The 57,671-nt window shown below is 28.5% G+C and carries 50 protein-coding genes, 1 tRNA gene and 1 other RNA gene (2 of these 52 cut by a window edge); 31 read left to right on the top strand and 21 right to left on the bottom strand.

The genetic code is table 11. The annotated features are described in order from the left end of the window. The 3 genes from mnmG to ffs form a co-directional block, all read right to left on the bottom strand. A protein-coding gene (mnmG, locus tag AACP42_RS01405; protein WP_212775431.1) for a tRNA uridine-5-carboxymethylaminomethyl(34) synthesis enzyme MnmG crosses the window boundary here: on the bottom strand, positions 1–488 show its start. Its footprint begins 1,366 nt before the window's first position; 488 of the gene's 1,854 nt are visible here — the first part of the coding sequence; its start codon is at positions 486–488; its stop codon lies off the left edge, out of view. Between the two features lie 57 nt (positions 489–545). Beyond that, complete coding sequence (locus AACP42_RS01400) at positions 546–1,241, bottom strand: hypothetical protein (RefSeq protein ID WP_212775418.1); 696 nt, start codon at positions 1,239–1,241, stop codon at positions 546–548. A gap of 169 nt (positions 1,242–1,410) precedes the next feature. Then, positions 1,411–1,502: signal recognition particle sRNA small type (gene ffs / locus AACP42_RS01395), an RNA gene on the bottom strand. 385 nt (positions 1,503–1,887) lie between these two features. On the opposite strand from ffs, the gene AACP42_RS01390 reads away from it, so the two are divergent. The 10 genes from AACP42_RS01390 (at position 1,888) to topA (ending at position 12,551) form a co-directional block, all read left to right on the top strand. After that, a tRNA-Arg gene (locus AACP42_RS01390) sits at positions 1,888–1,964 on the top strand. A gap of 311 nt (positions 1,965–2,275) precedes the next feature. Then, positions 2,276–3,361: a DNA recombination protein RmuC gene (locus AACP42_RS01385; RefSeq protein WP_212775417.1), complete on the top strand. Its 1,086-nt coding sequence runs from the start codon at positions 2,276–2,278 to the stop codon at positions 3,359–3,361. 318 nt (positions 3,362–3,679) lie between these two features. Further along, positions 3,680–3,991: a hypothetical protein gene (locus AACP42_RS01380; protein WP_212775416.1), complete on the top strand. Its 312-nt coding sequence runs from the start codon at positions 3,680–3,682 to the stop codon at positions 3,989–3,991. Positions 3,992–4,497: 506 nt separating this feature from the next. Further along, on the top strand, positions 4,498–6,084 hold the full coding sequence (gene rny, locus AACP42_RS01375) for a ribonuclease Y (RefSeq protein ID WP_212775415.1): 1,587 nt from the start codon (positions 4,498–4,500) through the stop codon (positions 6,082–6,084). 24 nt (positions 6,085–6,108) lie between these two features. Beyond that, positions 6,109–6,870 (top strand): TIGR00282 family metallophosphoesterase, encoded by a 762-nt coding sequence (locus tag AACP42_RS01370; protein ID WP_212509024.1) that lies wholly within the window; start codon positions 6,109–6,111, stop codon positions 6,868–6,870. A 238-nt stretch (positions 6,871–7,108) separates the two neighbouring features. Beyond that, a complete protein-coding gene (gene miaA / locus AACP42_RS01365; RefSeq protein WP_212775414.1) occupies positions 7,109–7,984 on the top strand; it encodes a tRNA (adenosine(37)-N6)-dimethylallyltransferase MiaA in 876 nt (291 codons plus the stop codon). Positions 7,985–8,042: 58 nt separating this feature from the next. Beyond that, positions 8,043–8,615: an elongation factor P gene (efp, locus tag AACP42_RS01360; RefSeq protein ID WP_212775413.1), complete on the top strand. Its 573-nt coding sequence runs from the start codon at positions 8,043–8,045 to the stop codon at positions 8,613–8,615. A 220-nt stretch (positions 8,616–8,835) separates the two neighbouring features. Further along, a complete protein-coding gene (locus tag AACP42_RS01355) occupies positions 8,836–9,600 on the top strand; it encodes a hypothetical protein (RefSeq protein ID WP_212775412.1) in 765 nt (254 codons plus the stop codon). Positions 9,601–9,629: 29 nt separating this feature from the next. Then, complete coding sequence (gene ylqF / locus AACP42_RS01350; RefSeq protein ID WP_212509028.1) at positions 9,630–10,517, top strand: ribosome biogenesis GTPase YlqF; 888 nt, start codon at positions 9,630–9,632, stop codon at positions 10,515–10,517. Between the two features lie 90 nt (positions 10,518–10,607). Then, a complete protein-coding gene (gene topA, locus AACP42_RS01345) occupies positions 10,608–12,551 on the top strand; it encodes a type I DNA topoisomerase (RefSeq protein ID WP_339332270.1) in 1,944 nt (647 codons plus the stop codon). 108 nt (positions 12,552–12,659) lie between these two features. On the opposite strand, the gene AACP42_RS01340 is transcribed toward topA, so the two are convergent. Further along, entirely contained in the window at positions 12,660–14,255 is a 1,596-nt protein-coding gene (locus AACP42_RS01340) for a multidrug transporter (RefSeq protein ID WP_212775410.1), read from the bottom strand. A gap of 1,046 nt (positions 14,256–15,301) precedes the next feature. Between AACP42_RS01340 and AACP42_RS01335 the strand changes: the two genes are divergently transcribed. The 7 genes from AACP42_RS01335 to pyk all read left to right on the top strand — a co-directional run bounded on the left by AACP42_RS01335 (position 15,302) and on the right by pyk (position 25,430). Beyond that, complete coding sequence (locus tag AACP42_RS01335) at positions 15,302–16,300, top strand: ATP-dependent 6-phosphofructokinase (protein ID WP_212775409.1); 999 nt, start codon at positions 15,302–15,304, stop codon at positions 16,298–16,300. 123 nt (positions 16,301–16,423) lie between these two features. After that, positions 16,424–17,929, top strand: coding sequence for an MATE family efflux transporter (locus AACP42_RS01330; protein WP_212775408.1), 1,506 nt, complete (start codon positions 16,424–16,426; stop codon positions 17,927–17,929). A 122-nt stretch (positions 17,930–18,051) separates the two neighbouring features. Continuing rightward, positions 18,052–19,332 (top strand): glucose-6-phosphate isomerase, encoded by a 1,281-nt coding sequence (locus tag AACP42_RS01325; RefSeq protein ID WP_212509033.1) that lies wholly within the window; start codon positions 18,052–18,054, stop codon positions 19,330–19,332. A 169-nt stretch (positions 19,333–19,501) separates the two neighbouring features. Then, positions 19,502–20,794, top strand: a complete 1,293-nt coding sequence (eno, locus tag AACP42_RS01320) for a phosphopyruvate hydratase (RefSeq protein WP_212509034.1) — start codon at positions 19,502–19,504, stop codon at positions 20,792–20,794. Between the two features lie 120 nt (positions 20,795–20,914). After that, positions 20,915–22,453 carry a 2,3-bisphosphoglycerate-independent phosphoglycerate mutase gene (gpmI, locus tag AACP42_RS01315; RefSeq protein ID WP_212775407.1) on the top strand — a complete coding sequence of 513 codons (1,539 nt, stop codon included), beginning with the start codon at positions 20,915–20,917 and terminating at the stop codon, positions 22,451–22,453. A 200-nt stretch (positions 22,454–22,653) separates the two neighbouring features. After that, positions 22,654–24,021 (top strand): 2-hydroxycarboxylate transporter family protein, encoded by a 1,368-nt coding sequence (locus AACP42_RS01310; RefSeq protein WP_212775406.1) that lies wholly within the window; start codon positions 22,654–22,656, stop codon positions 24,019–24,021. Between the two features lie 68 nt (positions 24,022–24,089). Beyond that, positions 24,090–25,430, top strand: a complete 1,341-nt coding sequence (gene pyk, locus AACP42_RS01305) for a pyruvate kinase (RefSeq protein WP_212775405.1) — start codon at positions 24,090–24,092, stop codon at positions 25,428–25,430. 123 nt (positions 25,431–25,553) lie between these two features. Here the strand turns inward: pyk and AACP42_RS01300 are convergent, their stop codons facing one another. Beyond that, entirely contained in the window at positions 25,554–26,768 is a 1,215-nt protein-coding gene (locus tag AACP42_RS01300; protein ID WP_212509038.1) for a hypothetical protein, read from the bottom strand. A 92-nt stretch (positions 26,769–26,860) separates the two neighbouring features. After that, positions 26,861–27,877, bottom strand: coding sequence for a hypothetical protein (locus tag AACP42_RS01295; RefSeq protein ID WP_249402814.1), 1,017 nt, complete (start codon positions 27,875–27,877; stop codon positions 26,861–26,863). 555 nt (positions 27,878–28,432) lie between these two features. Between AACP42_RS01295 and pepV the strand changes: the two genes are divergently transcribed. The 5 genes from pepV to AACP42_RS01270 all read left to right on the top strand — a co-directional run bounded on the left by pepV (position 28,433) and on the right by AACP42_RS01270 (position 32,540). After that, entirely contained in the window at positions 28,433–29,809 is a 1,377-nt protein-coding gene (gene pepV, locus AACP42_RS01290; RefSeq protein ID WP_212775404.1) for a dipeptidase PepV, read from the top strand. Between the two features lie 44 nt (positions 29,810–29,853). Beyond that, positions 29,854–30,720 carry a thymidylate synthase gene (locus tag AACP42_RS01285; RefSeq protein ID WP_212775403.1) on the top strand — a complete coding sequence of 289 codons (867 nt, stop codon included), beginning with the start codon at positions 29,854–29,856 and terminating at the stop codon, positions 30,718–30,720. Further along, positions 30,717–31,208, top strand: coding sequence for a dihydrofolate reductase (locus AACP42_RS01280; protein WP_212775402.1), 492 nt, complete (start codon positions 30,717–30,719; stop codon positions 31,206–31,208). Before AACP42_RS01285 ends, AACP42_RS01280 begins: the two co-directional genes overlap by 4 nt. Further along, a complete protein-coding gene (locus tag AACP42_RS01275; protein WP_212509042.1) occupies positions 31,202–32,011 on the top strand; it encodes a lysophospholipid acyltransferase family protein in 810 nt (269 codons plus the stop codon). The genes AACP42_RS01280 and AACP42_RS01275 overlap by 7 nt, the downstream gene beginning before the upstream one ends. A 100-nt stretch (positions 32,012–32,111) precedes the next feature. Beyond that, entirely contained in the window at positions 32,112–32,540 is a 429-nt protein-coding gene (locus AACP42_RS01270; protein ID WP_212509043.1) for an OsmC family protein, read from the top strand. Positions 32,541–32,628: 88 nt separating this feature from the next. Here the strand turns inward: AACP42_RS01270 and AACP42_RS01265 are convergent, their stop codons facing one another. The 9 genes from AACP42_RS01265 to alaS form a co-directional block, all read right to left on the bottom strand. Beyond that, complete coding sequence (locus tag AACP42_RS01265) at positions 32,629–32,976, bottom strand: super-infection exclusion protein B (RefSeq protein WP_212775401.1); 348 nt, start codon at positions 32,974–32,976, stop codon at positions 32,629–32,631. Positions 32,977–32,980: 4 nt separating this feature from the next. Then, a complete protein-coding gene (locus AACP42_RS01260) occupies positions 32,981–33,196 on the bottom strand; it encodes a YneF family protein (protein ID WP_011160672.1) in 216 nt (71 codons plus the stop codon). Between the two features lie 53 nt (positions 33,197–33,249). Then, a complete protein-coding gene (rsmD, locus tag AACP42_RS01255; protein WP_212509046.1) occupies positions 33,250–33,810 on the bottom strand; it encodes a 16S rRNA (guanine(966)-N(2))-methyltransferase RsmD in 561 nt (186 codons plus the stop codon). Further along, positions 33,807–34,385, bottom strand: a complete 579-nt coding sequence (gene yqeK / locus AACP42_RS01250; protein ID WP_212775400.1) for a bis(5'-nucleosyl)-tetraphosphatase (symmetrical) YqeK — start codon at positions 34,383–34,385, stop codon at positions 33,807–33,809. The genes rsmD and yqeK overlap by 4 nt, the downstream gene beginning before the upstream one ends. Positions 34,386–34,392: 7 nt before the next feature. Continuing rightward, positions 34,393–34,962: a YqeG family HAD IIIA-type phosphatase gene (locus AACP42_RS01245; protein WP_212775399.1), complete on the bottom strand. Its 570-nt coding sequence runs from the start codon at positions 34,960–34,962 to the stop codon at positions 34,393–34,395. Next, complete coding sequence (greA, locus tag AACP42_RS01240; RefSeq protein ID WP_212509049.1) at positions 34,952–35,422, bottom strand: transcription elongation factor GreA; 471 nt, start codon at positions 35,420–35,422, stop codon at positions 34,952–34,954. The genes AACP42_RS01245 and greA overlap by 11 nt, the downstream gene beginning before the upstream one ends. A gap of 52 nt (positions 35,423–35,474) precedes the next feature. Next, on the bottom strand, positions 35,475–36,059 hold the full coding sequence (locus AACP42_RS01235; RefSeq protein ID WP_212775398.1) for an O-methyltransferase: 585 nt from the start codon (positions 36,057–36,059) through the stop codon (positions 35,475–35,477). Between the two features lies 1 nt (position 36,060). Next, positions 36,061–36,516, bottom strand: a complete 456-nt coding sequence (gene ruvX, locus AACP42_RS01230) for a Holliday junction resolvase RuvX (RefSeq protein ID WP_212509051.1) — start codon at positions 36,514–36,516, stop codon at positions 36,061–36,063. A 307-nt stretch (positions 36,517–36,823) separates the two neighbouring features. Further along, positions 36,824–39,418, bottom strand: coding sequence for an alanine--tRNA ligase (gene alaS, locus AACP42_RS01225; RefSeq protein WP_212775397.1), 2,595 nt, complete (start codon positions 39,416–39,418; stop codon positions 36,824–36,826). Between the two features lie 570 nt (positions 39,419–39,988). Here alaS and AACP42_RS01220 point away from each other — a divergent pair. Then, the gene (locus AACP42_RS01220; protein WP_249402813.1) at positions 39,989–41,248 is read left to right on the top strand and encodes a methyltransferase domain-containing protein; all 1,260 of its coding nucleotides are present in this window, start codon (positions 39,989–39,991) and stop codon (positions 41,246–41,248) included. 70 nt (positions 41,249–41,318) lie between these two features. Here the strand turns inward: AACP42_RS01220 and AACP42_RS01215 are convergent, their stop codons facing one another. The 3 genes from AACP42_RS01215 to AACP42_RS01205 form a co-directional block, all read right to left on the bottom strand. Continuing rightward, positions 41,319–42,572, bottom strand: coding sequence for an AAA family ATPase (locus tag AACP42_RS01215; RefSeq protein WP_249402812.1), 1,254 nt, complete (start codon positions 42,570–42,572; stop codon positions 41,319–41,321). 145 nt (positions 42,573–42,717) lie between these two features. Further along, positions 42,718–43,401 carry an ECF transporter S component gene (locus tag AACP42_RS01210; protein ID WP_042068183.1) on the bottom strand — a complete coding sequence of 228 codons (684 nt, stop codon included), beginning with the start codon at positions 43,399–43,401 and terminating at the stop codon, positions 42,718–42,720. 125 nt (positions 43,402–43,526) lie between these two features. Next, positions 43,527–44,543: a lipoate--protein ligase gene (locus tag AACP42_RS01205; RefSeq protein ID WP_034172406.1), complete on the bottom strand. Its 1,017-nt coding sequence runs from the start codon at positions 44,541–44,543 to the stop codon at positions 43,527–43,529. A 572-nt stretch (positions 44,544–45,115) separates the two neighbouring features. On the opposite strand from AACP42_RS01205, the gene AACP42_RS01200 reads away from it, so the two are divergent. The 3 genes from AACP42_RS01200 (at position 45,116) to AACP42_RS01190 (ending at position 46,975) form a co-directional block, all read left to right on the top strand. Next, complete coding sequence (locus tag AACP42_RS01200; protein WP_339332556.1) at positions 45,116–45,268, top strand: hypothetical protein; 153 nt, start codon at positions 45,116–45,118, stop codon at positions 45,266–45,268. A gap of 1,150 nt (positions 45,269–46,418) precedes the next feature. Continuing rightward, complete coding sequence (locus AACP42_RS01195; protein WP_212775504.1) at positions 46,419–46,724, top strand: hypothetical protein; 306 nt, start codon at positions 46,419–46,421, stop codon at positions 46,722–46,724. Positions 46,725–46,801: 77 nt separating this feature from the next. Next, entirely contained in the window at positions 46,802–46,975 is a 174-nt protein-coding gene (locus AACP42_RS01190) for a hypothetical protein (protein WP_212509062.1), read from the top strand. A gap of 45 nt (positions 46,976–47,020) precedes the next feature. Here AACP42_RS01190 and uvrB read toward each other — a convergent pair whose 3' ends face one another. Continuing rightward, positions 47,021–49,039: an excinuclease ABC subunit UvrB gene (gene uvrB, locus AACP42_RS01185; RefSeq protein WP_212775505.1), complete on the bottom strand. Its 2,019-nt coding sequence runs from the start codon at positions 49,037–49,039 to the stop codon at positions 47,021–47,023. A 143-nt stretch (positions 49,040–49,182) separates the two neighbouring features. Next, a complete protein-coding gene (gene uvrC, locus AACP42_RS01180; protein WP_212775506.1) occupies positions 49,183–50,952 on the bottom strand; it encodes an excinuclease ABC subunit UvrC in 1,770 nt (589 codons plus the stop codon). A 387-nt stretch (positions 50,953–51,339) separates the two neighbouring features. Between uvrC and pdxY the strand changes: the two genes are divergently transcribed. Next, positions 51,340–52,206 (top strand): pyridoxal kinase, encoded by an 867-nt coding sequence (gene pdxY, locus AACP42_RS01175; RefSeq protein WP_212775507.1) that lies wholly within the window; start codon positions 51,340–51,342, stop codon positions 52,204–52,206. Positions 52,207–52,329: 123 nt separating this feature from the next. Here the strand turns inward: pdxY and AACP42_RS01170 are convergent, their stop codons facing one another. Beyond that, positions 52,330–52,935, bottom strand: coding sequence for a nitroreductase family protein (locus AACP42_RS01170; RefSeq protein ID WP_212775508.1), 606 nt, complete (start codon positions 52,933–52,935; stop codon positions 52,330–52,332). 629 nt (positions 52,936–53,564) lie between these two features. Here AACP42_RS01170 and plsY point away from each other — a divergent pair. The 4 genes from plsY to acpS all read left to right on the top strand — a co-directional run. After that, a complete protein-coding gene (gene plsY / locus AACP42_RS01165; RefSeq protein WP_212509066.1) occupies positions 53,565–54,266 on the top strand; it encodes a glycerol-3-phosphate 1-O-acyltransferase PlsY in 702 nt (233 codons plus the stop codon). A gap of 136 nt (positions 54,267–54,402) precedes the next feature. Continuing rightward, positions 54,403–56,418 carry an NAD-dependent DNA ligase LigA gene (gene ligA, locus AACP42_RS01160; RefSeq protein WP_212775509.1) on the top strand — a complete coding sequence of 672 codons (2,016 nt, stop codon included), beginning with the start codon at positions 54,403–54,405 and terminating at the stop codon, positions 56,416–56,418. Positions 56,419–56,498: 80 nt separating this feature from the next. Further along, complete coding sequence (whiA, locus tag AACP42_RS01155; protein ID WP_212509068.1) at positions 56,499–57,533, top strand: DNA-binding protein WhiA; 1,035 nt, start codon at positions 56,499–56,501, stop codon at positions 57,531–57,533. A gap of 2 nt (positions 57,534–57,535) precedes the next feature. Beyond that, a protein-coding gene (gene acpS, locus AACP42_RS01150; RefSeq protein WP_212509069.1) for a holo-ACP synthase crosses the window boundary here: on the top strand, positions 57,536–57,671 show its 5' portion. 248 nt of this gene lie beyond the right edge of the window; only the first 136 of its 384 coding nucleotides appear in the window; it begins with the start codon at positions 57,536–57,538; its stop codon lies beyond the right edge, outside the window.

The following is a 57,671-nucleotide window of genomic DNA, read 5'->3' as shown; positions in this document are numbered from 1 at the left end:
GTATTTCCAATTAAAATTTGGCTTGCTAAATAAGTTCCTGTAGTGATAATGACAGTTTTGGCATTAATTTTTGTTCCATCAATAAGACAGACTCCTTGAACTTGGTTGTTTTGGATGACTAGATTGTTTACGAGCCCTTCCAATAGAGTTAAATTGAGGGTTTTTTGTAATATTTCTAAAATAATTTGAGGATATTCTAATTTATCAATTTGAGCTCTTAAAGCTCTTACTGCAGGACCTTTGGAAGAGTTAAGCATTTTGATCTGAATTTGTGCAAGATCTGCAGCTTTTGCCATAACACCACCTAAAGCATCTATTTCACGTACTACAACACCTTTGGCAGGACCTCCGATAGAAGGATTGCAAGGTAAGGAAGCAACTTGTTTTAAGGAGCCTGTAATGAGTAAAGTATTATGTTTTTTTGCCAATATTAAAGCAGCTTCAACACCTGCATGTCCTGCTCCAATAACAATACTATCGTAGATCATTTGAGTACCTTTCTTGATTGTTTTTTTGGGTTTTATAATCATTTATTTATCATTTGTTTAATTTAATTCGTTTGTTTCGTCTATTGTGTTGTCTTTGTTTTTGGGGTTGTCTTCATTGGGATTTTGGTCGGATTTGGGTTCAAAAAAAGTTGGATTGAATTGTTTTTGTTTTTCTTTTAATGATTCGTAAAGTTCTATTCCTAATGTTTCTTGGATTTTGTCCAATGTTTCTTGTAATTTTTTATCTCTAAATATGTGTAATTTTTTTTGTTGGTTTTTCATCCAATAATTCATAGAAAAACAAGAAGATATCAATACAACAAAAGCAGGAATTCTTAACCAAACAGAAATTTGTCCACTAAGCAAAAAAGCATTTAATAAAATAGGCACTAAAACTGCCACAAATAACAATTTTATTGTTTTGATTAAAGTAGCTTCTTTTTGGAAAATCTGCCATATAAAATCTAGCCACATATCGTTTATATCTTTTTGATAAAAAGCTCCAAACTCTTCGTAATATTTTTTTTCAACCAAAAGGCGGCACACTCCTTTATCAGCAGTCCAAACAGCAAATTGGCGTGATTGAAAAAGAGTACTATAATATTTGCTTTGATCCAAATAATAAAATTCTACTTTGGTTTCTTTTCCTTTTAATGTTGTTTCTTGGGTTAAAAATGGTTCTCCTTGTAAAGAGTTGTAAATATTAGTTAATAATTTAAATTCTTTTTCTTTTTGAAAAAATGAAAAATTCATATGATTGCTCCTTTTCCTTTATTTTTTAGTTGTGAAATTGTTATTTTTCGAAAGTTTTTTTGCCAAAATTCATTAATAAAAATTTATTTTTTTGTTTTTTTAATTTTATGCATTGAATTGTTGTTTTAAAAATTGTTTTTTTGGGTCTTTTATATTAAAAATAACCTTTTCAAACCCTATCTTCCACACAATAAAAATAACTTATGGCTGCTTCAATCAAGACCTGACCAAATTCGTCTCTTATTGTTGAATGATAAGGTTTGAAAAGGCTACCTTAGTTTTGTTGGATAAAAATACTTGTCTTTCGTTAATGATTTTTGTGATTTGTAAATTATTTTTTTCTTGAAAACATTTTTAAAAAATTTTGTATTTTTTGTTTTAATTTAGAAATTATTTAGAAATTATTTAGAAATTATTTAGAAATTATTTAGAAATTATTTAGAAATTATTTAGAAATTAAAAATCAACATTATTATTATATACTTTTTTTATGTATTTGTGCAAACTTTTTTTATTTAATAGATATTTAATGACTTTTGGATCGTTTTTTCTTTGAGGATTTAAATAAAGAAACTATCTTCACTACTTTAATTGCTTTTTTTTGTCCAAAACAATGATTTTATAGTATAATATTTGTTGTATGTTTGTTTGAGTAGCTCAGCTGGATAGAGCAACGGCCTTCTAAGCCGTCGGTCGGGGGTTCGAATCCCTTCTCAAACGCCAGTTTATCTTTTATTTTTTGCACCATTTCTCTTAATTTAGTAATTTAGCAATTAGGCATTTATATTTATTTTTAATATTTATTTTTTTGTCCCAAACATTTTCACACATTTTTATTTTATGTATGTTATTTGTTTTTCAAATAAGAAATAAATATTAAAAATATTTAAAGAACAAATCTCAATAATAACCCTTTTTTTATTTTTGTTTTGTTTTTTGTTTTTTATTTTTTGTATTTTTTTATATCAACTTTAATGCATCCCAAAGCTAAAAGACATTAAAAAAGAAAAAAAGAAAAAGGAATAACAAAATAAATGCCTCAAGAACAAATTGTTTTTGTATTAATCTTAACTTTATCCGTTATTTTGATTCTTATTTTGGGTGGTGTAACTTTCATTATTTATTTTTTTGTTGCCAAACCGAAAAAAACGCAATTCAATATCCAAGATTTTGTGAAACAAGCTTTTTTAGAGTCAGAATCTAGGGTTGTTTGTCATTTGGATGATAAAATTAACAATTTAACTCATCAAAGTCAAGATAGTTTAACTAAAGAAATTAAAGATACTCGCCAACATTTAACAATTAATCTGGAAAATTCTTTAAAAGTTTTAAGAGAACAAAATGCAAGTGGTTTTCAAGAAGTGCAAAACATTCATAAATTATTGTGCCAAAACGATAAAACAGGACAAGCTGGAGAATTTTTGTTGGCACGCGTTTTGGAAAATGTTTCTCATTTTAAAGATAAATTAGTTTTTGAAAAACAATATTTAATGAAAAAAACAAACAATAACGGTAATCGTCTTAAAGTGGATGTGATGTGTAAAGGTTCTGGTAAATTTGTTCAAATTCCTATTGATTCGAAGTTTCCTACCACAGATTTTCTAGCCTATATTAACGCCAATTTCAACCAAACAGAATTAAAGAGTCGCTTTTTATTTCACATTAAAGAAAGAATTAAAGAAGTTCAAAAATACGTCAGCAAAGAAGACAACTGCCCTTATGCCATTATGTTTATTCCTTCTGAAAGTATTTTTGCCCAAATTAATTGCGATCCTGAAATAATATCATATGCTTTTAAACGCAATGTTATCATTACAAGTCCTTCGATTTTACTTGCTATTCTTAATTCAGTTGATTATTATTTTCAAATTTTCGAAAGTGTTCAAAACAACGAAGAAAAACTTGAATGTATTGAAAATGTGCTACAAGCGATGAAAAATTTTGATAAAGTCTTTATTTATGATTTGAAAGCGGCTTTGGAAAAAGTTCTCAAAGTGATTGAAGATATTCAAAAAAAAGAAAAAACCTTAGAGCAACGTTATCAAAAATTGTTAGAAGTTCGCAAAAAAGAAAATAACAATTCCAAAAACAACATCAAAAATGAAAAGATAGATTTTTAAATCATTATTTTAACTCCTTTTTGACATTATTTTAACATTATTTTGCAAATACTTTTTTGAGTTATTATATAATATTTACGGATACTATTTTTTTTATTTAGTATCTTATATATTTCATTAATTAAATTATTAAAATTATCTATATTTTTAAATCCAAATTAAAATTAAAAAATTATGCATTCAAATCCAATTTATATTATTTATTATTCTTTATTTTGATATTTTGAGTTTTGGCATGATTTTTATTCAACAACCAAAGGATATCATTTTATTTTTAAATTTACTTCCAAGCAAATCATTATTACTAGCGTTTTTATTGTGATATTACTTGCCATTCCTATTATTATATTTTTTTCTTTAGAAGAAGAATCTCCTCAAGGGTCATCTTCTGATGAAGTTATTGAACAAATGCAATTTTCTGATGAAACACAAAAACCAAACCCAGCCCCTTCGATTTTAGAAAAAAAATCTTGGAAAGATGTATTTATTGAAAGATCAGGAGAAATTGTTGAAAAAGTTATAAAATCTCCGAAAGTATCTCAATCACTAGAAACTTTTTCTAATAAATTATCAAGCACCGTTAGCAAAAGCCTTTCGCAAAATAAAAACCAATCGCCAAGAAAAGCTTGATTATTAATTATATTAATAAATTCAAATATTTTGCTAGCACATAATAATATATAATAATTAAATATTTTTCATTACAAAAGCTAATCTTTTTAAGGTTAGCTTTTCAGTTTTTTTATTTTTGCCACTATTCATAACAGAACCATTATTTTTTGCATGGTTTTTGCTGAATTTTTTTCACAAACCAAACTTTATTATTTTTTTTAACCCCAATTTATACATTTTTATTTTTTCATTTCACGATGAAATTTTGTACTGAACAAATTAAAAAAAATAATAAAACTTCCAACCCACCCCATTCAAAATTAATTATAAATTAATTATCAATATTTAAAAAAACAAACTTATTTATTGTTTTAATGACAAAATTGCATCAAAAAATCTAATCCCCCCCTATTTTTTTATTTTTTGTTTTGCATTACAAATCATTAAACTAAATTCAAAAAGAAAAAGAGGTAAAACAATGATTTTACATTTGTTAACCCCCCCAAAAGAAAGGTATCAAGGATATGAAAGGTGATTATTGGCGAACTCATTGTATAATGGGTTGTTCCCTTCTTGTCTTTGCTTTAATTTGTGGATCAATTATCGGCTATTTTTTGTATTCTTTTTTTAATCAAAAGAAATTAGAAGAAAAAAAACAATCATTTGACAACAAACTAAAAGAAAAAGAAAAAGATTTGCAACAACGCGAACAAGAAATGATGCGTAATGCCAAAATAGAAATAACTTCTTTAAGACAAAAATTAGAACTGGATTTAGAACAAAGAACCAACACAATTGTTGATTTAGAATCCAAAAATAATCGTCGTGAAGAATTGCTTAACAACAGAACTGAGAGCCTCAATAAAAGAGAAGAGCATTTAGATTCTGAACAACAAATAATTAGCCATACTAAAAAAAACCTAGAACAACAAATCAAAGAACAAGAAACAATTTTAAACACCCAAAAACAACAATTAGAAAAAATAGCTTCCTTAACGCAAGATCAAGCCAGACAAATCATAATGAAAGAAACAAGAGACCAAACCACTTATGAAATGATGTCATATATTAAACAAGAAGAAGAAAAAGCAAAAAGCGAAGCATCTAAAAAAGCCAAAACTCTTTTAGTTTTAGCCATGCAAAAATATGCTGGCGATATTACAGGAGAAAAAAATATTAGCGTTGTTAACATTCCTAACGAAGATATGAAAGGACGGATTATTGGGCGCCAAGGCAGAAATATTAAGTCTTTGGAAGTTTTAACCGGAGTAGACTTAATTATTGATGAGTCCCCTTGCACCATTATTTTAAGTAGTTTTGACCCGATTAGAAGAGAAATTGCCAAAAAAACTTTAGAATTTTTGGTCTCTGATGGGCGAATTCATCCTTCTCGCATCGAAAAAGCCTTAGAAACTTCAACCATAGAAGTAGACAATTTTATTAAAGAAATGGGCGAAGAAGCTGCTTTTATTACTAAAATCGGCGAAATACACCCCGACTTAATTAAAATTTTGGGAAAACTGCACTTTCGCATTAGTTACAGTCAAAATGTTTTGAAACATTCTTTGGAAGTAGCTTTTTTAGCTGGTAAACTTGCCTCTGAAATTGGCGAAAATGAAATTCTTGCAAGAAGAGCAGGACTTTTTCATGACATCGGTAAAGCTCTAGACCACGAAATGGAAGGAAGCCACGTAGAAATTGGCGTTTCTATTGCTTCCAAATACAAAGAAAAAAAAGAAGTTATCGACGCTATTGCCTCTCATCATGAAGACCAAGAACCCCAATCAATTATCGCTGTTTTAGTTGCAATAGCAGACACCTTGTCTTCCGCTAGACCAGGAGCCAGAAAAGAATCAGTAGAAAACTACATCCAAAGACTAACCAAATTAGAAACTATTGCTAATGCAACAGAAGGAGTTGCCAAATCTTATGCTATTCAAGCTGGGCGCGAAATTCGTGTTATCGTTGAACCAGACAAAATCGCAGACAATTTTATTTTCCAAACTGCCCGCAACATTAAAGAACAAATTGAAAAAGACATTAGTTACAATGGTGTTATCAAAGTTACTGTTATAAGAGAAACCAGAGCTGTGGAAGTGGCTAAATTATAATCCACCAAAGGAGATAATTAATTCATGAAAATAATGTTTATCGGAGATATTTACGGAAACCCAGGAATTAGTTATTTTGCCGAAAAAGTGGTTTTTTTAAAAGAAACTTACAAACCTAACCTCATTATTGCCAATGCTGAAAACGCTGATAATGGCAAAGGTTTAAGTTTTAAAATTTATAAAAAATTACAAAAATTAGGTGTTGATTTGATGACTATGGGAAACCATGTTTGGAAAAATAAACAAATTAAAAAATTTATTGACAAATCAAATGTAATTCGTCCCATCAATGACACCCAACAATTAGGGCAAGGTTATAAAATTATTGATTGCGAAGATAAAAAAATTTTAGTTATGAATGCTTTAGGACGTGTTTTTATTAACTCCAAATTGCATTGCCCTTTCAAAACTATTGATAATGTTTTGGAACAAAATAAAGCTAAATATGATTTTTCTTTTTTGGATTTTCATGCCGAAGCCACTAGTGAAAAAATTGCTTTAACTCATTATTTTGATGGTAAAATTGATGCTATTGTAGGCACTCACACTCATGTCCAAACTAACGACGAACGCCTTTTTCCCCACAATACTCTTTATATTTCTGATGCAGGAATGACAGGAGCCAAGGACGGCGTCATTGGTAAAGAAAAAGAACCTATAATTCAATCTTTTTTAGGAAATCGTGTTGTTTCAAGACCTAATGCCGAAGGAAAAAGACAATTAAACGGTTTACTTGTCACTCTTAAACCTCACAAAACTATTGAAAAGATTAATTTATCAGAATGAAATAAAATTTGTTTTATGAAAACTAAGCGAAAAAGAATCAAAATTATCTTCTGTATCACTTTAATTTTTTTTGTTTTTTAACGCTTTGCATTTTTTTATTTTATTCTGGTTTTTTTAATTATTTAAATTATTAAATTATTATACCAAACATAACTTTTCCATATAAATTTATAATGATTTTATATTTTGGAAAATATTTAATAACCCCAAAACACTTCTACCCTCATAAAGGAAAATTATGAAAAAAGTAATCGCTATTACAGGTCCTACCGCTTCAGGAAAAACTAGCCTTTCTATTAAAATAGCTAAAAAAATTAATTTAGAAATAATTAATTGCGATTCTCTTCAAATGTATCAAAAATACGATATTGGAACTGCTAAAATAACTCTCGAAGAAGCCCAAGGAATTAAACATCATCTTTTAGATTTTCTTGCTCCTGGAACAAATTACAGTATTTATCATTTTCAAAAAGATGCCCGCAAAAAAATCGAAGAAACGTCCCTTCCTTTATTTGTGGGTGGTAGCGGGCTTTATCTTAAATCAGCTCTTTTTGATTATGAATTAACTCCTAAATCTTTGTTTTTGCCACCTACTTCTTTACCTGCAATAGAAAATATGATTGATTTTATTAAACAAAAAGATCCTCAATTAATTGCGAACCTAGATTTAAAAAATCCTCGTCGCATCCTAAGCGCTTATCAAGATTTACTTGCAGGCACTTTAAGGTCACAAAAAAATAAAAAACACAATCCTTTATATTCTTCGCTAATTTTTTATCTCGATATTGATAGACAAATTTTGAAAAAAAGAGTTATTTTAAGATTGGAACAAATGTTAAAACAAGGTTTTATAGAAGAAGTTAACCAAATTCAAACTCATTTTCCAAACGCCAATTTTAATATTATTGGTTATCGTGAAATTAAAGCTTTGTTAAAAGGAAAAATAACTTTAGACCAAGCCAAAACCTTAATTATTCAAAAAACTATGCAATATGCCAAACGTCAAAAAACTTGGTTTAAAAATCAAATTAAGCCCATCATTCTAGATGCCTTATCCCCTGATTTAGAAAAAACCACTATTTGCCTTATTAACGATTTTTTAAAAACTGATTAAACATTAAACAATTAAACCAACGAAAACAATTCCAAAAAATAAGAAAGTAATTAGAAATATGATTAATACAAACGATTTTAAAACTGGACAAACCATTAAATTCAACAACCAAATTTATCAAATCCTAGAATTTTTACATGTCAAACCTGGTAAAGGTGCTGCATTTGTAAGAACCAAATTAAGAAACCTAAGAACAGGTAGTGTCATTGACTACACTTTTAACGCTGGTATCAAAGTGCAGCCTGCCTTAATTACTAAAATTAAGATGCAATTTCTTTATGCTTTGGAAGATAATTATATTTTTATCAATACTCAAAATTACGAACAATTAGAAATTAACAAACATCAATTAAAAGATTTTCTTAAATATCTTTATGAAGGGCTTTTAGTAGATATTATTTTTTATGAAAATGATGAAATTGTAGGTATCAGTTTACCTGACAAAATCTCTATTAAAGTAGCTTACACCGAACCTGGAGCCAAAGGAGATACCAAAACTAATTCTTTAAAAGATGCCACTTTAGAAACAGGTTTAGTAATTAAAGTTCCTCTTTTTATCAATATTGGAGAAAAAATTATTATCAATACTGAAACAGGACTTTATTTATCAAGAGACAACAATAAACAATAAATAAAACACCTTATTTTTGCAGTTTTAAACTGCTTTTTTGTTTTATCCACCACATTTAAGCCTTTTTCTTATATATTTTTATAAATTGTGTTTGTTAATTTCTTTGTTTGTTATATAATTATAGGTAGTTCATGTCATCTACATTTTGCCTTTATATAGTGTTTTGCGATTTGAATCCGTTTATAAAAATTATAAAAAATAAAAAAAGGATGATGATATTGTGTCTTTTTGGGAAAAATTTTTCAACATAACAAAACAATTTGCTTTTTTTAATACTTTCTTTATGGGTATTCTTTCTGGTGTTATTTTAAGCTCTTTTATTTATTGTCTTCTTTCTTTTCGTAGTGTGAAAAAAACTTTAGCAGCTCATAGACTAGAAAAAACAGATGTTAGTCAACAAGAAATAATTAAATTAATTGAAGCTAAGAAAAAAGATTTCAAAGAAAAAATGAAAAAAGATAAAGGCAATTTTGGGCATTTTTTGATAACTTCTACCCAAGAATTAATTTTAGAAATCTCAAGCCAATTTTATCCCAACTCCAAATATCCCTATCTGGAACTTACCATTGATGAAAGTCTTATTTTGATGTTTTACATAAATCAAAGAGTTGACAAAGTATTTCAAAACAAAATTTTGAGAATGTTTCGCAAAATGACTTTAAAAAGAATCTTTGTAATTAGAGAAATGGTTGTTAAAAAAAACATGATTCAAAAGTATCAAAAAGTTGCCAAAGTAACTAATACTTTTAATAATATCAGAAATTTTTTCAATCCTTTTCATTGGTTTAAAAAAATAATTTTTGACAAAACCTTAGAACTTATTTATCATCAAATAGGAGTTTCTTTGATTGCAATTACAGGCGAAGAAGTTTATAAAATTTATAGTAAAAAGATTTTTGAAACTGAAGAAGACCTCGAAAAAGATCTACAAAAAGTTTTAGATACTATCTCTAAAGTAAGTGCAGATCAAAGTGAAAAAGAGTAATTTACTTAACAAAAGAAATAGGTTTAACAATGAAAACATTTAATTGGTTTCCTGGTCATATGAAAAAAACTTTTGACCAAATTAAAAATAATTTATCTTTGGTTGATATTGTTTTAGTAATTTTGGATGCAAGAATTCCTCTTTCAAGCCTCAATTCTCAAATTTTTTCTTTAATTAACCAACGCCAAAAACCCCTCCTTATTTTGCTAAATAAATTTTCTTTAACTGATCCTTGTAAAATCAATAATTTTATCGCTAATTATCACAAAAAACAAATTCCTGTTTTAACAATTGATGCTATCAAATCCCCTAAACTTCAAGAAATATATCAAAAAGCTTTAACAACAATCAAAGCCAAAAAACCCCTTTTTAAATCTAGAAGAATAGCAACCCAAACTCCCAACATTAAAGCTATGATTGTAGGAACTCCCAATGTTGGCAAATCAACTTTAATTAACAGTTTTGCCCAAAAAAAAGTTTTAAAAACAGCTAATTTAGCAGGCACTACCAAACGCATTCAATGGATTGACATTGCTAAACCCAATATCCAGTTTTTGGATACTCCAGGAGTTTTGTGGCACAATTTTTCTGATCCTCGCATAAGTTTGGCATTAGCACTTGCAGGCTGCTTTAAAGATTCCATTTTACCTTTAGAAAAATTAGGCATTCACGCACTTTGCTATCTTATAAAACATTATGGTACCAATTTGAAAAAACGCTTCAATTTAGACCAAAATGATTTATCTAACCCTAATTTAGTTGATATTATCGGACAAAAAAGAAATATTTATACTAAAAATCAAAAAGTTGATCAATCTAGAGTTTATCAAATGTTATTGCAAGAAATAAGGCAAGGTAACTTAGGGAAATTAAATTTTGACTTAGATGTTTTACCTCTCTTTGAAAAACTTTTCTAAAACCCAACCAACCACCAAACCAAAAAATAGAAACGCAAAACAATTAATTACCCAAACTAACCATATCTTTTAATTGAGGGAGCCCAAAAAATGAAATCAAAAGTTATTATAGTAGAATCTCCTGCTAAAACCAAAACTTTAAGCCGTTTTTTAAATGATGAATTTTTAATTTTATCTTCCAAAGGTCATATTAGAGATTTGTCGCTAAAAGGCAAAGACAGAATGGGAATTGACATCGAAAAAGGATTTATTCCTAAATACAGCATTATCAAAGAAAAAGACAATATCGTAGAAACTCTTATCCAAAAAACTAAAGGCAAAGAAGTGCTATTAGCAACCGATCCTGATCGCGAAGGAGAAGCAATTGCTTGGCATTTATCACAAATTCTTAATTTAGACCCCCAAAAAACTAATAGAATTGTTTTTCGAGAAATTACCAAAGAAGCAGTCTTAAAAGCTTTGCAACAACCTCGCAAAATCGATGAACTATTAGTGTTTTCACAAGAAACTCGCAGAATGCTAGACCGTATTATTGGGTTTAAACTGTCGCGTTTGGTAAGGAGACTCAAATCACAATCAGCAGGAAGAGTGCAATCAGTTGCCCTTAAATTAATTGTTGATTTAGAAGAAAAAATAAAAGCTTTTGTCTCTGAAGAATACTATATTATTACTGCTTTTTTTAAAGATTTTCAAGCAGAATACCAAAATCCTTACAAAGGCAAAACCAAAGCCAAAGAAGCTTTTAAAATTGTCCAACAAATCACAGATAAACCCTTTTTAGTTAAAGAATTAAAACAAAAAGAAGCCAAACAATCACCCAAACCACCCTTTATTACATCTACCCTGCAACAAGAAGCCATCAACAGCCTAAATATAACTTCTAATCAAGTTATGAGAGTTGCTCAAAAACTTTATGAAGGAGTTGATATTTTAGGTGAATCTATAGGGTTAATTACTTATATGAGAACAGATTCGCAAAGACTTGCAGACAGCTTTGTTAAAGATGCTCAAAAATTAATTAAAACACAATATGGCAAAGAATATTTAGGTACTTACAAAACCAATAAAAAAGCTCAGTCGCAAGACGCTCACGAAGCTATAAGACCCACTGATTTATCCAAAACGCCCGAAAGCCTAGCACCTCATCTTGATAAATACGAAAATAAACTCTATAAACTTATTTATCAAAGAACTTTGGCTTCTTTAATGACACCTGCCATATTTCAAAAAACCCAAGTTTTTTTTGAAGTTGCAAACCATTTTTTTTTAACTGAAGGTTTGATAAAAACTTTCGATGGCTATCAAAAAATTTTGCAAGATGGCACCAAAGACAAAATTATTCCTTCCTTTAAATTAAATGAAACTTATTTGCCTCAAGAAATCCAAAATTTACAAAAATTTACTAATCCTCCAGCACGCTTTTCTGAATCCACTTTGATTAAAACTTTAGAAAAACTAAATATTGGAAGGCCTTCTACTTACTCTCAAATCATTTTTACCCTCAAAAAAAGAATTTATGTTGATTTAGTAGAAAAACGTTTTGTTCCTACCGAACAAGGAATTTTGACTGCTAAAAACTTAGAATTGTTTTTCAAACAAATTATTGATGTTAAATATACTGCCAAAATGGAAGAAAATTTAGATAAAATCTCTTCAGGATTAGTTAATAATAAAGAATTATTGCAAGAATTTTATGATGCTTTCAAACAACTTTATCAAATAGCCGATCAAAAATTAGAAAAACCAAAAGATATCGAAACCGATCAAAAATGTAATTTATGCAATGTCCCTTTACTCATCAAAAAAGGACGCTATGGTAATTTTTTAGGTTGCAGTCGCTTTCCTGAATGTAAAAATATTGTTTCTTTAAAAGAAAAATCAAGTTCTGTAGAAACAAATCCTTCTATGCAAACCGATCAAAAATGTAATTTATGCAACGCTCCTTTACTCATCAAAAAAGGACGCTATGGTAATTTTTTAGGTTGCAGTCGCTTTCCTGAATGTAAAAATATTGTTAAAATTAAAAAAACTTAAGTTTTTTCGATGAAAAACATAAAAAATTTATTTCATATTTACAATATTTTCAAGTCATTTATATAACAAAAAAGACTATCAATCGATAGTCTTTTTTAATTTATGAATTTATTTAAAACTTTTTGGTTGTTTTTCTTTTTTTAATTTATATACAAAACGAACACATACAAAAACGATAAACATTAACATAATGAAATTAGCACTGAAATTGGCAAATCCATATGCATTATTTATTTTAATGCTTGTTTTTTCTTCATTTCCAAACCAAACATTTCTAAAGAAATAAAGGGCAGGTATTCTGAAAAGAAAAACACGACCCAAACTTAACAACAAATCATATTTAGGTTGTTTAGCTGCAATTAAGAAAGTAGAAAAAACTTCTAATTGAGTAGTTAATAGACCAGTTGTTAAAAGAGCACCCAACAAAAAGGACTTAAATTCTGGGTTTTTTGCATGAAACATATCTAATGTCATTTGGTCTTTTTTTTCTTTGCCTAAATTTTTAAAAAATAAGCATAAATCATCACCAAAACCAAGCCCACAATATTCTTTAGGAGCACAAATTAAATAAGTAACTGCAAATACTAAAAAACAACAAAATGAGACAAGCATTAAAGTTTTAATTGCTCTTTTGTTATTTTTGTTCCCTAAGTTTTCAGAAACAATCATTAATTGTCCTTCTTTTAACGAAAACGATATTTGAGCAAATAAAGTAATAATGCTATCAGCAACTCCAATTTCACCTAAGCCGCCCAAACCTTTAAATTCGAAAGGAGTTCCAGCTAAAAATGGTTTATCAAATGTGCTATCTACCATAAATAAGGTAAACATTCTTCCGACTTCATAAATAAATTTGCCTATTGTTAAAGTAATACTTAATTTCAAAATAGTTTTAAGTAATTTTTTGTCTTGGAAAAAAGTTTTAAAAGAAAAATCACCTAAACTTAAAAATAAAGGATTTTTTTTGTTAAAAAGAGTTAAAAAAGCAACTATTGTAATAAATAAATAAGCAAGACATGAAGCTGTTTGCAACCCTAAAACATTGGGACACAACGCTTCTAAACCAATGACTTTGATGCCAAAACATAAAGTACTTAATCCAATTTTTAAACCCATCATAATACAGTTTAGAACCAAAATTTTTTTAAGTTTTCCCAAAATTCTTTCAATTCCTAAAAAGAAAACATTAATAGCAGCTAAAATAGTGCCCAACATTTGTAATCTAAAAGCGTTAATGCAAAGATTTTTTTCCTCAGTTGTTATTGCCTTTGGCACTCCGTTAATTACTTTTTCCTTTAAAAAAAGACTACAAATAGGGCTGGAAAAACCAATCATAACACAAGCTACAACCAAACTTACTATGAATAACAAAACAAAAACGCTAGATGCTATTTTACGAGCTTTTAAAGATTTGACATTTTTATTTTTACCCACTTCGCGCGAAATTAATGCAACTCCTGTAATTCCTAAACAAACTCCTACTGCTTCTACAATGCTTTGAGCGGATTTGGAAAATTGAATGTAGCTTTGGGTTGCTCCTTCTAGACCAGCTCCAAAAAAAGTATCAACACTACCGAAACAAGCTTTAAAAACATTAAAAACAATAATAGGCAAAGAAATAATCCATAAAGTTTTTAATAAGTTTCCCTCCAAAACAAGCCTACTTATTTTATCTTTTTTATTAATTACTTTGTTTTTTGTCATTTATTTAAAAAACCTTCCTTTTGATTTGAAATTAATTGAAATAAATTGATAAATTATTATATTTATTTTTATTGCATTTGTTGTGCAAAAAAGTATAAATTTAAAAAACAAATGGCAGTTATTTTTTGCAGTTTTAAAAGTGTTTGTTTGTATCTTTTTTGTCAAGGCAAAAATTAATTATTTTTCAAATAAACATTTTTGCCTTTATTTTAAGGATTTTTAATTAAGGATTTTTAAAGGTTTTCAAAAAAGATTTTAGGTTTAATTGGTTAAAGTTTTTGTTTTCTTTTAGCAAGCATTTGATGAAAAAACATAACAAAAAAATGCTTATTAAATCTAAAATAACTGCAAATTGTTTTCTTAACTACTCTTTAAGTATAACATATAAAAAAATAAGTGTTAATATTTTTGCTACTCCCAAAGATAAAAAACAACTAAAAAAAGGAAATCCAAATCCAAAAAGCTAATAAAATTATTCCAAAAAACAACTTCATTATTTTTTTGCAAACTTATTTTTCAATTGTTTTATTTATTTTAGCCAATAAATATTTGTTGCAATATTTTGTTTTATTTTGCGAAAAAGCCCCCAATATCACAAAATTTTTACAAAAAGAACAAAAATAATACGTTTTAATTGCAATATTTGATTAAATCGTATACAATTTAAATGTAGCTGTTAATAAATCAAAAAATTCTAAGACTAGCATAAAAAGTTTTTTCATAAAAATTTTCATAAAAAAAGATTAGTTAGTTTTTGAAATACCTAAAAATTTACTTAAAATAATAATTTATAATTTGGATAAAGACACAAAAAAGACAGTTAAAACAAAAAACCAAACTAATCATATTATATTTTATTATTTTTTTAAACGCTTTGGAACTTTTTCAAGTACACTATTTTTTTACTTATTAACATTTAACAACTATTTATTTCATTTATTTTAATTTTGACTCGCGCGCGCGGATTTATTAAAAAACATTCATCAAACTAATCATTTAACAATATTTACAATATTTCAAAAATATAAAAGAGACTTAATTTTAAAATGAAAAATGAAAACCAAAAAGCAAAAACAACAACAAAAGAAAACAAAAAAATTGCTGTGTTAACTTCAGGCGGAGATGCTCCTGGAATGAATGCAGCTATTCGTGCTGTAGTTTTTGAAAGCGCTAAACAAGGATTTGAAGTTTTCGGCGTAAAAGATGGTTATTTAGGACTTTTTAATAACCAAATCGAAATCTTAAATCCTCAAACATTTCCTCGTGTTCTTAATGTGTCTGGTACTTTTTTGGGAACTGCTCGTTTTTTAGATTTTCAAAATAATTTAGATGTTCGCAAGCAATGCGCCCAAAATTTAAAAACTTTAGGAATTGATAAATTAGTTGTAATTGGTGGTGATGGTTCTTATAAAGGAGCATCCAAATTGCACGAACTTGGCATCAAATGCGTAGGACTGCCAGCCACCATTGACAATGATATTTGTGCCACTGATTTTACTATTGGATTTAGCACTGCTCTCAATAATATTGTAGATGCCATCGAAAAATTGCGCGATACTTCTGTTTCTCACAACCGATGCAGTATTATTGAAGTGATGGGACGCCACAAAGGGGATTTGGCTTTATTTGGTGGACTTGCTGCAGGAGCAGACGTTATTGTTACTCGCGAAAATCTTTTATCCCAACAAACTATTTGCCAAAAAATTAAATCTTTGCACCAAACAAACCAAAGACATGCTATTGTAGTTGTCACTGAACATATTTTTGATGTTGCAAGTTTAGCCAAAGAGGTAGAAAATTACAGTGGTTTCGAAACTAGAGCCCAAGTTTTAGGACACATTCAAAGAGGTGGTAAACCAACTGCAGAAGATCTAGTCCTTGCTTTTAGAATGGGAAGTTATGCCGTTTCTTTATTGCAACAAAACATTTTTAATTGTGCTGTTGGCACTTGCGGACTTAATTTGCATTACACTACTTTTGGTGATCTTTTTGAAAAAACTTATGAAAAAAATGAATTATTTAATGTAGTAGCTAAATTGTTGTAAAATGATTGTAGAATAAAATATTGTATTTATCAAAATTAATTTTTGTACTTCCAAATCCCAAACCCCAAATAAATTACAATTGATTTTGATATAAATACTAAAAAAATAAAACGGAGTATATTTATGTCTACTGAAAAAAATTATTTGCCACACCCTTCCAAACCTGCCAACCAAACCCCTAAATCATTTAAAAGACCTATTTGGATCAATTTAATTATTCTTACTTTTCCCATTGCTATTTATTTGTTATTTCAAAAATTATCCTTATCCATTGATTTTTATATTATTGGGAACCAACCCAATTCCAACACCAATTTAGATAAAACCATCTCTTATATGGCACAAATTAAAAAATTTTTGCAAAGTGTTGCTATAGCTTTAGGTGGAGCAGGTGTTATTTTAGTAGCTAGAGAATACAAAAAAAAGAATTTTACTAAAGCCAAACAATACGCTACCCTAGCTTTTTTATTGGCAATTATTTCTTCTTTATTCTTTTTAGTGGTTTTGGGTTTAGGTGTCCTTTTACCAGCTCCATTTGGAGATATATTTTTAAATAAAAGTTATCATAGCCAAAATGGACTTACATATTATTATCTTATTTTAATTACTTTTGTAGCTATTACTATGAATGCAGTTTTTATTGGATTAGAACGCGCCAAGGAAAAAACTAGATTTGTCTTAATCCTTAATATTTGTCTTATTATTACAAGAATTAGTATTTCTTTTGCTTTTAAAGCAATCAAACAAAACCAAGTTAATTTAATTGATTTAGCCTTAGCTGATTTAATTGCTAATTTATTGCTTACTTTGGTAACTTTTTATTGTATGTTTAGTTCTAAAAATATTTTTAAGTTGCAATTTAAAAACCTAGTCTTTTCTAAACGCACAGTAAAAACTATCCTGAAATTAGCAGGAACATTAATTATTGCCAAATCTACTTATGAAATTGGAAAACTCATTATTCTTGCTATGATAGACAGTTATTTTACCAAAGATCAAGAAAACTTAGTAGATATTTTTGGATTTGTTATGGCAGTTAATGGTATTTTTTATGCTATTTCTAATTCTTTTGAAGATAGTCAATCTGCTATGGTATCTCAAAGTGTTACTTTTCAAAGCAATAGCAAAACTTTTAAAATCTTTAAAAATGTTGTTGTAATTACTCTTATTATAGGAATTATTGGAGTATTTATAAATCAATTTTGTGGAGAAAAATTATTGCGTGCCTTAAAAACTGAAAAAGTTTTTACCACACAAGAAATAACATCCTTTAAAGAAATCCTTAATTGGGAACAAACTTCTTTGTTTTTTTCTGTATGGACTACTTTAATGATGGGTTATGTCGCATCTTATAAGAAAAATGCTAATCTTATTTTTGTAATTAATCTTTTAAGAGTTGTTTTAAGAATAACTATTTTATGGTTTTTGCATGACATTTTGCCCCAATTAAAAGATGTTTCAATTCCTGATGCTACTCAATGTGGTTTAAGTACTTTTGGAAGCAATATTGTTGTCTTTTTGACAACTACTTATTTATTTTTATCTTTTTTGCGTCAAAACAAAACCAACCAAACCCCGCGTTTTAAGATAAATAAAAATAATGCTTTGCAAACCAAAATTATTAAATAAAAATTAATACAATACTGAAAAACATTTAAAAATATTTAAACATTTAATAAATGAGAATAAAATATTTAATAAATTATAACAAAGCACCAAATAATAAATAATAAAAGGAGTAAAATTACACAATGTTGAAATTAAACCTTGAAGGGATTTATAATTTTTTAGATTGGCACAATTATGCCCAAACTTTTGCCCCTCAAATCAAAGTCATACACCAAAAATTACATCAAGACCAACAACTAAAAGAAAAATATTTGGGTTGGTTAGAACTACCCTTACATTTTGATTTCCAAGAACTTGAAAAAATGAAACAACTAAAAAACTCCCAACCCAATTTAGATTTTTTAGTAGTAATTGGCATTGGAGGCTCTTATTTGGGCGCCAAAGCAGGAATTGAATTTTTGCAAACGACCTTTAAAAAAACTAAGCCAGAAATTCTTTTTGCAGGTCATCAAGTATCAGGCAATTACTTAACTAATTTGCTCCATTATCTTAAAGACAAAAATTGGGCAATTAATGTTATTTCAAAATCAGGTACCACTTTGGAACCAGCCCTTGCTTTTAGAATCTTGAAAAAAGAAATAGAAGAAAAATACGGCAAACAACTTGCCAAAAATCGTATTTTTGTAACCACTGACAGCCAAAAAGGCGTTTTGTTAAATTTAGCCCTTAAAGAAGGTTATCAAACATTTTTTATTCCTGATTCTGTGGGTGGAAGATTTAGTGTTTTTACAAACGTAGGCATCCTTCCTTTTGTTTTTGCTAATTTAGATGTTGTCTCAATGATGAAAGGCGCTTTGCAAGCTTATCACGACACTTTTCAAGGAGACCTTTTTCAAAATCAAGCCTATCAGTACGCTTTAGCAAGGTATTTGCTTCACACCCAACAAAACAAAAAAATGGAATTATTGGTAAGTTACGAACCGCATCTCCTTTCTTTTTCGGAATGGTGGAAACAATTATTTGCTGAATCTGAGGGCAAAGAAGAAAAAGGGCTTTTTGTAGGAGCCACCAACAATTCTACTGATCTACATTCCTTAGGGCAATTTATCCAAGAAGGCACCAAAATGCTTTTTGAAACAGTTTTAAATGTTACATCAATAAAAGATGATTGCGTTGTTCCTCACATTCCAAACGAACTTGATAATCTTAATTATGTAGCTGGAAAAACTTATTCACAAATTAATCAAAAAATTCTTCAAGCCACTAAACAAGCCCACATTGAAGGCAAAGTTCCTAATTTAGAAATTGTCATTCCTACTTTGGATGCATATCATTTTGGATATTTAGCGTATTTTTTCCAAAAAACTTGTGCAATGTCAGGTTTGTTGTTAGGAATTAACCCTTTTAATCAACCCGGAGTAGAAATATACAAACAAAAAATGTTTGCTTTATTAAAGTCATAATTGCAATTATTACAAAAATATTCATTTATTACACATTAAAATACATTTTTTAGCAAAAAAACCATTATAATATTTATGGTTAGTAAATTTAACTATTTGTCCCACAAACAAAAGTTATTTTATTTTTCATTTTATAATTAAAAACCAATTTAAAAAAGGAGTATTAATTATGCCATATATTGAAAGTATTTTAGCGCGCGAAGTGCTAGATTCCAGAGGAAATCCTACAGTAGAAGTAGAAGTTTATACAGAATCAGGAGCGTTTGGAAGAGCTATTGTTCCTTCAGGGGCTTCTACCGGACAACACGAAGCAGTTGAATTAAGGGATGGGGATGCCAAAAGATTTTTAGGTAAAGGCGTTTTGCAAGCTGTTAAAAATGTTACTGAAGTTATTCAACCAGAATTAGAAGGTTATTCTGTCTTAGAACAAACTTTAATTGATAAATTATTAATTAAACTTGACGGAACCCCTAACAAATCTAATTTAGGAGCTAACGCTATTTTAGGTGTTTCTTTGGCTTGTGCTAAAGCTGCAGCTAACTACTTAAATCTTGAGTTTTATCAATATGTAGGAGGTGTTTTACCTAAACAAATGCCAGTTCCTATGATGAATGTTATCAACGGTGGAGCTCATGCTTCTAACAGTGTTGATTTTCAAGAGTTTATGATTTTACCAACTGGACCACAATCTTTTAAAGAAGCTTTACGTTATGGGGCTGAAGTTTTTCACCATTTAGGAAAAATCTTAAAACAAAAAGGACTTCCAACTACAGTAGGAGACGAAGGCGGATATGCACCTGACCTTAATTCTAACGAAGAAGCCTTACAAATCATTTTGGAAGCTATCAAAAGTGCAGGATACGAGCCAGGAAAAGACATTTTTTTAGGAATGGACGTTGCAGCTTCCGAGTTTTATGACCAAAAACTTCAAAAATACGTTCTTGCATCTGAAAATAACAAAGCTTTTAGTAGCCAAGAATTAGTTCATTATTACGAAACTTTAGTTGCTAAATATCCAATTATTTCAATCGAAGACGGACTTGATGAAAATGATTGGGATGGATGGAAATACTTAACCCAAAAATTAGGTAACCAAATCCAATTAGTAGGGGATGACCTATTTGTTACTAACACCCAAAAATTAGCTCAAGGAATTGAAAACAAAATAGGAAACTCTATTTTAATTAAATTAAATCAAATAGGAACTCTAACAGAAACCCTAGAAACAATTGAAATGGCAAAAAAAGCTTCTTACACCGCTGTTATTTCTCACCGTAGTGGCGAAACCGAAGACACAACTATTGCTGATTTAGCTGTTGCTACTAATGCGGGTCAAATTAAAACTGGTTCTTGTTCACGTACTGATCGTATGGCAAAATACAATCAATTATTAAGAATTGAAGACCAATTAGTAGAAACTCCTTTTTTAGGATTAAAAACTTTTTATAATTTGAAAAAATGAAACCCAATTAAACACAAAACAAAAGTGATTTAATAATACAAACAATACAAAAACAAAATAACATTATTATTGACAAGACCATCGTTTAAGATGGTATTTTGAGGTAGGGAGTTTGGGAATATGACTAAAAAATTTGTAGGATTAATTATTTTAGATGGCTTAGGCTTAACCGACCAAAAAGAAAATAATGCTTTTCATTTGGCAAAGACTCCCTATCTAGATTATCTTTTAAAAAACTTTCCCAATACCACTCTTAAAGCCTCAGGTGAAGAAGTGGGTCTTCCCCAAGGTCAAATGGGAAATAGTGAAGTAGGACACCTTAATTTAGGAGCAGGAAGAGTTGTTTATCAATCACTTACTCAAATTAATAAAGCTATTCGTGATAAATCTTTTTTCACCAACAAACAATTTCTCCAAGCCATCGAACATGTTAAAAAAAACAACAGTAAAATGCATCTTTTAGGACTTATCTCTGATGGAGGAATTCATTCTCATTTAGATCATTTTAAAGCTTTATTTGATTTATTAAAAGAAAACAATTTAGTAAACAACACCTTTTTACACGCTTTTACTGATGGAAGAGACACAAGTCCTCATTCAGGTATTAACTACATCAAAAACCTTCTTGATTATGGCTTTAATATTGCTTCTGTTGTTGGTAGATATTATGCTCTTGACCGTGATAACAATTGGAACCGCATTAATTTAGTCTATAATATGCTTACATCCAAACAAGCTCCTGTTATTGACTTGCCATTAGAAAACACTATACAAAATTTTTATAATCAAGGCATTACAGATGAATTTATCACTCCTTTTATTACCAATCCAAATGGTTTAATTGATGATAATGATGCAGTTATTTTTGTTAATTTTCGTCCTGACCGCGCCATGCGTCTTGCAACTGCTCTATCTAATCCTTGTGCTACTAATGCTTTTTGTTCTGAGGGTAAAACCAATTTTTGCGGTACTAAATTATTAAATAATCTTTTTTTAGTAACAATGACTAAATACAGCGCTCAAGTTAAAAGTGTAGTTGCTTTTGAAAAAATAACTCTAAAAAATATTTATGGTGAAGTAATTGCCAATTTAGGAATGCACCAACTAAGAATTGCGGAAACTGAAAAATATCCTCATGTAACTTTTTTCTTTGATGGTGGCAAGGAACTGCAATTAAAAAATGCAGATAGAATCTTAATTCCTTCTCCCAAAGTAAAAACTTATGATCTTAAACCCGAAATGAGTGCTTTAGAAATTACCACCCATGCTAAAACTGCTATTTTATCTGGTAAATACGATACTTTAATTCTTAATTTTGCAAATCCTGATATGGTAGGACATACTGGTTTTTTAGATGCTACCATTAAAGCGATTCAAACAGTAGACAGCTGTCTTAAAGAAGTTTTAAATGCCATTTTTGCAGTTAAAGGCAAAGCCTGTATTGTAGCAGATCATGGAAATGCCGAACAAATGACAGATAACCAAGGAAATCCACACACAGCTCATACCACTAATTTAGTTCCTTTCATCGTTACAGATAAAAATGTTGTCTTAAAACCAGGGTCTTTATGTGATGTTGCAGCCACAATGCTAGATTTATTAGAAATTAAAAAACCTCAAGAAATGACAGGAAATAGTTTAATTAAAAAACTAGTTTAATCATTAACTTTATTATTTAAGAATACCATAATTAATTATTTAAGTGATTTTGATTACTTATTTAGCTAATAATTTTGAAAATAAAAAATCACAAAAAAAATTTATTAACCATTTATTTATAACTTTATTATTTATATTACATCATATTTATAAATTTATTAGTTATTTTATTTTTTTTTGTAGAATCGGAGTAAATTATAATGAAAAAAGACAAACAAATAAAGATTTTTGGGTTTCACCCTTTAATGTTTCTTTTTTTTGTAGCTGTTTGTGCTTTGCATCTTTTTACAGTTAAAGAATGGGGAATAACAAAATTATATCACCCTCTTTTAACCCCTTTATTTATTATTTTTGTCTTAGGATATGGTCTTAATTTTATTGGTGATAGTGTCCCTTATTTAAATAAAATAGGATTAGGATTTTTGCTTTGTATTTTTGTTCCTTCTTATTTAGTTTATAAAGGATGGATACCGCAAGATTTAGCAGACAAATGTAATGAAAATTTTTTCAGTACCAAAACACCAAATAATCATTTAGGATCTGATTTTGCTAACTTTTTTATAACTTGTGTTATTGCTGGAAGTATTTTAAGTGTTGATAGAAATTTATTAAAAAGATCGCTTTCTAAGTTTCTTCCTTTAACATTAATTGTTTGTTTAGTAGCTATTTTAAGTGTTGGTTTTGTAGGATTCTTATTTAATTATCAAAAACCAGAAGGGTTTAGCACTCAAGGTTCCTTTTTAGACTCTATTTTTTATGTAGCTGTTCCGTTAACAAATGGAGGAACTAATTTAGGCATTAATGGTTTTACAAATGGTATTTATAAAGATGCTTTTCCTCAATTAGATCAAAAAACTATTAGAACAGCAATTATAGTGCCTTTAATTATGGCTAGATGTTTAAGTATTTTATTTGCTGGCTTAATGTATGTTATTTTTGATAAAACTAAATTTAGTGGTAAAGGAAAATTAGAATACAAAAACAATAAACTTACACCCGAACCAAAAGAGAAAAAAACTCCTTTAGAATATAAAAATATTGGTATGGGTTTAATGATGATTTTTGTATTATTTAGTTTAAGTGGTCTTTTAAATAAATTATTATGGGGTTATTTAGAATCGTTAGTTTATTTTATTCTTTTCTTAATTTTGATTAGAGTTTTTAATTTATTATCACAAGAAAATCAAAGTCATATTTCTCAAGCAGGACAAGTAATATCTAAAAATTTCACTACTCCTATTTTAGCAGGTTTGGGAATGACAGTTAAATGGCAACAATTAATGGGAGGAATAAAACAAATACCTGTTTTAACTATGGTTTTAACTGCTTTATTGGTAGTTGTTTTAGTATCCTTTGTTCTTGCTAAAGCTTTGGGTTTTTATCCTTTTGAAACATCTCTTACAGCTGGTTTAGGTGCTTTAAGTGTAGGAGGAACTGGACATTTAGGAATAATGTCAATAAGTAAAAGAGACAATTTATTACCTTTTATTATGATTGCTACTAGAATTATTGGACCTATTATCTATACTTTGGCTTATTTCTTATTTAAATTTTTTTATATGTCATAATGTCATAATTTAACTAATTTTGACAATCATTTTTATATTTTACAAAACAAAAAAGGATTTAGTTATTCATGAACAAAACTAAAATAATTTGTACCTTAGGACCTGCTTCTTATGATAAAAACATTTTACAAGCCTTAATTCAAACAGGTTTGAATGTAGCAAGATTTAATTTTTCTCACGCTCAATACGAACAAACTAAACTTTTAATGAAAACCATTAAAACTATTAGCGATAAATTAGACAAACACACAGGACTTATGTTAGATACTAAAGGACCTGAAATTAGAACTCACGAATTTGATGGTGTAGTAACAATTCAAAAAGATTCTGAAGTAAAAATATCTATGACAGAAGTTTTAGGTAATGCTAAACTTTTTTCAGTTAGTTATTCTAATTTATACAATGAATTAAAAGTTGGCGATATGGTTAATATTGATGATGGATACTTATCTTTGGAAGTTGTAGGCAAAGACGAAGCCAAACAACAATTAGTTACTAAAGCCAAAAATACTCACTCCATCAAATCTCGTAGAGGTGTAAATGTTCCTAAAGTTAATTTAGAAATGGATTTTATTTCTCCTAAAGATTATCAAGATATTGTTTTTGCTGCCCAACAAGATTTTGATTATATTGCTGCTTCATTTGTTAGAAGAGCTCAAGATGTCAAAGATATTAGAAAAATTTTACAAGAACAAGGAAATTCCAACATCCAAATTATTTCTAAAATAGAAAATCAAGAAGGTGTTGATAATTTAGAAGAAATCATTCAAGAATCAGACGGTATTATGGTTGCAAGAGGCGATTTAGGAATAGAAGTTGATGGTGAATTAGTACCACTTTACCAAACACGTATGATTACTAAATGTTTAGAATACGGCAAACCAGTTGTAGTAGCTACTCAAATGTTAGAATCTATGCAAAGAAATCCGCGTCCAACCAAAGCTGAAACTTCTGATGTCTTTAATGCAGTTAGAGAAGGCACCACCTTTACTATGCTATCGGGCGAAAGTGCTTCAGGTGAATATCCTGTAGAAGCTGTAACTTATATGAAAAAAATTAATTATCAAGCTGAAAAAGTAGTTAATTATCAAGCTTTATCACAAGTATACCAACCTAAAAACTCCAAAGAAAACCTTTTATTAAGTGCTGTGGAATTGGCTTTACGCACCGATGTTAAAGCAATTGTTGTCTATGACTTAAAAGATGCTTATAATGTTTCTAAATTTCATCCATCCGTTCCTGTTTTGGCTTTAGTTAAAACTGAACAAGAAGCTCGTCGTTTAGTACTAAATTTTGGTGTTTGTCCTTTTGTTTCTGAAACCAAATTACAAACTAAATTGGAAGAACTTACCCAAAATCAAAGTAGTAATTATCTTGTTGTTAAAGATGGGATGCTTTATTTTAAATAATAACATTAAATAACAACGAACCAAACATACATCAAAAAAACATTCAAATTATAATTTAGGTAGTTATTACCTCATATTTTATATTAAAAAACAGTAGATTGTAAATTCAATCTACTGTTTTTTTTAAATTTTGTAATAAAGTGTTTTTGATTGTCCTGTGTGTTTAGAATATACATTAATTTTTCTAAGACTTTTGATATGAGTATTTGATAATAAACCTTCTATTTTGTAGTTATAAAAAGGAAATTTTAACTCTAAATCTAGTCCATCAAGTGAACAAGGCACTTCAATTTTACATTTAACAGGAAAAGTGGCAATAATTTCATTAGTGTTAATATTTTTTAAAGCAATGTGTTTGACATTCAAATAAGAAGGTCCACCTAAAAAAGATCCTTTTTCATAAATAAGGTCAGTGCAAAAGTTGTTTTGAATAAAGTTTTTGTCATTAAAAGGACTTTCATCTTGCCAAAGAATATACATATTTTGAGCACCATTACCTAAAGTTTTTAATGCCTCCAAAGAATAACAATTATTAGCTTTATCTCTTGTGCCTCCATCAAAATAAACTAATAAAAGGTTTTGGGGTGGTGGTTCTTTGATGCGTGAATCAAAAAAAACTGTGGATTGGATAATTTGAGAATTATACAAACCATAAGAAAAGTTAATTTGATAATGTTGATTAGAAAAGTTTTTTCGTAACCATTCTAACGCTATATCTTTATCGCTTTTTTTCCCTAAATATACATTATAAATGTTCATTCCTTGGATTTGAGATTCCAATTGAGGTTTAATTTGATCACTAAATTGATTATCTAGTTCTTTGGGTTTGTTTTTTTCATTTTCCAAAAGTAAGATTTGTTCTTTTAAATCAATAATTTTTTGGTTTTGGTAAACTAGTTTTTTTTGCATCACTTTTCTTTTATTTTTGGCTTTTTGTAAATGAGGATTTTTTTTGATAGTTTGTGTGTTTTTGTTTTGGTTAGGTTTGGGAGTTGCTTTTGGTCTGTATTTGCTTGTTTCTTTTATTTCTTCATTTTCTTCAATTTCTGTTATTTGTGGATACAATGTTTTTTTTCCTTTTTGATTGGGATTATCTAAATTGTTTTCTTTTGCTTCTGGAGCTTGTTCTTCGATTTTTTCATTTTGGTTTTTTGGTAAATCTTGTAAATCATTATAATTAAAATTTTTAGAGGATAAAGAAGTATTTTTAGTAGAATTTTGTGAAGCTTCTAAAGCAAAAAAGTTATTTTGCCATCCTAACCAACCAAATATTATTAAAAGTATAGAAAAGATTATTATTACAATAATTATGTTTTTTTTAAAAGATGGTATTTTCACTTATCTTTTTTTCCAATATTTCTATTTTATTTTTTATAAATTTATAAATATAAAATAAAAAAGAGGCTATAAACCTCTTTGATATTTTTTAATTATGATTGAGTATTTCTTTTTTTAAAAATAACAAAAAGCAAACTTAAAAAAGTGATGGAAATTAATATAATGCAAGCAATAACAATATAAAATCCATAATTTGTATTTTCGTCATTATCTGTTTTTTCGCTTGTTATTTTAGGAGATAATATTGTTTGTGAGTTGTTTTGCAACCCTTCTTTATTGGACATAGAAGTTGTTAATTTTTCAGATAAAGTATTGCCATCATTTAATAAAAGTGCGACTGCTTCTTGAACTTTTTCCATAACTAAGTCTTTAGTTGAATCTGGGTTTCCTACTTCTTCTGCAATTACATTTTCAATTGTTTCATCTAATTGATTTTGTGTTATGGGTGAGTCAAATGGAATATTATATTCTTTTTTAACTTCCGCAATAAACTCTTCTTTATTTATTTTTTTAATTTGATAAGTTAATTTAGCTTTTCCTTTATATTTAGGAGATTTATCCAATGCTTCAATGGTTATATAACCTTTTGAGCGATCTTTTTTAGGAAAATAAATATCTTCTTTTGTAATTACTAAACCATTATTTTTACTTTCAATGGCATTTAATAAATCCTCATTAGAAATCAATGCTTCACTGTGAATTTTATTTAATTCTATATCCCCTAAAGCTTTATTTTGAATTAAAACATTTAGGTCTTCTTTGACATTAAAAATAACTTCTACTTGACCTTTAATTTTTTTAGAATTTTCTTTTGCTTTGACAGTTGCTTTGTTATTGTTTATCGAAACAACTTCTAAATCGTCTCCAATAGCAAGACCACTTATATTTTTTTGATTTTTTACAATTTTTTCAATGATTTTTTTGTCATTTGGTGCACTTTCAAAAGATCCTATATTTTTTTCAATAGTGCTGATATCTATTGGTTCTGGTGGAGCAGCTTTTAAAGTGTAATTAAAACTTATTACAAATAAGATCCAAAGTAATAATGCACTTAAACAATAAATAAACCTTTGTTTTAAACAAGGTTGTTTTTGGTAAATATTTTTCAATGATTTTATTTTTGCTTTCTAATATCTTAATCTTTGCAAAATCCAAATGTACAAATTTGTAAAATGCAAAAAGTTTAAGATGAACTAAAGAATTTTAAACGAATTTATTACTAGCGGTTTTTGAAAATTTCTCGAATTCCTTTAAAATCCACTAATATTATAACTGAATCAAAACGAAAAAGAAACACTTTTTTATTTTTTATAAAAAAAATATTTTTCTTCTTTTAAATGCTAAAATAATGTTAAAATTTAAGTATTAAGATGTAGATAAAGTATAAAAATAAATGCAGAATTAATATTTTGTTTTCCGCCTTTTCCTCTTATTTTTGCTCAAATATCTGCTTATTATATGGATTAATATTGATTATTATGACCAAAATTAAAAAAATACCTTATCTACGCTTACATTTTATTTTATTTTGTGTTTGTGTTTTTGATTTTGCAAGTGTTTCCAACAAAATATACAAACAAAAAAACAACACAAGCAACAAACAAAAAAATTAAAATTAACAAAATTAACAAAAAAAATAAAAATAATAAAAAAGAGGTTAGAGAATGATTGATTTTAAAAAAGAGGTTTTAAAAAGAAAAGACGCCTTAATTGAGGCTTTGCAAACATTATTAAAAATTAATACTGAACTTACCACCTTTGATCCTAATAGAACAGGCGCTCCTTTTGGCGAAGGAAATCAACAAGCCCTTGATTTTATGCTTGATTTAGGCTCCCAAAGCGGCTTTAAAACCCTGAATTTAGAAGGATACGCTGGTCATATTGAATACGGCAACCAAAAAGAATGGGTTGGTATGATTGGTCATTTGGATGTAGTGCCAGCAGGAACTGGTTGGGACTATCCACCTTATGCGGCTTTAATTGTTGATGGCACGCTTTATGGCAGAGGAACCCAAGACGATAAAGGTCCTACAATGGCAGCTTTCTGGGCTTTGAAAATATTGCACGAACTAAATTTGCCGCTTTCCAAAAGAATTAAATTCATTTTGGGTGTCGATGAAGAAACTGGATTTCGTTGTATGAAACACTATTTTAAACAAGTCCCTGAATTACCTGTATCTGGTTTTGTTCCTGACAGCCATTTTCCTGCTATTTATTGCGAAAAAGGAATTGGGGATTTTACTTTTGAAGGCACAGTTTTAGATAATAGAATTGTAAGTATTCAAAGCGGGCAAGCCTCTAATGTTGTTCCTGATTTGGCACAAGCAGTTCTAAAATTTGATCCTAACTACTCAGATTTATTCCATAATTTTGTTAAAACCAACAGCATCAAAGCCACTTTAGAACCACAAGGCGATTTGTTAAAGCTTGAAGTTCACGGCGTTTCTGCGCATGGTTCGACTCCTGAAACAGGAAAAAATGCCCTTTATGATTTGATGAAAGTTCTTAAAGCATTGGGAATTACAAATGCTTTGGTTGATTTTTTTGATCAATATTTGGTAGATAGTTTGGATGGAAAAAAATTAGGCATTAATCACTTTGATGAAGAAACTTATAATTTGGTTTGTTTTTCTGGAGTTTTAAAATTAGAAAATAATCAAGCTTTTTTCACTCTTAATTTAAGATATCCTAAAGGAATTACATTTGAAAAAATCCTTTTTCAATTGGAAAAAGCAGCCAAGAGCCAACATTTTTGCCTCAAAACTACCCTTCATCATCCCATTATGTATGTTGATCCTAAAAGTGAATTAATGCAAACATTATTAAAAGTTTATCAAAAACATACTAATGATTTAGTTTCCAAACCTATGTGTGTGGGTGGTGGTTCTTTTGCAAAATGCGCCCCTAATTTAGTTCCTTTCGGACCTGTTTTCCCCAATCAAAAGTCTTTAGCTCATCAAGTGGATGAATCTATTTCAATTGACCAATTAATTACCTTAACTGCCATTTACACAGAAGTTTTATATCTTTTGTCCCGTTAAACATCAAACATTTATTCAATTAAAAAACAAGGAGTTATACAATTATGAATACTTATTTAGATTTATGTCGTTTTATTTTTCAAAAAGGCAGTTTTAGAAACGACCGCACTAATACAGGTACCAAAAGTGTTTTTGGCTACCAAATGCGCTTTAATCTTGAAGAAGGTTTCCCTTTGTTAACTACTAAAAAAATGAATCTTAGATCAATTATCCACGAACTTTTATGGTTTTTAAAAGGGGATACTAATATTTGTTATTTGGTACAAAAAAATGTTAATATTTGGAATGAATGGCCTTATCAAAAATATCAACAATCAGCTTTTTTTCAAAATGAAACATTCAAAGAATTTGTAGAAAAAATCAAAAATGATCCTCTTTTTGCCATAAAGCACGGTAATTTAGGTCCTGTTTATGGTAAACAATGGCGCGATTTTAATGGTGTTGATCAAATCAAATTTTTAATTTCTGAAATCAAAACCAATCCCAATTCCAGACGTTTGATTCTTAATTCTTGGAATCCGCCCTTATTAAACCAAATGGCATTGCCACCTTGTCATGTCTTAATTCAATTCTACGTTCATCAAGGCAAACTCTCCTTGCAACTATATCAACGTAGTGGAGATGTTTTTTTGGGAATACCTTTTAATATCGCTTCTTATTCTTTATTACTTATGATGGTCGCACAAGTAACTAACTTACAACCTTACGAATTTATCCATACTTTAGGAGATGCCCACATTTATTCCAATCACCTTGCACAAGTTCAGACCCAAATTCAAAGAACTCCTAAAAAATTACCTCAAATGATTTTAAATCCTGACATCAAAAATATTGATGATTTTAAATTTAGTGATTTTACTTTGCAAAATTATCAATGTGATGGCATTTTGAAAGGCGATATTGCTGTATGATTAATTTAATTACTGCCTTTGACGGCAATTATTTGATTGGCAAAGACAACAAACTACCTTGGCATTATTCCCAAGATTTACAATATTTTAAAAAAATTACCCTTAATCAAAATGTTTTAATGGGGTATGAAACTTATAAATCCTTAAAAAATTATTTCAAAAAAAAACCCTTTAATTTTAAAAAAACTTATGTAGCATCTTTAAAACATGATTTGGAATTGCCTAATTGTACTGTTGTTTCTGATTTGCAATCCTTCATGGCAAGTGATGCTGCCCAAGATATTTTTATTATTGGTGGAGGAAAAATCTATCAACAAACCCTACCTTGGGTAACAACTTTATACATCACCCACATTTTACAAAGACATCAAGGAAATGTTTTTTTTCCCAAAATTGACTTATCACAATACCAATTAATCCAAAAAGAAATTCACCCACAATTAATTTTTGCCATTTATCAAAAGAAATTAGATACGCCCAAATGTTAACTTTTATTTTTGTTGTCGTTTGGCTAACATCTGTTTTTTTGCAAACTTCCAAAACTATGCTAGTTGATTTTTCTTTTTGCTACAAACTGACAGTTAATTTAATTTTGGGTTTGTTGTTGGCTTTTTTAATAACGTTTATAATTTTGGTTTTTTGCCTCGTTTTAATGACTTTTTTGCCCCCTAATCATTATTTTAAAGGATTTGTTTCGCGTAGTTTGTCGCGTTTTGTCAACCGTTTTTTAAGAATTAAAGTAGTAGTTCAAAATCCTCATTTAATCCCTTCAAAAGAAAACGTTGTTATTTATGCCAATCACAAGTCATACACCGATCCTTTTGTTATTACAAGCGTTATTCCAAGAACTTTATCATTTGCTCCCAAACAAAATTTTAATTGTTTTTTTGGAACTGCATGGTTTTTAAAATTAGCTTTTTTATCTTTGGATTGTATGGTAATCTCAAGGGATGATATCAGAAAAACTGCCCAAAATTTAATAAAGGCAATGCCTAAAGTTAAAAATGGGATGGCAATGGTAGTTTTTCCTGAGGGAGGCATTAAAGATAGAAATAACGAACAAGCAATGCCACTTTTAGGAGGGGCTTTTAAAATTGCTTGCAAAAGTAAATCTTCTATTTTGCCTTTAACTATCAAAGGAGCCAATCAAATCAAAAATAAGCGTTTTTGGCAAAAAAAAATAGTAGAAATAATTATTCATCCTCCTTTAAAATACGATCATTATTGCAATACAAATATGCATCAAGTAGCTATTGATGTTCAAAATATTATCAACTCTAGTTTTAATTAAAATAATTATATTTTAACTTATTTTGATGTTATAATAAAATAGATGCTTAAAGAAATGCATAAAAAAGAAATATTTTTTTAATAAAGAAAGGTTTTATAATATGATTATTTTTAAAACAACTGCTTATTTTAATCCCCATTTAGATGATTTATGTTTTTTTGAAGAAAAAGAAGGAATCACTAAAAAATTAGTTTCAGCTTTAGAACCAAGTAACAAACAATCAGGACCTGTTGATTTATTTTGTCTTTCTTGGGCAATTTGTTTTTATAAAACTTCTAAAAAGATTTTAGCAGAACAAGACTATACAAATAAAGATTTAAAAGTAAAAGTAACTTTAGAAATGCAAAAAGATGATAAAGGTTTTTATTTTAAACCTACTGCTATTTTAGGAATTCAAGATATGACGCTGGAACAAACTGAAATAATCGCAGATACAACTCATAAAAGATGCCCTATTTCTCGTTTAATTAGTGCTGATGAAAATGTTTCTGTTAAAGTTGCAAATTACAATGAATTGATTACAGAATAAAATTTTTCATGATATAATAAAAAAACACCTTTTAAAGGTGTTTTTTTATTATATAACTTTGAAATTATAAATGTTTAAATGATCAAAATTATTCATGGTAAATTTTTTTTAAATCTTTATTTTTGTGAATAATTTTTTTTATTAAAGGGTTAAAAACATAATTATTATATTTAGCACCCGAAACTATTTCTTTTAAAAAAATGATATTCAATTGTAATAAATTTTTGGTAATGTTGGCATCTTTTGTCAAGGGAAAAGTTTTGTGAGGATTTTGCAAAAAACTTTTTAATATTTCTTGTTCTAAATTGCTACAAGACAATAAATAATTTATAATTTTGTTTTTAACATTTTTGCGATAAAAATAATTCATTATAAAAATAACTAAAAGACAAATAAAAACAATAAAAATAAATTTAAAAAAGATACTTTCAAACATTATTTTATTTGCCTTGTTTCATGCTGTTCATAATTTGACGAATTTGTTTTTCAGAAGGGGTACGACCCATTTGGCGAAACATTTCTTTGATTTGTTTTTCACTGATGGGAGGATTTTGTTGTAAATGTTTTTTAAACCAATGAAACATTAAAAACGCTCCTAAAACCCCGCCTAATAAAAATCCTATAATTGGATTTACATATAACCAAATATTGTTCATTTTGAACTCCTTTTTTCTTTTTCTTTTTTGTTTTTTCTTTCCTTGGTGAAAGTTTAAATTTTTTGATAAAATTGAATTTTTTTATTACCGTATTGTTTTTCTTTTTGTAAAACAAATTCTTTAATTTGTGTAGGCAAAACAATTTTGCGATGTAATTCACAAATAATAATGCTATTTTGATGTGTTAATTTGTCTAAATATTCAAAAGCAGGTAAATAAAAATCTTTAAAATAAGGAGGGTCTAAAATAATAAAATCAAAAATCAAGTTGGCTTTTTGGAATTTTTTTAAAGCTTGAATAAAATGACCACAAAAAATAATGCTTTGTTCTAAATCCAGTTTTAATTTTTGGTGGTTTTCTTTTAAGGTTTGAAAAGCTTTTAATGAAGCATCCACAAAATAGGCTTGTTTAGCATCTCTGCTTAAAGCCTCAAAACCATAAGAACCGTTGCCTGAAAATAAATCTAAAAAGATTTTGTTTTGGACTGAGGCTCCCAAAGTATTAAAAAGAGATTCTTTGACCAAAGAGCTAGTGGCTTTGGTGTGAGGTGATGGCACTAGTTTGATTTTGTGTCCTTTGAATTTTCCTCCGATGATAATTGTGGTCTTTGTCATGAAAATATTTTTCTTTTGATGGAGTTTTTCAAAGAGGATAAAATTTCTTGGTAATTGTAAGGCAAAGGGGATCCTTTTTGGCTGAAATAATCAAAATTACTTTTAAGAAGTTCATATACGGCTTGATTGAGGTTAAAGTAGGCTAGCTTTTGAAAATATTTTATTTGGGAAAAATTTCGTTGAGGTTCTAATTTGTCACTTAACAATACAATTTTATCGCAATAATTCATTTTTTTATCACCCCAAACATGTTTTTTGATGGCATTAAGAATAGTGACATTTGTGATGCCAAATTCTTTTTTTAAGATGTTTGCAGCAGATAGAGCGTGAAAAATAGCAGGCGTTTTGCTGTATTTTTGGATATTGGCTTGAGTAAGATAGGGTTTTTGTTGTTCTAAGGTGTCGTTTTTGGTGTAATCATGAAATAAAGCTGCAATTTGAATAGGCAACAAAGGTTTGTTATAATGTCTTGCCATTTTGGTAGCAGCGCGATAAACTCTTATAGTGTGTTCTAACCGCAAAGGATAGTTTTTTAATTTAGTTTCGACAGCTTGACGAATTTTGTGTAACAACATATTATTTTCATTTTTCTTCAAAGTCTTGAAATTTTTCTTTCCAAAGGTGATAATCTTGTTTTTTGAGATTGGTTAAAAACTTTTTTTCACGATAAAAACGATTGAATTTGGTAAACGCGCTTTCTTGAAAGCGATTTAGGGGTTTTACCAATAAAGAACAAAAACCTGCTTGATTAGCTCCTTTGATATCTGTTTGAAGTTGGTCTCCTATCATCAACATTTGTGTGGGTTCCAATTTGAGAAGTTGGCATGCTTTTTGAAAAGCTGTAGGGGATGGTTTTTTGTTTAATAAATTTAAATATATAAAAGTAAAATCATTTTTTAAAACTTTGTGGAGGCGTTTTTTAGAGGCATTAGAAAGAATAACGACTTTGAAAATAAGAGATAATTTAGTTAAAAGGTTTTTAATTTGTTCATCTAAAATATCTTTGTTACATTCAATTAAAGTATTGTCTAGATCAAAAATTAACGCTTTAATGTCTTGTTTTTGAAACAACTCAAAAGGAATTTGCAAGACACAAGGAAAATAGTGTTGAGGGATGAAAAATTTGTTGGGGCAAGTCATTTTATTGGACATCTACAATTTTGACTCTAAAAGTGTTTCCAGTTTCGCCGGTAACAAAAACAACATCTCCTATTTGGTGCCCTTTGATATTTTGTCCTAAAGGAGATTCAATCGAAATTTTGTTGGTAAAAGGATCTGCTTCCAAGGTGCTTACTAATTCAATTTCTTGTTGTTGCTTGGTGTGTAAAAGCTCCAAAGATACTTTTTTGCCAATACTTACTTCTCTTTCTTTGGAAACTTTAACTACGCGGGCATTTTTTAAAATATTTTGGATTTCTGAGATGCGATGTTCTATTAAAGCTTGTTCGTTTCTAGCAGCATCATAATCAGCGTTTTCGGATAAATCTCCTTGTTCGCGCGCTTCTTTTAAAGCTTCTAAATTTTCTTTTCTTTTAACTTCTTTTAAAAAAGTTAATTCTTTTTTTAATTTTTCTATTCCTGATTGGGTAAGTTCATAAATTTTATTATTCATAAATAAAAGACCTTCTTTTTTTATTTTTTGATGGTTTTTCAAAATTCCTAAATTATTTTTTGAGATAAGAAATAATCAACCCATCACCTACATCTTGAAAAGTGGTGCAAAAATCTGGGTGATTTGTTAAAAAAGTTTGAAAATTATGCATTTTTTTGAAAATCCCTTGATTATTTTTAGTCGTTTTGGCTTTTTTAAAACAACTTAAATTAAGGTTATCAAAAACGATAATGCCTTGTTTTTTGAGTAAAGGAGCATATTTGAAAAATAACTTTTGATATTGGGCTTTGGCAGCATCAATAAAAATTAAATCATATTTTTTTAAATTGCAAGTAGGATAAATTAACGCCTCTGCCCAAATGACATTTATGTGATAGGGAGTTTCTTTTAAAAAGTTTTTAGATAAATTATAATTTATAAAATCTCTTTCTAAAGTATCAATTTTAGTGCTAAGAGAGCTCATAGCCAAAGCGCTATATCCAATGGCAGTTCCGATTTCTAAAATATTTGTGATTTTGTTTTGTGAAATTACATCAAGTAACAAAGCTAATCCTTGGTCTTGGATAATGGGGATTTTGTTTTCTTGGGCGTATTTTTTTAATTTTTGTAAGTTTTTTTCTTTGTTAAAATCAAACATTTCAATGCTCTTTGTTTGGGTGTAATTTGATATAATCGAGATAATTTTGTAAAATGATGGTTGCTGCAATTTCGTCTTTCATTTGTAAAATTTTGCCCTTTTTTTTGTTATTGGTTTTTAACATTTGGATCGCTTGTACGGTAGATAAACGTTCATCCCATAAAATTACTTTTACTTGCTCAAACTTGTTTTCTAGCGTTTTTTTAAAATCACTACTTATTTTGGCTTTAATTCCTATGTCGTTGTTCATGTGTTTGGGGTATCCCAAAACAATTGTTTTAATTTGATATCGAGAAATGATTTCTTGTAAAGGTGCAATCAATCGATCGTATTTGTGGGTGGCAAAAATAATAGTTTTGAGGTTTTGGGCAATAATTCCTGTTTGTGATAAAGCGATTCCTAAAGTTTTTTCACCTAAATCCAACCCCAAAGATGCATTATTTTGGCAGTTTAACATAATAAAACATTCTCATTTTTCAAAAAATGGTTTGAATGATAAAAATTATTCTTTTTTTCTTGGTTTTGGTTCAACTTCATTTTATCAATTTTTTTGTGTTTTTGGGCAAATAATTTTATTAATAATTGTTTAAAAGATTTGAAAAATAGTGGTTTTGGGGTTTTAAAAAGGTTTAATTTTAATTTTTCTTCCGCTTTGATTATTTTTTTCTTTTTTATTTTGTTTTTTTTGTCATTTCGAACACCTTTTAACAATTTTTAGGATTTTTTTCCTTGAGGATTTTTTTATTATAAATTTTTTAAACAGTTTAATTTATTTCTAATTTGGTTTTTACAAAATTAAGCACTTGTTCTAAATTTTTAGTTTTTTTGGTGCCCCCTTGAGCTAAACTAGCATTGCCACCACCAGAACCACAAACCAAGGATACAGCTTCTTTAATCAAATTACCTGCATGTAGAGTTTTGCTTTTGCATAAAAAAACAATTTTTTCAGGTTGCACATAAGATAAAAATAAAACTTCTAAATGGTATTTATCAAAAATATGATTCATAAAAAATTTGAGAACTTCTAAAGGTTTTTCTTCTTCAATGGTTAACATAATTTTTTTGGTAATTTGTGGTGGTAAAAAATTAGATTCTGCTTGTACCATATTTTTTTGATGATATTCTAAAACTTTTTTTTCAAAAAGAACTAAGGCTTGTTGTTGTGCTTTGATATGTTTTTGATAATTGAGAATATCTTGATAACTTTGGGTTATTGGAGGAAAATTTTTAACATCAAAAATGAGGTTTTGCGTTTGTAAGAATTTTGCTTTTTGGGTTAGTTGGTGCAAGTCGTTTTGGTAAGGAACTAATTTGGCGTTGAGGCTTTCTTGGCAATTGTTATTACAAACTGCCTCAATGCGGTAGATACCAGAGCTAATGCTGTCGCATGACAAAATAGTAAAATGTTCTAAATCTTTAGTATTTGTGGCATGTGTTCCTCCGCATAAATCCACTGAAAAAGTATCAATACTTACGATTCTTACTTTGTCTTTGTATTTGGCTTTTTGATTTTGTTCTAGAAGAGTGGCGTATTTTTTTTGGGCGTCTGGGATTGAAAGTTGTTCAATTTTGACTGGAACACTTTTTTGAATTAGTTGGTTTACTTCTTTTTCTATTTGTAATAAAGTTTGGGGAGTAATTTTTTCAAAATGATTAAAATCATAACGTAAAGAGCTAAATCCCACTGATGAACCTTGTTTTTTGAGGTGGCTGCCTAATTGTTTTTGCAAAACTGCTTCTAAAAGATGTGTTGCTGTGTGATGATAAGAAATTTGATTGCGTTTAGTCTTTTCAATGCAGGCATAAACTTCTTGACCTTCGCAAAAGTTGCCTTGAACTTCGTGCAAAATTTGTCCGTTTGGTAGTTTAGTTATTTTGGTAACTTTGGTGTTGTCAATCCAACCTTCATCTTCTATTTGTCCTCCCATATTAGCATAAAAAGGTGTTTTTTCAAGCACTATTCCTTTGTCAAAAACTTTGATTACTTTGGTTTTGCAAGTAAAATTTGTATAACCTATAAATTCGCTGGGAGTTAAAAATTGGAGAAATGCTTCTTCTTGCTTATTCATGTGTGTTTGCGATGTTTGATTTTGTTTACTTAAATTTTGGTGGTCGTGGAGTAATTCTTGGAATTTTTGGTAGTCTGTTGTAATGTTTTTCTTTTTAGCATAATCCAAAATTAAATCTTCAGGAATGCCGTAAGTGTCGTATAATTTGAAAAAGTTTTGTCCTGATAAAGTGTTTTGGGTGAGATGTTGTAAAAAAGTTTTTTCGGCAGTTTTGAGAGTTTGTTCAAAAATATTTTCTTGTTGCAATAGCACTTTGGCAATCATTTCTTGGTTGGTGCATAGTTCTTTGTAAAAATCTTTCATCATTGCAACTGTTGGAGGCACTAATTGATGTAAAAAAGGTTTGTCTAAACCTAGTTTTTTGCCTTCGTTAGCAGCTCTTCGTAATAATTTTTTTAAGACATAGCCCCTTTTTTCGTTAGTGAGGGCTGCTCCGTCATTGATTGCGAAAACCAAAGTTTTTAAGTGATCTGCAATAATTTTAAAACTTTCTTGTCCTGTGTATTTGATTTGTGTCATTTTTTCCAAAGCTTTTATTAAAAGAAAGAAAAGGTCTGTTTCAAAATTGGTTTTGGTGTTTTGCAAAATACAGGCTAAACGTTCTAAACCAGCCCCAGTATCAATGTTTTTGCTTGGTAGTTCTTGATATTTTTCGATAGGTAATTTAGGGTCGCAATTATATTGAGAAAAAACAATATTCCAAATTTCGATAAAGCGGTCGTTTTCTAAATCTTGGATAATTAGTTCTTTGTTGCGAGGGTCAAAAGTTTTTCCTCTGTCAAAAAAAATCTCGGTGCAAGGACCAGAAGGACCAGGACCTATTTGCCAAAAATTGCTCTTTAAAGGAATAAGGTGGTTTTTTTCTACTCCTAAGTCAAGCCAATATTGATAAGTATCTTGGTCTTGAAAAAAATAAGTGATGTAGAGTTTTTCTAAGGGAAAAGCAAACCATTTAGGCGAAGTTAACAACTCAAAGGCGTAGTGGATAGCTTCTTTTTTAAAATAATTTCCGATAGAAAAATTGCCTAACATTTCAAAAAAAGTATGATGGCGCGAGGTTTTTCCTACGTTTTTGATGTCGTTGGTACGAATACATTTTTGCACGTTAGTAATGCGTCTAAAAGGAGGTGTTTGTGTGCCATCAAAATATTTTTTTAAAGGGGTAATGCCTGCATTAACCCATAATAAGTTAGCTTCGTTTCGTGGTATCAAAGAAGATGATTTTACGATGTGATGGTTTTTGCTTGCAAAAAATTTGAGCCAGATTTGTCTAATTTCAAAAGATGTCATTATAAAAACTCCTTTAATTGGGTGATATTTGGGGTGATATTTGATATTAATTTGGTCTTTGATTTGTTTTTTTTTGATACAAATAATAATTAGTTTATTAAAATGCGTTTTGCATTAATTTTGATTTGCGATATATAATTGATATCTAACATGTGTATAAAATTAAAAAACCGATCAAACTTAATTTTAACATTTTTTTATGGCTTTTCGTTATTTTTTTGCATTTTTTCGTTATTTTTTTGACTTATTTTGGTTTTGCAAAAGCTAAAAATATTATTTTTTAATTGTTGATAATTATAAAAAGGATTGTTTTAAAAAATGATATAATTTAATTGTTGTTTTAAAATAACAAAATAATTTTAATTTAACATTTTTTATTAATTTATTTCGATTTTTTATTAATTTAATTTTTTTCTTTTTTGAGTCAAAAACAAATAATTATAATCATACAAAAAACAAAAAGTGAAAGTATCAAAAGTGAAAATCACATCTTTTTACAAATTTTTTAATTCTTCATTTTTTTCAATTTATTTTATTAAAATTAAAAAAAATTTAAGCTCGTTATTGTTAGTGATTTTTTCTTCAATAATTTTAATTTTGGGGCTTTTTGATAGTTGTTTGCAAACGCATCTAGACTCATTTGCTTATTGTAAAAATATTTTTCATTATACAAGACAAAGTATTTTTTTAATTTTGGTAGTTGCAATAATTGCTTTAACTAAATATAGAACTACTAAATTTTATCAAATATTAAGTTTTGTTACTTTGGTAAATATTTTAATTATAAGTTTGGTTTTTTGTGATTTTATTGAAGACCACAAACAGCATTTTATTTCTGCAAATTGGCAAATGCAGCTAATTCCTTATTATTTGCAATATGTTTTTGCCCCTTTGATTTATTGTTTTTATGTGTGGAAACAACCAATTACTTTTTTGGGTTGGAAAAAAGTATGGATAGTTTTTGTTCATCCTTTTTGCTATTTTTTGTTATCTGCTATTATTTTTGGTTTTAAAGCGGATTTGAAATCGCATTTTATTAATCCTTATTACCAAAATAATTTAACAGTAGCTTATTTTAAACTTTTTGTCTCTTTTTTGCTTTTGGCAATGGGTTTAATCGGAGTGCAAAAAATAAAAATTCATCCTTTTTATAAAGGTGCACTTTTAGTGCTAGGAGCATTTTTGATTTGTGTTATTCCTAGGGAAAAAAGTGATTGGAATCATGCCAAAGAATTGGTGTTTTACCCTCAACAAATGGGTTCTTCTCTTTTTCCTGAATCACAAGATATTGCTAAACAATTAAGTAATTTAGTGCTTGAATTTGAAGGAAAACAAGACACAGGTTTAAAAACAGGTGAAAAAATTTTGGAACTAGGAGCAGGCAGTGGTAATGTTACTAAATATTTAGTACAAAAGTTTGGTGCCCAAAATGTTATTGCTTTGGAATATGATAAAGAATTATGTAATGTTTTGAGAAATAAATTTCCAGGTTTAACAGTTATCGAAGGAGATGCTTGTAATTTTATTGAATTGTTAAAGAAGCAAATTGATGAAACTCAAATAAAACAAATAAAAGGGATAGTATCTACTTTGCCTTTGAGTATTTTTTCTAAAGAACAATTGCAAGAACTAAATAAAAACCTTGCCACAGTAATTAAACAAAATAAGATTAGGTTTGTTGAATATCGCTTTTTGCTATTTTTACGTGAAAAACACATTATTGGAGATGGTGTAGAAGAAATTCAAGATACTAAAAATCAAATTTTTGTTTCTAGTGCAATTTTACCAACCAAAGTTTTTATTTTTGCTGCTACTGATGTTACAAAATAATATCATTTTATAAAATAAAAAGTTAACTTATTTTAAGTTAACTTTTTTATATTTTAGGGATTTGGCAATATTAATTTAATATGCGTTTAATTGCTTGTTCTAAAAAATGTTTATCGATTTGGTCTTTGTTATTTCTGATAGCCAAAATTAAAGCCTCATTGAGAATGGCTGCAAGTTGGGCACCTGATGCACCTTCAGTAATTAAAGCTAATTTGTAAAAATCAACATCCAAAGAAATATTTTTATTTTTAGCATGAACTTTTAGAATAGCTTCTCTAGCTTTTAGATTAGGTAAATTAATTTTGATTTTACGGTCAAATCTACCTGGACGAATCAAAGCAGGATCTAGCATATCTATTCTATTAGTAGCAGCAATAATGATGATTTGTGAAAGTTTAAAAAAACCATCCATTTCTAATAAAAGTTGGTTTAGGGATTGGTCGTGTTCTCGTGATTCTATGATGGAGTTGTTTTTTCTTTTTGCTCCTAAAGCATCTATTTCATCAATAAAAATAATGCAAGGAGTAGTTCTTTTGGCTTTTTGAAATAAATCTCTTATTCTAGAAGCTCCAACGCCTACATAAACTTCGACAAATTCAGAACCAGAAACAGCATAAAAAGGATTTTTGACCTCATTAGCTAATGCTTTTGCAAGTAAGGTTTTTCCTGTTCCTGGAGGTCCTTCTAATAATACTCCTTTAGGAATTGTAAAGCCCATTTTATGATATTTTTGAGGATGTTTTAAGAAATCTATTAATTCTTGGATTTCTTTTTTTTCTTCTTCAAGACCTGCTACATCTGCAAAAGTTATTTTGTCTTTGGAAGAATCAATGTTTGTATTAAATTTATTTATTTTGTTTGATAACATTTGTTTAAGATGAATTAAAATATAAAATCCAAAAATAAAAGAAACAAGATAACTTATAAATTTGAAATATAATTCTAAAAAATTAAATTGGATATTTTCTTTGACTTCTACCAAAACATCTTTATATGAATAAAAAGCATATACTAAATAATCATAATTGGAGGCTGCCATTTTACAATAATATTTTTGATTATCAAAACTTTCTGCTTGGATTAAATAATGTTCTTTGTTCCAAATGCTGTATTGGCTTTTATAAGTATAATGAATTTTTTTAATTTCGTTGACTTTAAATTTTGCAAATAGTTCGTATATATTTATTAAAGAAGCGTTTTTTAATTGATTTTTTTCTATCCAAAAATATGATAATTCTAGACTAATTAAAAATAATAAAATTAAAGATAATGGCAAAATAAAGCAGATAATAATTTTGTTTTTTTTAAAAAGTTTGAAAAACACTAAGTAAGTCTCCATGATGAAATTTATAAAAGAAAAGGTTATAAAAAAATTATTTTAATTAAATTTGTGTGTAATTAAATTAATAAAAGTGAATAGCGCACAAAAATTTATGTTATTTGGGTTTGAAAAAAAGATTTTCCAAAATTTAATTTTCCTTGGAAAAACCATATAAAAACTCCATATTATCTTTAAGACGTAAATTAATTAAATAAAATAAAGCTCCTATGATGGTATTACTTACAATAACTGATGAAAAACTATAAATAAGATTAAGCGACCAAGAATAAGAAGGACTTGGGATGAACCACTTTAAAAAAGTTTTTTTGGCAAAGTTTTCTTGTAATAAATTAATAAATAAAATGCTTGAAATAATTTGAACTACACTAATTAATACTAAAGTTATTATAATAGGTGTTTTTTTGGTGAGATGATTTAAGTTTTTTTGATAAAATAAGCCCGAAAAAGAGCAGACAATATAGGGAAGAAAAAATCTGTAAAGGAAAATAAGGGCTTTGCTTGCATGTTCGTTTTCGTGGTCATGACTATGATTATGATTTTCGTGTGTATGGTGTAATAACACTTCCATAAAAGAAAATTCCAAAACATAATGAATTAAAAGATAAAATAAACTAGCCCAAAATCCGTATTTAGGTCCAAAAAGATAACCTATTAAAATGATAAAAATTAATTCAATGCGAAAAAAAGCATAATTGCAAGGGATTGTTGCATTAATAGTATAACGAGAAAGAAGTTCCAAACCAAAAGCCAAAAATAATAAGAAAGAAATGGCAATGATTTTTCTTAAAACATTTTTTTGATTATTTAACATAAATATACCTTCGATTTTATTTTCATATTTTATTTTGCTAGTTTTTTGTGTAGTTTTTTCGTTGTTTATCTTTTTTTTGATAGTCTATATAAAAATTTTTCAATTTAGAACTATTTTAGTAATTGCTAATAATTTAAATTTTTAAGTTTTTCTTCTAAAATACCTTCTTTAAGTAAGCTTAAAAAATCATCATTAGTAGCATCCAAAATATAAAAACCGATGTTTGTTTTTTCCAAAACTTCTTGTATTTTTTCAGTTTGATAAGTTATTCCTTCAAAAAGTTTGCTAAATTGTTCTAAATTATCTTCTTTGTGAAAAAAATCTCCAATCAAAGTCATTTTTTCAATTAAACCAAATCTAATATCTAAAAAAATTTCTAATCCTCCCCAAGAAAAACGTTTTTTAAGTATTTTGGTGTGATGGGGTTGGGTTAAGAATAAAAATTCATTGGAAGCAAATTGGAGAGAATCTTTTTCTATTGATTTTATTTCTTGGTCACTAAGTACATAAGTTTGGTCAGTTAAAGCCTCAGTTAAATACTGCATTAACTTTTCTTGTGACATATCTGGAAGATAGCCTTTGAGGTTAGTTACTCGGGAACGTACACTTGCAATTCCTTTAGAAATTAATTTTTGGTCGTTTGGAGTAATTGTGTTTATCATAGTTTGAAAATCGCAATTATAAAGAAGTGTTCCATGAGTTACCATGCCATTTTGGTTTTGCATAAAGGCATTTCCAGAAATTTTTTTGCCTTCTAGTAAAATGTCGTTTCTGCCACTAAATTCAACATTAAGTCCTAATTTTTGTAATGCAACGACAATTTTAGCTAAAAAAGGTTTAAAACTGAAATTTTTTTCTTTTTTGGCAATAATACTAAAAAGAGGAGTTTGAGGATCATTATAAACACATCCTCCGCCAGTAGGTCTTCTAAATAAAGGAATTTTATGTTCTTTGAGGTAATCTAAATTAACTTCGTTTTCAATTATTTGATTTTTCCCAACTACAACTCCTTTGATTTTCCAAATAAAAAAGAAGCTTTTTTCAGGGTTTTGCTTTAATAAATGATTAAGGGCGTATTGTTCTAGGGCGTAATAAAAATAAGGTTTAAGGTCGCAGATGCGATTAATTTGAATCAAAATCATAATAAAATCCCCTTTTAAAATATTATTAAAATATTATTAAAATATTATAAATGTTTTTTCCAGTAATATTATATCATTTATCAGTTATGTAGACTCATATTAATTTTTTTTGCCTTTTTTCTCTAACTCCAAAATCAAATCATTTAAATTTTTTCCCTCTATTTTCCACCAAAACTAAATTATAAATTATAGATTAAAAAAACATAATTTTTGCCATTTATAAATGTTATTTTAGTCAAAAAAATATAAATTTATCCAAAATTAGAACTGCTATAAATTAAATAAAATTATTGAGAGGCTCAAAAAAAGCCTCTTTTTTTAATATATAAAATTGCAAGGAAAACACTCATGATCTACAGATTAGTGAGCAAAAAAATTGTTTTTTTTTTTTTGTGATAAAATGATATTGATAGCAGTTTTTTATTTTTAAATTGCTTTTAAAAAATTTTTAAAATAAGGGGGTCATTTATCATAAAAAAATAATAGTGTAGATTTTTCCATTTTAGTAATATTTATTTTATTTCTTATTTCGTTTTTTTATTCTTTTTTTATTTCGTTATTTTTTAAGTTTTTTGCGTATTTGTATATTTGTATATTTTTTTATTTATTTTGTAAAGTTTTTAAAATTATCAAATATAGCGATAGATTACACGCGTGTTGGTTATTTACGTGCAGCCCCGCTCCAAACCGTACAAGCAAGTTTCCAAGCATACGGCTTTCCCTAAATTAATTATATTCAGGCTCACATCTCTTTTTTGAAGGCCAGTATTTCGCAACTGCTTTACCTAGGATACACCCTAGCTCCTCCACGAGTCCTTATTTCTTAACGAAATAATCGCTCCGCCCAGTTAAGGTCCTATATTACCCCGAATCCTGTTTTCATTTCGGTATGTCCCGCATTTATTCTAGGAAGTTTTCTTTTCGGACTTTTGTCTTACCACACCTAAGTGAGCCGTGACAGTCTTCCATTCTTATATGGTATTGTCATATAATTGGTGTCAGGGTTTGGGCGCCTAATAATATAGGTTTAACATTTCTGGATTCAGAAATTTAGACTCTTTTTTGCTTCTGGTTTAAATTAATTTACTGACTCCTTCGCCTTGTACCTAGCTTTCCTAGGCTCCGTGTGAGGGCAATTATCTTGGTTATTCCAAACCAAGTTTTAATTCCTCCGACTACTAAAAGTCTCTTTTTCCTTGAACCCAAAGGCATTTTAATTTCCTCTGTTTGGGGTGGTTTTTAGGAATCTCGAATTTCCGACATCATTATGCCCGATAGTTTTAGGTTCGCTTTCGTTGTTAAAGCTTGTGGCTAGACTAGAACACTTTGTTTCCGCCAACGACATCATGAAGGGTGCTAATTAAAGCTACATGTGATTATATATAAAGACTTAAATCATATCTTCATATCTTACCTTCATTCCAGGGTTTCAATAACTTGCCCTTGAAGTTCTTAAATTACGATAATTTCCGCGATTAGGGATTTGCACCTTTTCCATGACTATCTTAGTCTTGCGAAAGCATCTTGGCTAGTTATTTCACCTCACTCCGCTTTTACGGTCTGCTGTAATCCACCATTCTTTCGTTTGGCTGACCGACCGCATGACCTCACGGAATAATCAAATCCGTGGCAACTGGCTAGATTACTATAATGATGCGTTTATTCGCGCCCATTTAATTATAAGTGTTTGGGATACATCGAGATTTTGCTTTCTAATAATCACCCATTTTTTATTTTTTTAAAAAAGAAGTTTTTTTAATTATGTTTTTAACCCAAGTTATTTTTTATAATAATTTTAACAACATTAATAATAATATTTAATAACAAAACAAAGATAATCATTAGCAAAAAAAATAATATGATAGGAGAAAAACATTGCAAATAAATAATTCAAGCAAACAATCTAAACCATTTAATAATTTAAAATTATCTAAATTTTATTTTTTATTAGTTTTTTCAACTCTCTTTTTTATACTTTTTTTTAATTTAGCTACACAAGTGAAGACTTTAGTATATGAAGAAAATGATTTACAAATTCAATCAGTAACAGTAGCCGAAAACCAAGTTAACAATTCAGAAACTAAAGATAAAACTAAAAATTCTAAATTACCTCTAGTATTGACTTCTGTAGGACTAACAAGTATAGTTTTCTTACTTTTAGCCAAGAAGTTAAAAAAATAGTTGATTAATGTTATAAAACAGCTAAGGAACTTTTAACAACTAATAAAGTTTTAGTAGAAAAACTAACTAAAGCTTTAATGAAAAAAAATACCCTAAACCAAAGTGAAGTTTATGCTTTAGATGAAGAAGCTCAAACAGAAACAAAAGGAAAAGGTAAGCCAGAAAAAGAAAAACAAGCTGTTGAAAATGAAAAAGAACAAAATGAAAAAGATCAAAATACAAAAGAACAATCCACTAAATCAACTAAATAAAAAGTAAAAAGATAAAGAGCTCTTTTGGGAGCTCTTTTTTTTATTTTAATTGTTATCTTTTTTGCCTTTTTTCTCTAACTCCAAAATCAAATCTCTTAATGTAGCTGCTTTTTCAAAATCAAGGGTTTTGGCAGCTTCTTTCATCATTTTTTGTAAACGTTTAATTTCTTTATTTTTAGCTGTAATATTTGTATGTGTTTGCAACTTTTTTTGTCCCTTAACTTTACCATTTTCATTTTCATTTTGGGCACTTTCTTTTTGTTTGATTGAAATTGTTTCTAAAATAGTTTTTTTAAGAGCAGTTGGTGTTACTTTCATTGTTTCGTTGTATTGTTGTTGGATTTTTCTTCTACGATAAGTTTCTTCAATAGCAATTTGCATAGCAGGAGAAATAAAATCAGCATACATAATAGCTTTGCCTGTAATGTTTCTAGCTGCTCTTCCAATAGTTTGGATAAGGCTTCTTTCGTTTCTTAAAAAACCTTGTTTGTCAGCATCCAAAATAGCTACTAAAGCTACTTCAGGTAAGTCAAGTCCTTCCCTCAAAAGATTAACTCCCACCAAACAATCGTATTTTCCCAACCTTAGATCTTTTAAAATTTCAAGTCTTTGTAAAGATTTAATTTCACTGTGTAAATAAGCTACTTTGATGCCTAAATTTTTTAAATAAGCAGTTAGGTCCTCGCTCATATTAATAGTTAAAGTAGTTATCAAAATTCTTTGATTATTTTTAGTTTGGTGTTTAATTTCAAAGTAAAGGTCATCCATTTGGTTGTGGGTTGGTCTTATTTCAATTTCTGGATCAAGGACAAAAGTAGGTCTTATAATTTGTTCTACAATGGGGATTTTTTTAGTTAATTCATAGTTGCCAGGAGTAGCCGAAAGATAGATAACTTTATTCATTTTGGTTTGGAATTCATGGAATTTTAAAGGTCTGTTATCAAGGGCACTTGGTAGTCTGAAACCGAAATTTACTAAGTTGGTTTTACGAGAAAAATCACCAAAATACATTCCTTTAATTTGGGGAATAGTTACATGAGATTCGTCAATAATGGTTAAAAATTCATTTCCAAAAAAATCAATTAAAGTTGATGGTGCCTCGCCTTTTTCTTTGAGTGCTAAATGTCTTGAATAATTTTCAACACCATTGCAATTGCCTATTTGTTCTAACATTTCTAAATCATGTAAAGTGCGCATTTTAATTTTTTGGGCTGCTAAAAGTTGGTTAGTTTTTTCAAAATGATTAATTTGTTCCTTTAATTCTTGGCGAATTCTTTTGATACTTTCTTGTAATTTTTGGGTATTTGTAGCATATAGACTAGCAGGAAAAAGAGTAATTAATTTAAGATTCGTAATTGCTTTGCCATTTAAAACATCAAAATTTTGAATATTTTCAATTTCATTGCCAAAAAAAATAATGCGGATACCAATTTCTTTGCTAGATGAGGCAATAATTTCTATAATGTCACCTCTTACTCGAAAAGTTCCTCTTTGAAAATTAATTTCATTTCTTTGATATTTTAATTCTATTAATTTGTTGATTAATGCTTGCCTTTCGTACTTATCTCCAATTTGTAAATGTAGTGTTAATTTTTGATAATCTTTAAGGTCGCCGACTCCATAAATGCACGAAACCGAAGCAACTACAATTACATCATCGCGGTTAAGTAATGAACCTGCGGCACTATGACGCAACTGATCAATTTCATCGTTGATTTTGGAGTCTTTTTCAATGTAAGTGTCGCTTGATGCTACATATGCTTCTGGTTGGTAGTAATCATAATAAGAAATAAAATATTCTACGCGATTGTTGGGGAACATGGCTTTTAATTCGTTGTAGAGTTGTCCTGCTAATGTTTTGTTGTGAGCAATAACCAAAGTTTTTTGTTGTAAATGTTGAATAATATTTGCAATGGTAAAAGTTTTTCCAGTGCCAGTAGCTCCCAAAAGAATTTGTTCTTGTAAACCTTGTTTAAAATTATTAACCAATTTTTGAATTGCTTGGGGTTGGTCGCCACTTGGTTTTAAAGAACTTTGCAATTTAAATAAATTTGTTAAACTCATTTGTTGCTCCTTGCATTTGTTTTTTTATTTTGGTGATTTTTTGGTTTTTAATTTCAAAATATTTAGATGGTTGTTTTTCTGTGTTCCAAAATTTTTGTCCATGTTTTTATAAATATTTTTAATAAATGTCTATTTACCCACTTTTATAAACTCTTTTTAATTAACAAAAACAACTTTTGATTAATTCCTATTTTTTGAAAATCTTGCAAAGTGGATTTTTTGATGGCTTCTAAATTTTCAAAATGATTTAAGATGGCTTTTTTTCTAACAGCGCCAACTCCTTTTATATTTGATAAAGTAGTTTTATAATCTAGTTTGTTTTTGGTTTTGCGGTGAAAAGCAACAGTGAAACGATGGACTTCTTCGCTTAAACTTTTTAAAAAATAAAATAAATTAGGGTTTTGTTCCAACATTAATTTTTCTTGCAAAGTTACAAGATGAGTTAATTGATGTTTGTTATTTTTTTGCAATGCTCCTAAAGGAATTTCATAGCCTAGTTTCTTTAAAGTTTTTTGGCTTTGTCTTAACTGTCCTAAACTGCCATCAACCAAAATTAAATCTGGTGAATCATTTTTAACTTCCTTGTATTTGTTATAACAACGTGTAAGTGTTTCTTCAAAAGCTTGATATTCGTTAGGAAATTTTCCTTTAATGTGAAAAGTTCGATAAAGTTTTTTGTCAAATTCAAAATGATTAAATACAATTCTTGCTGCCACAAAGGCTTGTCCAAATAGTTGAGAATTATCAAAAACATCAATTCTTTTAATATTTTTATTAAAAATAATTGCCAATTTGTCTAAGGATTCTTGGATTTTTTGGTCTTTGGATTGATAGATTAAATTATTGTTAGTTAAATCATTTTGGGAGTTTTTTAAGGCTAGCAAATAAAGTTTCTTTTTGTCTCCTTTATGAGCAATATTTACTTTGGTTTGCAAGATTTGTTCCAATAAAGTTTGGTTAGCTATCATTTGTTGCAAAATAGTTTCATCTTGGCTTTTGCCTGTAATAATTATGTCTGGTTTAAGGTTTTTTTGATAATAACAATTAAGATAAGTTAAAATGTTTTCCCACACAAAGCCCACATATGAAAAAACGCTATGATAAGAATCAACGATATTTCCTTGGCGCATTTTTAAAATTTGAATTGATATTTGGTCTTGATTAAATGCATAGGCAAAAATATCGCAATTTTTGAGTTTTTGATTGCTGATAAGTTGTTTTTTGGTAGTCTGTTTGATTGAATAGATAATATCTCGATATTCTTGGGCTTTTTCATAAAACATTTTTTCGCTAGCTGTTTGCATTAAATGGTGTAATTTTTTTAAAATATCTTTGATATTTCCTTTTAAAAATTTAGTAATTGCCTCAATGTTGGGTTTATAATTAATTGTTTTTCCTGCGCAAGCACCGAGGCATTTATTGATGTGAAAATGAAGACACGGTTTTTTTGATGCTAACGGACATCTTCTTAAAGGATACAAAAGATGCAACAATTTTAAGGTTTCTTTGGTGTTTTTAAGATTGGGATAAGGACCAAAAATTATTTTTCCTGGAGGAATTTGTTTGAATCGCGAAATTTTTAATTGTGGGTGCTTTTCTTTAGTAATTTCAATATAAGGGTAAGTTTTGTCATCCAAAAGTTTGAAATTATATTTAGGAGTGTGTTTTTTGATTAAGTTAGCTTCCAAAATTAAGGCTTCTTGTTCGTTGTTAGTAATAATGTAGAAAAAATCTTGGGTTTCTTCAATTAGCATCGTTGTTTTTAAGTTGTTGCTTTTGGTAAAATAACTTTGGACGCGTTTTTTTAAATTTTTGGCTTTGCCAACATAAATGATGGTATCATTTTTGTTTTGGAAAAGATAACAACCAGGATTGGGCGGTAAAGTTTTTATTTTTTCTAAAAGAATTGACATTTTAAATTACTTCCGTTTATTGAATTGTTTTTTTGATTTTTTACCCAATTTAAGGGTGGTTTTATTTTCTGGTTTGGTTTTGGCGTTTTTTTTATTTTGCTTATTTTTATTTTGCTTCTTTTTTTATTTATTTTTCGTTTGTTTTCATTAACTTTATTATATCAAAATTACCATTCTTTTTTTGAAATGATTAAAAAAAATTGAAGTATTTTTGATAATAAACTGATTTTTTCCAAACTAAAATAATAATTCATAAATAAATTGTAAAATAAGTTTATTTTTGATTTAGAATAGAAGTATAGTTTTAGATTATAAAATAGTAAAATGAAAAAATCAAAACTAAAAGACTTTAAAAACAACCAAATAAAGGAGATGAGGTGTTCCAAAATGAATATACCCACCAAACCCAAAAGTATTCTTTCTATCCAATCTCATGTAGTATATGGCTATGTTGGAAATAAAGCAGCAGTTTATCCTTTGCAAAATATGAATTTCGATGTTTGGCCTATCAATACAGTTCAATTTTCCAATCATACAGGTTATCAAAAGTGGCAAGGACAAATTTTTAACAAACAAAATATAGTTGATTTGGTAGAAGGTCTTTTTGCTCTTGGAGTAGAAAAACAGTGTCAAGCTATTTTAACAGGATATATGGGATCTTTAGATATTTGCGAAGCTGTTTTGGAAATTGTTGCAAGATTTAAACGAACGAACCCTGATATTTTATATTTATGTGATCCTGTAATGGACAATAACAGATGTTTTGTTAAGCCTGAAATAACTTCTTTTTTTAAAAATAATTTGCAAGCAGATATTATTACTCCTAATCAATTTGAAGCTGAATTTTTGTCTGGTATTAAAATAAATAATGTCTCGGATGCTATTAAAGTAGCAAATCATTTCCATAATTTAGGAGTTAAAATTGTAATTATTACAGGTATTAATTTTCAAGATGAAAAATATTTTCAAGTGTTTGCATCAAATGCTACAAAAAAATATTTGGTGCAGGCTCACAACAAAGAAAAAAACATTGATATTTCAGGTACAGGAGATTTATTTGCTAGTCTTTTTCTGGGTTTTTATTTGAAATATGAAAGAAATATTAAAAATGCTTTGGCTCATGCTGTTTTTTATCTTAATAAAGTTGTTCTAAATACTTTGTTATCACAGCAAAAAGAATTGCAATGTTTATCTGTTTTATATAAACAAGTTAATTTAGCAAAATTGCCTCAAGTCATGGAAATTAACGATTAAATTATTGATTAAAAAAATGCCTTTTTAATAAAAAAGACCAACTTTTTAAGTCAGTCATAATGTTATTTTTGGAAATATTTTATTTTTTTAGTATTTGAACGCAGTTATTTTTTACAACTTCAACTACATCCAAAAAGTAAAATCTTTACAATCCATCCGAAAAGCTTTATTTTTGGGTTTTTCTTTTGATTTCCCAATAGCAACTAATAATACAGGCAAATATCGAACATCAATATTTAACCCTTCATTGATTTTTTTTGCGTTAAAACCTCCCATAGGGCAAACATCATAATCATATTTTTTAGCAGCTAACATCAATTGCAACGCTCCGATGCCACCTTCTAAAAATAACTCATTTTGCAGTTTTACTTGGGAAATTTGTTTGTAATAATCATCAATTTTTGTAATTACTTGTAATTTGGTTGCATCAGATATTTGTTTTTGTAAAACTTCTTGTTGATAAATTTTTTCAGCTAAGGCACTTTTTTGAGCATCGCAACACAACAAAATCATAGCAGAACAAGTTTCTAATTGAGTTTTGTTGCCATATAAAAAAGGAGCTATTTTTTGTTTGCTCTTTTCGCCTTTAAAAACAAAAAAACGCCATGGTTGCAAATTAAAAGCAGAGGGCGCTTGGAAAACTGTAGCCAAAATTGCTTCTAAAATATCATTTGGTATTTCATGATTGGCGCAAAATTGGCGCACAGTTTTAATTTTTAAAAAATCCATAAAAAGCTCCTAAGATTTTGTTAATTTCAACTTGATTATTATATTTAGTTAAAATAATTTTAATATTGCATCGTTTTAAAATTTTTTAAGTTAGTATTTGTAATTTTGGAAAGACAACAATTTAAACAGCAAAAAATTATTTTTTCAAAGTTTGCATTTGTGTTTCTTATTTTGTTTTCAAAAAACTCCTATAATCCAAATTATCCAAATATATTATAACATTTTTTATTATTAAAATACTAACTGTTTCATTTATTTAGACAACTTAATATTTTAATATAACATTTAAATCAACTTAACTGAAACGCTCCAATAATTTGCCCCCAGCAAAGAATGAATAATTTTAGTCTCAAACTGTTTATGCAGTTTGGGGTTTTTTTGTTTATCTGACAATTTTATTTAATTTTGACAATCAAAAACCTCATTATATTAAAAGAAAAGTAAGGTTTGTGGTAAAATTATATAGTAAATTATTTAATTTTATAAACGCATAATTATTAAATTTTTTATGAAACAAAAAAACTAAATTAACAACAAACACAACTAATAATTACAACAATAATCACAACTTAACAATTCATTAAATAAATGATAAAGTTTTGAAACAATAAATGAAATGAAGGTGCAAAATGGAAAACTTATCGTTTTTATTCTTATTCTTGTTTTTTTATATTTTGGGGTCAATTCCTACAGGCTTAGTTATTGGCAAATTGGTGCAACAAAAAGATTTACGCAACACAGGTTCTGGAAATATTGGAGCAACTAATGCTTTGAGAGTTTTGGGGAAAAAATGGGGAATATTAGTATTTTTGTTAGATTTTTGCAAAGGATTTGTGCCACTTACAATTTGTTTGCATTTCTCAAAATTTTGGCTAACAGAACCATCCACAAAAACTTTTTTACAACCAAACCCCACAATAAAAATCTCCCTTTTGGCAATATCTCCTATTTTAGGACACATGTTTTCTTTATTCAATAAATTCAAAGGCGGCAAGGCAATTACAACTTCGGTAGGTATTATCACTGCTTTTAATCCTTTGATTGGTATTTCTGGTATCATTTTTTTTGCTATTTTTTTAAGACTTTTTGGTTATGCTTCGTTAGCTTCAATTATTGCAAGCACTTTAGTTAATGTTTTTTTATGGCTAAATTATTTGTATTGTGGCAATTTTGGAAATTTGGGACCAATTAAAAACCAGATTCCAAAAACAGAATTATTTTACTTTTCGATCAATTTTGCTACCTTAATTATTATAGCTAAACATTATTCTAATATTTTGCGCCTTATTAATGGAACAGAAAATAAATTTAATTTCAAAAAAGAAAAATAAGCAGCATCAACACAAAATATTTTAAAAAAACAAACACCAAAACCAAAACCTAAAAAAATCAAACCTAAACTCAAAAATCCTAAATCAAAAACTCTCAACCCCAAAAACATTTTATTTATAAAAAAGGTGCAAAGCAATGCAAAATTTTGATCTAATTAAACAAAAAATTAAATCCTTGGTAAAACAACTCACCAAAGCCAATTACCAATACTATAATCTAAGCAATCCCGATCTAAGCGACCAACAATACGATTCTTTACTCAAAGAACTAATCAATTTAGAAACCCGCTATCCCCAGTTCAAACTTCCTTATAGCCCCACTTTAAAAATTGGTGGTTTTGTAGAAAAAAAATTTAGTACCATTAAGCACAAAACTCCAATGATGTCTTTGGGAAATGTTTTTAATCTTGAAGAACTCAAAGCTTTTTATGACCGTATTGTCAAAAAAATTCCTACTTTTTCTTTGTTAACTGAATTAAAAATTGACGGCGTAGCGATAAGTTTAAAATATCAAAAAGGCATTTTAGTGCAAGCTTTAACAAGAGGAAATGGCATTTGGGGAGAAGACATTACCAAAAATGCCCAGACCATTAAAACCATTCCTTTAAGATTAAAAGAAGATCTCGATTTAGAAGTTAGGGGAGAAATTTATTTATCCCATCCCGCTTTTGAAAAACTCAACGCCCAAAGAAAACAAGAAAACAAACCCCTTTTTTCCAATCCCAGAAATGCTGCTTCAGGAACTTTAAGACAACTTAATTCAGCAATTGTGGCTCAAAGAAATTTGTCTATTTTTGTCTATGGCATTTCAGCTCCTTATTTGACTAAACCTACCCAAAAAGAGACTTTGGATTTTTTAACTGCTTTAGGATTTACCACAAATCCCCATTATTATTGCGTCTCTAATTTTGAAAATTTGCTTAGTGTAATTGAAAAATACAAAACCATTAAGGAACAACTTACCTACGATACTGATGGAATTGTCATTAAAATTAACGAGCTTGCCTTTCATTCTTTAATTGGTTCCACTGCCAAAGCTCCCAGATGGGCAACTGCTTACAAATTTGCAACTATTACAAGCCAAAGCATAGTTCAAAACATCATTTTTCAAGTGGGACGCACTGGTGTTATAACTCCAGTTTGCAAAATTATGCCTGTTATGGTAGATGGAAGTTTGGTCTCAAAAGTGGTTTTACATAATTATGACTACATTTGCAAAAAAGATATCAGAATAAAAGACCATGTCATAGTTCATAAAGCAGGCTCGGTTATTCCTGAAATTTTAGAAGTTATCAAAAGTAAAAGAACTGATTTGCAAAAACCTACTTTAATGATTGAAAAATGTCCTGCTTGTCAAACAATTTTAGAAAAACAACCAGGTGAAGTTGATTATTTTTGCCTCAATCCAAATTGTCGCGAGCAAAAAATCCAAAAACTCATTCATTTTGTATCAAAAAATGCTATGGATATCAACGTTTTAGGAGAACAGACCATCATTGCTTTTTTTGATAAAAACCTAATTGCCAAACCTTCTGACCTTTATTTATTAAAAAAACACAAGCATATTTTGCAAGAAATGCCAGGCTTTGGCGCTAAAAAAATTACTAACATTTTGGATGCTATCGAAGCAAGCAAGCAAAAAGGATTTGAAGATGTTTTATTTGCTTTGGGGATCAAACATATTGGCAAAAAAGTATCTCAAGTTTTGGCAAAACATTTTCAAACTATCGAAAACCTCCAACAAGCCACACCAGAATTAATTACTCAAATAAGAGAAATAGGAATCAAAATTGCCCAAAGCATCCAACAATACTTTTCCAATTCTTGTAATTTAGAAGAGGTTTCCAAACTCAAAACACTAGGAGTTTCTTTTCAAAGCACTAACCCCCAAAATCCAACTACCCAAACTATTTTTACCAACAAAAAAATTGTTTTAACAGGAACTCTCCTAAAATATTCCCGTCTTCAAATCCAACAAATCTTAGAACAAATGGGAGCAATTATAACTAACAGTTTATCTTTACAAACCAATTATTTAATAGTTGGCATCAATTCTGGTTCTAAACTAACCAAAGCCCAAAAACTCCAAATTCCTATTATCGAAGAAAAAGAATTACAACAAATTATAGAAAATAGCCAAATTAAATTATAAAAAATCACCGTTATTTTGCCTAAAACTCCTCACTGAACCCCAAACCCCCAAAACAAATAAAAAAATCCAAGAAGGTGCCAATGTCTTTTAACATTAAAATTAAAGAAGAAATTGCTTGTCAAAAATTCTTACCCATAGAAAATTTTTTTGAATTGACAGCTTTATTACATTTTGGCTGTGAATTAGAAAAAAACCACCAAAAAACTTTATTGTGGTTCCAAACCAAAAGTATCAAAATTGCTAGGCGTTTCCTTATTTTAATCAAAACTTTTTATCCTAATACCAACTCTTTTTTGATGACTAGCAAAGAATATAATTTACCACATTTAAAAAGCATTCATGTAGGAATTGAAAAAGACATTCCCTTAATTTTAGAAAAACATCATTTTTTTACTCAAACTCCAATCGATTTTTTACCTTTGCTCAAAAGCCAAAAAGCCAAAAAAGCATTTTTAAGAGGTATTTTTTTATGCATAGGTTTTGCAAACGACCCCAAAAAAACTAATTATCATCTAGAATTTTTTCACAAAGACCGCCACAAAATTGAATTAATTAAAACTTTGATGCTTCATTTCAGCCTTAACGCCAAACAAATTAATCACAAAAAAGGTTTTTTAGTTTATTTGAAAGAATCTCAAATGATTATTGATTTTTTAAGGTTAATCGGCGCTTTGGAAATAGTTTTTCAATACGAAAAAACAATAATTCAAAAAGACTTAAACCACATTATTAAATCCTCTATTAATTTTGAAATTTCAAATGAAAAAAAAATTCTTACTTCTGCCAATTTACAATTACAACAAATTAATTTGATTGAAAAACACTTTCAAACCCCAAATCTCAAACCCAAAAACACGAACTTAAAAATGAAAAATCCCAAAAATGAAAAATCCCAAAAACAACTTCCCAACCTTGAACCTAAATTATTGCAAATTATGTTATTAAGAAAAGAAAACCCTGATGCAAGTTTACAAGAATTAACTCAAAAATATTACCACAAACACAAGCAACAAATCACTAAATCAGGACTAAATTATTATTTTCAAAAAATCAAAAGACTAGCTTGTGAAATTGAAACTCCCCAAATTTTGGCACCATCTAAGGAAAAAAAATAAATATGGAAAATATCGGCATAGATTTAGTTGAAATTAAAAAAATTAAAAAAATAGGCAAAGACATTTTAGCAGCAAGGATTTTATCCTCAGAAGAACACCAAATTTATCAAATCATTCAAAATCCCCAAAGCCAACTTA

Source organism: Hydrangea phyllody phytoplasma (genome assembly GCF_036985185.1).
GTDB lineage: Bacteria > Bacillota_I > Bacilli_A > Acholeplasmatales > Acholeplasmataceae > Phytoplasma > Phytoplasma asteris.
This window is presented reverse-complemented; position numbering and strand designations above follow the sequence as displayed.

Bases quoted from the DNA above. Each gene is read 5' to 3' on its own strand.
- AACP42_RS01400 (WP_212775418.1), bottom strand. From the start codon at position 1,241: ATGAATTTTTCATTTTTTCAAAAAGAAAAAGAATTTAAATTATTAACT.
- AACP42_RS01385 (WP_212775417.1), top strand. From the start codon at position 2,276: ATGCCTCAAGAACAAATTGTTTTTGTATTAATCTTAACTTTATCCGTT.
- rny (WP_212775415.1), top strand. From the start codon at position 4,498: ATGAAAGGTGATTATTGGCGAACTCATTGTATAATGGGTTGTTCCCTT.
- AACP42_RS01370 (WP_212509024.1), top strand. From the start codon at position 6,109: ATGAAAATAATGTTTATCGGAGATATTTACGGAAACCCAGGAATTAGT.
- miaA (WP_212775414.1), top strand. From the start codon at position 7,109: ATGAAAAAAGTAATCGCTATTACAGGTCCTACCGCTTCAGGAAAAACT.
- efp (WP_212775413.1), top strand. From the start codon at position 8,043: ATGATTAATACAAACGATTTTAAAACTGGACAAACCATTAAATTCAAC.
- ylqF (WP_212509028.1), top strand. From the start codon at position 9,630: ATGAAAACATTTAATTGGTTTCCTGGTCATATGAAAAAAACTTTTGAC.
- topA (WP_339332270.1), top strand. From the start codon at position 10,608: ATGAAATCAAAAGTTATTATAGTAGAATCTCCTGCTAAAACCAAAACT.
- AACP42_RS01340 (WP_212775410.1), bottom strand. From the start codon at position 14,255: ATGACAAAAAACAAAGTAATTAATAAAAAAGATAAAATAAGTAGGCTT.
- AACP42_RS01335 (WP_212775409.1), top strand. From the start codon at position 15,302: ATGAAAAATGAAAACCAAAAAGCAAAAACAACAACAAAAGAAAACAAA.
- AACP42_RS01330 (WP_212775408.1), top strand. From the start codon at position 16,424: ATGTCTACTGAAAAAAATTATTTGCCACACCCTTCCAAACCTGCCAAC.
- AACP42_RS01325 (WP_212509033.1), top strand. From the start codon at position 18,052: ATGTTGAAATTAAACCTTGAAGGGATTTATAATTTTTTAGATTGGCAC.
- eno (WP_212509034.1), top strand. From the start codon at position 19,502: ATGCCATATATTGAAAGTATTTTAGCGCGCGAAGTGCTAGATTCCAGA.
- gpmI (WP_212775407.1), top strand. From the start codon at position 20,915: ATGACTAAAAAATTTGTAGGATTAATTATTTTAGATGGCTTAGGCTTA.
- AACP42_RS01310 (WP_212775406.1), top strand. From the start codon at position 22,654: ATGAAAAAAGACAAACAAATAAAGATTTTTGGGTTTCACCCTTTAATG.
- pyk (WP_212775405.1), top strand. From the start codon at position 24,090: ATGAACAAAACTAAAATAATTTGTACCTTAGGACCTGCTTCTTATGAT.
- pepV (WP_212775404.1), top strand. From the start codon at position 28,433: ATGATTGATTTTAAAAAAGAGGTTTTAAAAAGAAAAGACGCCTTAATT.
- AACP42_RS01285 (WP_212775403.1), top strand. From the start codon at position 29,854: ATGAATACTTATTTAGATTTATGTCGTTTTATTTTTCAAAAAGGCAGT.
- AACP42_RS01280 (WP_212775402.1), top strand. From the start codon at position 30,717: ATGATTAATTTAATTACTGCCTTTGACGGCAATTATTTGATTGGCAAA.
- AACP42_RS01275 (WP_212509042.1), top strand. From the start codon at position 31,202: ATGTTAACTTTTATTTTTGTTGTCGTTTGGCTAACATCTGTTTTTTTG.
- AACP42_RS01270 (WP_212509043.1), top strand. From the start codon at position 32,112: ATGATTATTTTTAAAACAACTGCTTATTTTAATCCCCATTTAGATGAT.
- AACP42_RS01265 (WP_212775401.1), bottom strand. From the start codon at position 32,976: ATGTTTGAAAGTATCTTTTTTAAATTTATTTTTATTGTTTTTATTTGT.
- AACP42_RS01260 (WP_011160672.1), bottom strand. From the start codon at position 33,196: ATGAACAATATTTGGTTATATGTAAATCCAATTATAGGATTTTTATTA.
- rsmD (WP_212509046.1), bottom strand. From the start codon at position 33,810: ATGACAAAGACCACAATTATCATCGGAGGAAAATTCAAAGGACACAAA.
- yqeK (WP_212775400.1), bottom strand. From the start codon at position 34,385: ATGTTGTTACACAAAATTCGTCAAGCTGTCGAAACTAAATTAAAAAAC.
- AACP42_RS01245 (WP_212775399.1), bottom strand. From the start codon at position 34,962: ATGTCCAATAAAATGACTTGCCCCAACAAATTTTTCATCCCTCAACAC.
- greA (WP_212509049.1), bottom strand. From the start codon at position 35,422: ATGAATAATAAAATTTATGAACTTACCCAATCAGGAATAGAAAAATTA.
- AACP42_RS01235 (WP_212775398.1), bottom strand. From the start codon at position 36,059: ATGTTTGATTTTAACAAAGAAAAAAACTTACAAAAATTAAAAAAATAC.
- ruvX (WP_212509051.1), bottom strand. From the start codon at position 36,516: ATGTTAAACTGCCAAAATAATGCATCTTTGGGGTTGGATTTAGGTGAA.
- alaS (WP_212775397.1), bottom strand. From the start codon at position 39,418: ATGACATCTTTTGAAATTAGACAAATCTGGCTCAAATTTTTTGCAAGC.
- AACP42_RS01210 (WP_042068183.1), bottom strand. From the start codon at position 43,401: ATGTTAAATAATCAAAAAAATGTTTTAAGAAAAATCATTGCCATTTCT.
- AACP42_RS01205 (WP_034172406.1), bottom strand. From the start codon at position 44,543: ATGATTTTGATTCAAATTAATCGCATCTGCGACCTTAAACCTTATTTT.
- AACP42_RS01190 (WP_212509062.1), top strand. From the start codon at position 46,802: ATGAAAAAAAATACCCTAAACCAAAGTGAAGTTTATGCTTTAGATGAA.
- uvrB (WP_212775505.1), bottom strand. From the start codon at position 49,039: ATGAGTTTAACAAATTTATTTAAATTGCAAAGTTCTTTAAAACCAAGT.
- uvrC (WP_212775506.1), bottom strand. From the start codon at position 50,952: ATGTCAATTCTTTTAGAAAAAATAAAAACTTTACCGCCCAATCCTGGT.
- pdxY (WP_212775507.1), top strand. From the start codon at position 51,340: ATGAATATACCCACCAAACCCAAAAGTATTCTTTCTATCCAATCTCAT.
- AACP42_RS01170 (WP_212775508.1), bottom strand. From the start codon at position 52,935: ATGGATTTTTTAAAAATTAAAACTGTGCGCCAATTTTGCGCCAATCAT.
- plsY (WP_212509066.1), top strand. From the start codon at position 53,565: ATGGAAAACTTATCGTTTTTATTCTTATTCTTGTTTTTTTATATTTTG.
- ligA (WP_212775509.1), top strand. From the start codon at position 54,403: ATGCAAAATTTTGATCTAATTAAACAAAAAATTAAATCCTTGGTAAAA.
- whiA (WP_212509068.1), top strand. From the start codon at position 56,499: ATGTCTTTTAACATTAAAATTAAAGAAGAAATTGCTTGTCAAAAATTC.